At 58.4% G+C, this 57,671-nt stretch carries 46 protein-coding genes and 1 tRNA gene (2 of these 47 only partly in view); 26 read left to right on the top strand and 21 right to left on the bottom strand.

Annotated features, from left to right (window positions below):
• The 3 genes from ACMG4N_RS12935 to ACMG4N_RS12925 all read left to right on the top strand — a co-directional run.
• Positions 1-303 carry the final stretch of an esterase/lipase family protein gene (locus ACMG4N_RS12935; RefSeq protein ID WP_414431977.1) on the top strand. 369 nt of this gene lie to the left of the window's left edge, so only the last 303 of its 672 coding nucleotides appear in the window; its start codon lies beyond the left edge, outside the window; the stop codon is at positions 301-303.
• A gap of 209 nt (positions 304-512) precedes the next feature.
• Positions 513-851, top strand: coding sequence for a hypothetical protein (locus ACMG4N_RS12930; RefSeq protein WP_414431976.1), 339 nt, complete (start codon positions 513-515; stop codon positions 849-851).
• Between the two features lie 304 nt (positions 852-1,155).
• Entirely contained in the window at positions 1,156-1,527 is a 372-nt protein-coding gene (locus ACMG4N_RS12925) for a hypothetical protein (RefSeq protein ID WP_414431974.1), read from the top strand.
• Here the strand turns inward: ACMG4N_RS12925 and ACMG4N_RS12920 are convergent.
• The 4 genes from ACMG4N_RS12920 to metG form a co-directional block, all read right to left on the bottom strand.
• Positions 1,524-1,880 (bottom strand): hypothetical protein, encoded by a 357-nt coding sequence (locus ACMG4N_RS12920; protein ID WP_414431973.1) that lies wholly within the window; start codon positions 1,878-1,880, stop codon positions 1,524-1,526. The genes ACMG4N_RS12925 and ACMG4N_RS12920 overlap by 4 nt on opposite strands.
• Positions 1,881-1,999: 119 nt before the next feature.
• Positions 2,000-3,340 (bottom strand): oxygenase MpaB family protein, encoded by a 1,341-nt coding sequence (locus ACMG4N_RS12915; RefSeq protein WP_414431972.1) that lies wholly within the window; start codon positions 3,338-3,340, stop codon positions 2,000-2,002.
• A 275-nt stretch (positions 3,341-3,615) separates the two neighbouring features.
• Positions 3,616-4,401, bottom strand: coding sequence for a class II aldolase/adducin family protein (locus ACMG4N_RS12910; RefSeq protein WP_414431971.1), 786 nt, complete (start codon positions 4,399-4,401; stop codon positions 3,616-3,618).
• A 202-nt stretch (positions 4,402-4,603) separates the two neighbouring features.
• Positions 4,604-6,634, bottom strand: coding sequence for a methionine--tRNA ligase (metG, locus tag ACMG4N_RS12905; protein WP_414431969.1), 2,031 nt, complete (start codon positions 6,632-6,634; stop codon positions 4,604-4,606).
• A gap of 247 nt (positions 6,635-6,881) precedes the next feature.
• Here metG and ACMG4N_RS12900 point away from each other — a divergent pair, with 247 nt between their 5' ends.
• Entirely contained in the window at positions 6,882-8,972 is a 2,091-nt protein-coding gene (locus ACMG4N_RS12900; RefSeq protein WP_414431968.1) for an ATP-binding protein, read from the top strand.
• Here the strand turns inward: ACMG4N_RS12900 and ACMG4N_RS12895 are convergent.
• Positions 8,939-11,737 (bottom strand): 7TM diverse intracellular signaling domain-containing protein, encoded by a 2,799-nt coding sequence (locus ACMG4N_RS12895; RefSeq protein WP_414431966.1) that lies wholly within the window; start codon positions 11,735-11,737, stop codon positions 8,939-8,941. The genes ACMG4N_RS12900 and ACMG4N_RS12895 overlap by 34 nt on opposite strands.
• Positions 11,738-11,866: 129 nt before the next feature.
• Between ACMG4N_RS12895 and ACMG4N_RS12890 the strand changes: the two genes are divergently transcribed.
• From ACMG4N_RS12890 to ACMG4N_RS12855, 8 genes are all read left to right on the top strand, one after another.
• The gene (locus tag ACMG4N_RS12890) at positions 11,867-13,279 is read left to right on the top strand and encodes an alkaline phosphatase D family protein (protein ID WP_297769182.1); all 1,413 of its coding nucleotides are present in this window, start codon (positions 11,867-11,869) and stop codon (positions 13,277-13,279) included.
• Between the two features lie 287 nt (positions 13,280-13,566).
• Positions 13,567-13,881: a DUF2288 domain-containing protein gene (locus ACMG4N_RS12885; protein WP_414431964.1), complete on the top strand. Its 315-nt coding sequence runs from the start codon at positions 13,567-13,569 to the stop codon at positions 13,879-13,881.
• Positions 13,882-14,144: 263 nt separating this feature from the next.
• Entirely contained in the window at positions 14,145-18,956 is a 4,812-nt protein-coding gene (locus ACMG4N_RS12880; RefSeq protein ID WP_414431962.1) for an NAD-glutamate dehydrogenase, read from the top strand.
• Positions 18,957-19,162: 206 nt separating this feature from the next.
• Entirely contained in the window at positions 19,163-20,218 is a 1,056-nt protein-coding gene (locus ACMG4N_RS12875; RefSeq protein WP_414431960.1) for a PA0069 family radical SAM protein, read from the top strand.
• Positions 20,219-20,386: 168 nt separating this feature from the next.
• Positions 20,387-21,148: an SDR family NAD(P)-dependent oxidoreductase gene (locus ACMG4N_RS12870; RefSeq protein ID WP_297769195.1), complete on the top strand. Its 762-nt coding sequence runs from the start codon at positions 20,387-20,389 to the stop codon at positions 21,146-21,148.
• Between the two features lie 231 nt (positions 21,149-21,379).
• Entirely contained in the window at positions 21,380-21,997 is a 618-nt protein-coding gene (locus tag ACMG4N_RS12865) for a TetR/AcrR family transcriptional regulator (protein WP_414431958.1), read from the top strand.
• The gene (locus tag ACMG4N_RS12860) at positions 21,997-22,635 is read left to right on the top strand and encodes an alpha/beta fold hydrolase (protein ID WP_297769450.1); all 639 of its coding nucleotides are present in this window, start codon (positions 21,997-21,999) and stop codon (positions 22,633-22,635) included. The genes ACMG4N_RS12865 and ACMG4N_RS12860 overlap by 1 nt, the downstream gene beginning before the upstream one ends.
• Positions 22,636-22,665: 30 nt before the next feature.
• Entirely contained in the window at positions 22,666-24,066 is a 1,401-nt protein-coding gene (locus tag ACMG4N_RS12855) for a tetratricopeptide repeat protein (RefSeq protein ID WP_414431956.1), read from the top strand.
• On the opposite strand, the gene ACMG4N_RS12850 is transcribed toward ACMG4N_RS12855, so the two are convergent.
• Entirely contained in the window at positions 24,050-25,372 is a 1,323-nt protein-coding gene (locus ACMG4N_RS12850; protein ID WP_414431955.1) for a rhomboid family intramembrane serine protease, read from the bottom strand. The genes ACMG4N_RS12855 and ACMG4N_RS12850 overlap by 17 nt on opposite strands.
• A 167-nt stretch (positions 25,373-25,539) precedes the next feature.
• Positions 25,540-26,013 (bottom strand): hotdog fold domain-containing protein, encoded by a 474-nt coding sequence (locus ACMG4N_RS12845; protein WP_297769208.1) that lies wholly within the window; start codon positions 26,011-26,013, stop codon positions 25,540-25,542.
• Between the two features lie 131 nt (positions 26,014-26,144).
• Here ACMG4N_RS12845 and ACMG4N_RS12840 point away from each other — a divergent pair, with 131 nt between their 5' ends.
• Positions 26,145-29,087: a DUF748 domain-containing protein gene (locus tag ACMG4N_RS12840; RefSeq protein WP_414431954.1), complete on the top strand. Its 2,943-nt coding sequence runs from the start codon at positions 26,145-26,147 to the stop codon at positions 29,085-29,087.
• A 2-nt stretch (positions 29,088-29,089) separates the two neighbouring features.
• On the top strand, positions 29,090-29,836 hold the full coding sequence (locus ACMG4N_RS12835; protein ID WP_414431952.1) for a hypothetical protein: 747 nt from the start codon (positions 29,090-29,092) through the stop codon (positions 29,834-29,836).
• Between the two features lie 92 nt (positions 29,837-29,928).
• On the opposite strand, the gene ACMG4N_RS12830 is transcribed toward ACMG4N_RS12835, so the two are convergent.
• Positions 29,929-31,869, bottom strand: coding sequence for a transglycosylase SLT domain-containing protein (locus tag ACMG4N_RS12830; RefSeq protein ID WP_414431951.1), 1,941 nt, complete (start codon positions 31,867-31,869; stop codon positions 29,929-29,931).
• A gap of 182 nt (positions 31,870-32,051) precedes the next feature.
• Between ACMG4N_RS12830 and ACMG4N_RS12825 the strand changes: the two genes are divergently transcribed.
• Positions 32,052-33,026 carry a methyltransferase gene (locus tag ACMG4N_RS12825; protein ID WP_414431950.1) on the top strand — a complete coding sequence of 325 codons (975 nt, stop codon included), beginning with the start codon at positions 32,052-32,054 and terminating at the stop codon, positions 33,024-33,026.
• 97 nt (positions 33,027-33,123) lie between these two features.
• On the opposite strand, the gene ACMG4N_RS12820 is transcribed toward ACMG4N_RS12825, so the two are convergent.
• Positions 33,124-34,104: an SDR family oxidoreductase gene (locus tag ACMG4N_RS12820; RefSeq protein WP_414431949.1), complete on the bottom strand. Its 981-nt coding sequence runs from the start codon at positions 34,102-34,104 to the stop codon at positions 33,124-33,126.
• Between the two features lie 163 nt (positions 34,105-34,267).
• Between ACMG4N_RS12820 and ACMG4N_RS12815 the strand changes: the two genes are divergently transcribed.
• Positions 34,268-34,341: transfer RNA gene (locus tag ACMG4N_RS12815), tRNA-Gly, on the top strand.
• Positions 34,342-34,395: 54 nt separating this feature from the next.
• On the opposite strand, the gene ACMG4N_RS12810 is transcribed toward ACMG4N_RS12815, so the two are convergent.
• Positions 34,396-34,680: a hypothetical protein gene (locus tag ACMG4N_RS12810; RefSeq protein WP_297769228.1), complete on the bottom strand. Its 285-nt coding sequence runs from the start codon at positions 34,678-34,680 to the stop codon at positions 34,396-34,398.
• 167 nt (positions 34,681-34,847) lie between these two features.
• Between ACMG4N_RS12810 and ACMG4N_RS12805 the strand changes: the two genes are divergently transcribed.
• Together ACMG4N_RS12805 and umuC are read left to right on the top strand one after the other, a co-directional pair.
• Complete coding sequence (locus ACMG4N_RS12805; protein WP_414431947.1) at positions 34,848-35,285, top strand: LexA family protein; 438 nt, start codon at positions 34,848-34,850, stop codon at positions 35,283-35,285.
• A 5-nt stretch (positions 35,286-35,290) separates the two neighbouring features.
• Positions 35,291-36,562, top strand: coding sequence for a translesion error-prone DNA polymerase V subunit UmuC (gene umuC / locus ACMG4N_RS12800; protein WP_414431945.1), 1,272 nt, complete (start codon positions 35,291-35,293; stop codon positions 36,560-36,562).
• 22 nt (positions 36,563-36,584) lie between these two features.
• Here umuC and ACMG4N_RS12795 read toward each other — a convergent pair whose 3' ends face one another.
• From ACMG4N_RS12795 to ACMG4N_RS12780, 4 genes are all read right to left on the bottom strand, one after another.
• Positions 36,585-38,045: a DUF3336 domain-containing protein gene (locus ACMG4N_RS12795; protein ID WP_297769237.1), complete on the bottom strand. Its 1,461-nt coding sequence runs from the start codon at positions 38,043-38,045 to the stop codon at positions 36,585-36,587.
• 247 nt (positions 38,046-38,292) lie between these two features.
• Complete coding sequence (locus ACMG4N_RS12790) at positions 38,293-38,601, bottom strand: hypothetical protein (RefSeq protein WP_297769240.1); 309 nt, start codon at positions 38,599-38,601, stop codon at positions 38,293-38,295.
• Between the two features lie 197 nt (positions 38,602-38,798).
• Positions 38,799-39,827, bottom strand: coding sequence for an AraC family transcriptional regulator (locus tag ACMG4N_RS12785; RefSeq protein WP_414431943.1), 1,029 nt, complete (start codon positions 39,825-39,827; stop codon positions 38,799-38,801).
• The gene (locus ACMG4N_RS12780) at positions 39,827-40,528 is read right to left on the bottom strand and encodes an SIMPL domain-containing protein (protein WP_414431942.1); all 702 of its coding nucleotides are present in this window, start codon (positions 40,526-40,528) and stop codon (positions 39,827-39,829) included. The genes ACMG4N_RS12785 and ACMG4N_RS12780 overlap by 1 nt, the downstream gene beginning before the upstream one ends.
• 163 nt (positions 40,529-40,691) lie before the next feature.
• Here ACMG4N_RS12780 and apbC point away from each other — a divergent pair, with 163 nt between their 5' ends.
• Both apbC and dcd read left to right on the top strand, forming a co-directional pair.
• On the top strand, positions 40,692-41,777 hold the full coding sequence (apbC, locus tag ACMG4N_RS12775) for an iron-sulfur cluster carrier protein ApbC (RefSeq protein ID WP_414431941.1): 1,086 nt from the start codon (positions 40,692-40,694) through the stop codon (positions 41,775-41,777).
• Positions 41,778-41,894: 117 nt separating this feature from the next.
• The gene (dcd, locus tag ACMG4N_RS12770) at positions 41,895-42,464 is read left to right on the top strand and encodes a dCTP deaminase (protein WP_290538703.1); all 570 of its coding nucleotides are present in this window, start codon (positions 41,895-41,897) and stop codon (positions 42,462-42,464) included.
• Positions 42,465-42,500: 36 nt separating this feature from the next.
• Here the strand turns inward: dcd and ACMG4N_RS12765 are convergent, their stop codons facing one another.
• Genes ACMG4N_RS12765 through purM form a run of 4 tightly spaced genes read right to left on the bottom strand, consistent with a single transcriptional unit; the run spans position 42,501 to position 45,580 of the window.
• Complete coding sequence (locus tag ACMG4N_RS12765) at positions 42,501-43,214, bottom strand: DUF3108 domain-containing protein (protein WP_297769257.1); 714 nt, start codon at positions 43,212-43,214, stop codon at positions 42,501-42,503.
• 2 nt (positions 43,215-43,216) lie between these two features.
• On the bottom strand, positions 43,217-43,939 hold the full coding sequence (locus ACMG4N_RS12760; RefSeq protein ID WP_297769260.1) for a DUF3108 domain-containing protein: 723 nt from the start codon (positions 43,937-43,939) through the stop codon (positions 43,217-43,219).
• Entirely contained in the window at positions 43,899-44,540 is a 642-nt protein-coding gene (gene purN, locus ACMG4N_RS12755; RefSeq protein WP_414431940.1) for a phosphoribosylglycinamide formyltransferase, read from the bottom strand. The genes ACMG4N_RS12760 and purN overlap by 41 nt, the downstream gene beginning before the upstream one ends.
• Positions 44,537-45,580 (bottom strand): phosphoribosylformylglycinamidine cyclo-ligase, encoded by a 1,044-nt coding sequence (gene purM, locus ACMG4N_RS12750; protein ID WP_414431939.1) that lies wholly within the window; start codon positions 45,578-45,580, stop codon positions 44,537-44,539. Before purM ends, purN begins: the two co-directional genes overlap by 4 nt.
• Positions 45,581-45,793: 213 nt before the next feature.
• Here purM and ACMG4N_RS12745 point away from each other — a divergent pair, with 213 nt between their 5' ends.
• The 3 genes from ACMG4N_RS12745 (at position 45,794) to ACMG4N_RS12735 (ending at position 52,104) form a co-directional block, all read left to right on the top strand.
• Entirely contained in the window at positions 45,794-46,792 is a 999-nt protein-coding gene (locus ACMG4N_RS12745) for a DUF2066 domain-containing protein (RefSeq protein ID WP_414431938.1), read from the top strand.
• A gap of 3 nt (positions 46,793-46,795) precedes the next feature.
• Complete coding sequence (hda, locus tag ACMG4N_RS12740) at positions 46,796-47,485, top strand: DnaA regulatory inactivator Hda (RefSeq protein ID WP_297769271.1); 690 nt, start codon at positions 46,796-46,798, stop codon at positions 47,483-47,485.
• A gap of 161 nt (positions 47,486-47,646) precedes the next feature.
• Positions 47,647-52,104 (top strand): choice-of-anchor Q domain-containing protein, encoded by a 4,458-nt coding sequence (locus ACMG4N_RS12735; RefSeq protein WP_414431937.1) that lies wholly within the window; start codon positions 47,647-47,649, stop codon positions 52,102-52,104.
• On the opposite strand, the gene ACMG4N_RS12730 is transcribed toward ACMG4N_RS12735, so the two are convergent.
• Positions 52,066-52,362 carry a hypothetical protein gene (locus ACMG4N_RS12730; protein ID WP_414431936.1) on the bottom strand — a complete coding sequence of 99 codons (297 nt, stop codon included), beginning with the start codon at positions 52,360-52,362 and terminating at the stop codon, positions 52,066-52,068. The genes ACMG4N_RS12735 and ACMG4N_RS12730 overlap by 39 nt on opposite strands.
• 174 nt (positions 52,363-52,536) lie before the next feature.
• On the opposite strand from ACMG4N_RS12730, the gene sthA reads away from it, so the two are divergent.
• Complete coding sequence (sthA, locus tag ACMG4N_RS12725; RefSeq protein ID WP_414431934.1) at positions 52,537-53,934, top strand: Si-specific NAD(P)(+) transhydrogenase; 1,398 nt, start codon at positions 52,537-52,539, stop codon at positions 53,932-53,934.
• 148 nt (positions 53,935-54,082) lie between these two features.
• Here sthA and smrA read toward each other — a convergent pair whose 3' ends face one another.
• A complete protein-coding gene (gene smrA / locus ACMG4N_RS12720; RefSeq protein WP_297769283.1) occupies positions 54,083-54,676 on the bottom strand; it encodes a DNA endonuclease SmrA in 594 nt (197 codons plus the stop codon).
• A gap of 90 nt (positions 54,677-54,766) precedes the next feature.
• Here smrA and ACMG4N_RS12715 point away from each other — a divergent pair, with 90 nt between their 5' ends.
• Complete coding sequence (locus ACMG4N_RS12715) at positions 54,767-55,090, top strand: hypothetical protein (protein WP_414431933.1); 324 nt, start codon at positions 54,767-54,769, stop codon at positions 55,088-55,090.
• 347 nt (positions 55,091-55,437) lie between these two features.
• Here ACMG4N_RS12715 and ACMG4N_RS12710 read toward each other — a convergent pair whose 3' ends face one another.
• Positions 55,438-56,196 carry a glutathione S-transferase N-terminal domain-containing protein gene (locus ACMG4N_RS12710; RefSeq protein ID WP_414431931.1) on the bottom strand — a complete coding sequence of 253 codons (759 nt, stop codon included), beginning with the start codon at positions 56,194-56,196 and terminating at the stop codon, positions 55,438-55,440.
• A 279-nt stretch (positions 56,197-56,475) separates the two neighbouring features.
• Between ACMG4N_RS12710 and ACMG4N_RS12705 the strand changes: the two genes are divergently transcribed.
• Positions 56,476-57,671 carry the 5' portion of an acetyl-CoA C-acetyltransferase gene (locus tag ACMG4N_RS12705; protein WP_414431929.1) on the top strand. 16 nt of this gene lie beyond the right edge of the window, so the window shows 1,196 of its 1,212 coding nt (coding positions 1-1,196); its start codon is at positions 56,476-56,478; its stop codon lies off the right edge, out of view.

The following is a 57,671-nucleotide window of genomic DNA, read 5'->3' as shown; positions in this document are numbered from 1 at the left end:
CCATTCCAGTGGTTCAACGGCCCCGCCGGTAGCCAGATGGGCACCGGCCCCGACAGCGTGCCCAACCAGCTTGGCCCGGTGGATTTCCCTCTGGGCGTCATCGCTGGCAGCGACACCATCAACTTTCTGCTCTCCACCCAATTACCCGGCCCCAATGACGGCAAGGTCACCGTGGAAAGAACCAAAGTGGAAGGCATGCAGGATCATCTGGTATTGCCGGTGACGCATCCGTTCATGATGCGCAATGGAGAGGTGATTGAGCAGGTGAAGGTGTTTTTGGCGGAAGGGCGGTTTTATTGTTAGAGAAGAGAGTCTCTCTGGTATAACCAGATATATCATCGCAATGAAAATTTTTTCTATCTAAATGAGTGATTAATGAAAGTATTTTCCGAATACCCCAAACAGGGTATGCAGCCGATAATTACAATTGATAGTTTAGAATAACGGCTTCATGGAGAGATGTGCTCTCTTTTAAGGCGAATCTTAAACTGATTAGTGAAAAAGGAGAAAGCATGAAAAAATTAATAGGTATCTCTTCAATTTTAATGTTGTTTATCTCTGCTAGTGCTTTCTCTGCTGATGCAGAACACTGCGTATCACTGGATGATAGGTGGGGTGAAAAGTGCGGCTCTTCAGATTCACTACAAATAAAAGCAAAGAATAGGTGCTCTGAAAGAGTGTATGTAAAAATTTGTTTAGAGAGGAAAAATGGTAAATGGAGCTGTGGAAGCGATTCAACCCTTGATCCGGGTGAAACCAATGGCGGCTTTTTTACGTGCCACTCTACAGGCAACTACAAATGGGCTGCATGCACCGGTGGTTATAGTGAGTGTGGATTCAAAAACCCTTAATCTTAATTAAAAACAGGTATAAAAATTTAAAAGTACGCCATGTGCCTGCTCTAGGTTCTGTGGCCGTACCTCTTGCTCATCCAGAGCAAAGATGGGAGTTGCATAGTGAAATTTGGCACCGGTATATTTTTGCATTTTGTAGGGAATGGTGTCAGCTCAATGCCCCATGAATCTGAAAGTTATCCTGAATTGCTTTTTCATCGTTTATCTTCCTGAAGTTCAAGCTTTTCCGGTCGATCATCCAGAACGAGAAATTACCTTCATTATGGTAAGGTGTTCTTACAATGCCAACCTTGGACCCAATATGCTCGTATACCTCCTCGTCGCCTGTGATCGCCTGGATGAAAAGCAGGAAAAGAAGCTCAAGCGCAACCTGCCTGACCTGCAGGCGGCGTTGCAGACTTATGTGGATGAGAGCGAAGCGGGCAACGTCACCCTGATCAATGACTGCGAGAGTGACGATTGTGAGGACTGGCAACTGGGTATCAGCCAGCCGGTGAAGAAGAAGGCGCAGCTCAAGACGCCGGTCGCTCTGTTCAATGATCTTGCCAAGCAATACGCCATTGATTGTGAGGTCGGCTCTATTGAGAACGGTGAGCGTGATCCGGTGAGCTACTTTGGCAAGCAGGAAGGGCAGGGGGATGCGTTTCTGATCGGGGAGTATCTGGGCGTCTAGAGGGCGTTATTCCCGTTTACTGGCTCCGGAGCTGATCCTCTCAGCCTGCCGATCAGCATGAGTCTTGTGCAAGTCTGCATATCTTGAGCAATGCTCTTTGCGAGTCGCTTTTCTCCAGCCTTGCCGTCAAGCGTGTGGCTGAATCTGCAGCCATTTTCCTCTTTCTCTCCCTGACGAAGCTCGTAATACAGGGTCTCGAATTCCACCTGGCTGGTTTCCCGGCGAATGCTGACGGTTGGGCTGGATAGAAAGTCATCAAAGTCTGCCAGATTCTGGCTTTTGCGCAATACGGTATCAGCGCCTGCGGTACTGGATATGAAACATGGCAGTAGTATCAGAAGCGCCTTTTTCATCACCCTCTCCTGAAAGACTCATGCCATACAGCATAGCAGGGCCGTAGAGGGAAATGAGCTCTCAGATGGCGATGGTAAATCGCCGTCCGAGAGACGGCTCCCACAGTGGGTGGGATGGGTCAGGTAACGCTTTTGATGGTGGGAGTGTATTGCGCCGCATCGGTGGTGAATTCCGCATGGCCGTAGTCCACCAGTAGCTCGTTGATGCGCCTGACCAATATCTTGTCTGCAACCTTGTTGGCCACGGGAATGTCTTGCAGTGTCCGGTAGGCGATCAGGCGGGGCATGATGAACAGACTGCCGATGCTGGACAGTGCGTAGTCGATCAGGTGCGGCTCCACGCCCATTTCTTTCGCTTTTGATTTGTCGTTTTTGCCGAGAAATGCCTGGTTGAAGAACACCTTGGAGACGCTGCGTTCCACCAGGTTGTGGACCTTGCTGGCCAGCTTGTCGTCTTTCGGGCGGTAGACGGACATGGTAGCGCGAGTGAGTTCGCCGCAGGTCTCGTCGTCGTAGCCTTCGCGCAGGGTGCCGGAGTAGGTGAGCATGGTGTCGATAATGTCCGGTGCCTCGGCGGGTAGCAGTTCTTCGGGCAGGCCCAGCAGAAAGCACTGGTAGCGGGACAGCTCGACGATAGCCCGTTCGTTGTCGGTGAAATGCTTGCGGCCCTTGCGCATGGCTTTGAAGGCGGCCAGGTAGGCAGGCATGGTGCCGGCGGGCATCTGGTCTACCTGGGGGATGGGGATGCCGTAGATGGCCGGCTCCCATTTTTTCACGCGCTTGAGGATGTTGAAGCGGACCATGGAGTGCATCAGGCGCACCATGGCGGCTGCCTTGAAGCCGGGGCCGAAGCGTTCCAGAGCGCCCGGCAGGGTGGCGGTGGTGAAGAAGCTGGCAGTTTCGTTTATGCGCCGGTTCACCGAATCGTTGGCCAGGGTGCCGGTGATGGCCATGGGCAGGCCGGAGTACTTGTTCATGAAGGTGGCCACGAAGGCGCCACGGATCACGTAGGGGGCCAGGTTGGCCATCTGGTTACGGCTCAGGCGGGCGCCTTCACGGACCAGATCCATGTCCACCCAGTCCGGGGTGGTTTCCATGGCGGTGATGAAGTCCACCAGTTCCTGCGGCGCATCAGGGACTGCGTCGAGTCCTTCGTCGCAGGCTTTCTTGAGCATGCCGATCAGGTCGCGGAAGCTGTATTCGGGCATCAGGGCCGCGTAGGCGTCGGCCACGGTGTCGCCCAGCAGAGTGTAGGCGCGGGCGCGCTCCACTTTCTCATTGTCGGCGAGGATTTTTTCGCGGTACTTCTTGGCGAAATGGCTCGGCAGGGTGCTGCGGATGTCCATGGAATCGGTGAAACGCTCCGGGGTGACATCGAAATCGATATCGCCATAGAGAGAGGGAATCCGGGTTTTCTGTAAGCGGACTTTTTCCCAGAGTGCGTCCAGTGACTGTGTCATCAGTAACCTCGGTCGACGGTGTCTTTCAATACCCTACACATTGCGTATACCTGCCTGGCAAGACAATTAACGGGAGTCGCCTTTATGTATAGGTTGGCCGGTTTTGGCCTGCTTTGACAGGGGAAAGTGGGCGGGAGGAAACAGATTTGGGTTGGGTGTTTGGGTTGGGCCAAGTGTTGTAGGAGCTATGCTTGCATGGCGAAAGGGGTGGGTTGGTTCGCCATGCAAGCATAGCTCCTACAGAGGCAGGCTTGGTACTGTAGGAGCGTGCGGGTTTATTTCTCGTAGCCGGGGTTCTGGCGGTCCAATTTGCGGAGCAGGCCGGGCCAGGCCAGGTTGCCGCCCATGCCTTTGGTGACCTGGGAGGCCTGCTGTTTGATTGTGTTTACGATGCCATCCGGGATCGGGGTGAGCGGGCGGTTGCCGGACAGGGCCTGGAGCTGGATTTCGCAGGCGCGCTGGAGGATGAACATGCCCAGGAAGGCATCGGCGATGCTGCTGCCCACGGTGAGCAGGCCATGGTTGCGCAGGATCATGAAGTTGGCGTCGCCCAGGTCGGCCTGCAGGCGGGCCTTTTCGTCGTCACGCAGGGCCACGCCTTCGTAGTCGTGGTAGGCCAGGCTGGCCAGCGGGAACAGGCTCTGTTGCGACAGAGCGAGCAGGCCTTCCTGCTGGGCGGACACGGCCACACCGGCGGTGGTGTGGGTGTGCATCACGCAGTTGGCATCCTCGCGCACGGCGTGGATGGCGCTGTGGATGGTGAAGCCCGCCGGGTTGATATCGAAGTCACTGTCATCGAGTTTGTTGCCGGCCTGATCCACGCGCACCAGGCTGGAAGCGGTGATCTCGTCGAACATCATGCCGTAGGGATTGATCAGGAAGTGATGCTCGTCGCCGGGGATGCGGGCAGACAGGTGGGTAAAGATCAGGTCGTCCCAGCCGTGCAGGGCGATCAGCCGGTAGGCGGCGGCCAGATCCACACGCAGCTGCCATTCTTCTGCGCTGACGGTGTCTTTCTTGGACTGGATGGCGTCCGGGGTCAGTGTTGCCTGGCGGTTCATGGTAGCGCTCTCCCTTGTTTTTCGTTTTTACAGTGTAGAGGGAAAGACCATATCCGGGGCAAGGGGAAAGCGATTGTACGTCGTGGCTGGCCGGAAAGATGGCGGTAACGGCACAGGGGAGGGATGTCGGGGTGAGTTCGGGAAGGAACGCATTCGCGGTGGCACCACCGCTCCCACGAGGGGAGCGGGGATCGGTGCCGGGTTAGCGTACTTCCATACCCGGCTGGGCGCCGCTGTCGGGGCTGAGGATGTGGATGTCGTCACCGCCTGGGCCGGCGGCCAGCACCATGCCTTCGGAGACGCCGAATTTCATCTTGCGTGGAGCCAGGTTGGCGACCAGTACCACCAGTTTGCCTTCCAGGTCTTCCGGGCTGTATTTGGCCTTGATGCCGGCAAACACATTGCGTTCGCCCAGTTCGCCCACGTCCAGGGTGAGCTGCAGCAGCTTGTCGGCCCCTTCCACATGGGCGGCCTTGGCTACGCGGGCCACGCGCAGTTTTACCTTGAGGAAGTCATCGATGCTGATGGTGTCGTCTGCCACGTGGTCGGCCTTTTTCGGTTCGCTTTTATTGCTGGCCGGTTTGGCCGGTACGTCTTCCTTGGAGGCGTTGAGCATGGTTTCGATCTGCGCCATGTCGATGCGGTTGAGCAGCGGTTTGAACTTGGCGATCTCGTGGCCCAACAGCAGGGTGTCGCTGTCGCTCCAGGTCAGCGGCTCCACCTGCAGGAAGGCTTCCGCGCGCTCGGCCAGGGCCGGCAGTACCGGCTTCAGGTAGATCACCAGCAGGCGGAACACGTTGATGGCGGTGGTGCAGATGGCCAGCACTTCCTGTTCCTTGCCGTCTTCCTTGGCCAGGGTCCAGGGTGCCTTGTCGGCGATGTAGCCATTGGCGTGGTCGGCCAGGGCCATGATTTCGCGCATGGCCTTGCCGAATTCACGCTTCTCATAGAACTCAGCCAGGCGCGGAGCCGCTTCTTGCACTTCGCGGACCAGCAGTGGGTTGTCCAGTTCGTCACTAAGCGTGCCGCCGAACTTCTTCACGAAGTTGCCAGTGCGGCTGGCGATGTTCACCAGTTTACCCACCAGGTCGGAGTTCACCCGCTGGGCGAAGTCTTCCAGGTTCAGGTCGAAGTCATCGACACGGCTGGAGAGCTTGGCGGCGAAGTAGTAGCGCAGGTATTCCGGGCCCAGGTGGTCCAGGTAGGTGCGCGCCTTGATAAAGGTGCCACGGGACTTGGACATCTTGGCGCCGTTCACGGTAACGAAGCCGTGGCTGTAGATGGCGGTGGGTTTGCGCAGGCCGGCACCGTCGAGCATGGCGGGCCAGAACAGGCCATGGAAGTTGATGATGTCCTTGCCGATGAAGTGGTACAGCTCGGCGGTGGATTCCTTGCCCCAGTAGTCGTCGAAGCTCAGGCCTTCGCGGTCGCAGTAGTTCTGGAAGCTGGCCATGTAGCCGATGGGGGCATCCAGCCAGACGTAGAAAAACTTTCCCGGGTAGCCGGGAATTTCGAAGCCGAAGTAGGGGGCCTCGCGGGAGATATCCCAGGGCTGCAGATCTTCAATCCATTCCTGCAGTTTGTTGGCCACCTGCTCCTGCAGGGCGCCGGAGCGGGTCCACTCGCGCAACAGGGACTCGAACTTGGGCAGGTCGAAGAACAGCTGGGTGGTTTCCTTTTCCACCGGGGTGGCGCCACTGACCGAGGAGTAGGGGTCGATCAGGTCCGCCGGGGTGTAGGTGGCGCCGCACACTTCACAGTTGTCGCCGTACTGGTCTTCGGATTTGCACTTGGGGCAGGTGCCCTTGACGAAGCGGTCCGCCAGGAACATGCCTTTTTGCGGGTCGTAGAGCTGGGTAATGGTCTTCTCGACGATGTAGCCGGCGTCTTTATTACGCTGGAACACCATTTCCGACAGCGCGCGGTTTTCCGGGCTGTGGGTGCTGTAGTAGTTGTCGAACTGGATCTGGAAGTCAGCGAAGTCCCGCTCGTGGTCCGCTTTGACTTGCGCAATTTGTTGCTCCGGGGTGATGCCGTTTTCTTCCGCCTTGAGCATGATGGCGGTGCCATGGGCATCGTCGGCGCACACGTAGATGCACTGCTCACCGCGCAGTTTCTGGAAACGTACCCAGATATCGGTCTGGATGTATTCCAGCAGGTGGCCCAGGTGAATGGGGCCGTTGGCGTAGGGAAGGGCACTGGTCACCAGGATTTTGCGGGGCGTGTCACTCATGGGGTCGACGTCGTCATTCCGGAAAAAGGGTGGCCTATGATACGGGTGCGGCGGGGCTTTTTCATCCTGTGGGTGAACGGCTGTGCGGCATCTCCCACCGCTGATGACAGCAGGGGCCCGCTGCGGGGAATCTTGTGCTAGGGTTTCGCCTCAAAACAATTCTTTCAAGCAAGTGATTCCGGGGGCTCACGCAGGCCATGGGACGGCACCTTTTGCCGTCCGGCTACCCGGTCAGGGGAAGGTAACGATGTCACTGAGAGTGCGCATTCGGTGGTTGCTGGCGATTTCTGCGGCGTGTTGTGTGGCCCTGGCCACCGTGGCGTTGTATTGGGTGAACCTGTCGCTGGTGGAAACCCTCACCGAGCGCAACGCCGAGCGGGAGCTGGAAAAGGTGGAGGCCTCGTTCCTGGATCAGCTTTCCATCCTGCGGGTGCGGGCGCAGGACTGGAGCCGGCAGCCGGACAACCCGCCTACCAATCAGGGCGGGTTGGGGTATCTGGATCTGATGATGGAACTGCGTGGCAGCTCGGTAGTGTGGAATAACGGCGCCGATCAGGTCGTGTCCCCGGTGTTTGCCACCCTGGCAAAGCGCTTTGACGAGCAGGGCTGCATGCCGATCTGGGGAGTGGTAAAGGTGGAGGGGCGGCCCCTGTTGTTCAGTACCGCGGTGGAGGTGGGCTGCCAGGCCTACCTGCTGGGGGTATGGCTGGACAGTGACTGGATGAGCTATCTGTCGGACCGGGTGGGCCACGCGTTGTACGTGCGCGAGGTGCCGGGTTCACTGAAGCCGCAACGGGGCCTGACTGTGGCTGAGGGTGATCAGCTACTCGGGCGTTTCCCGGTGCCCGACTTTCTCGGTGGCAATCCGCTGGAAGTGGTGGTGGAACTGCCTCGCGATGGCTATCAATCCCTGAATCTGTCGGTGCTGGTGATCGGGGTGATCATCGCGGTGCTGGCCGGGCTTACCGTGATGGTGATCAACTACCGGATTCAGCCGATGTTGTTCGGACGCTTGAACCTGGTGCATAACGCGGTGCGTTCCATTGCCCGGGGAGGGGCGCTGGACCAGCGGGTGCCGGTGCTGGGTAACGATGAAATCGGTGCCCTGGCGGAAGATTTCAACGCCATGGTGGACAGCATCAACCACGCCCAGACCCAGCTGGCGGATGCCCGTCGTCAGGCGGAAGAGGCGAGCCAGACCAAGAGTCAGTTTCTGGCCAATATCAGCCATGAAATCCGCACCCCGATGACGGCGATTCTCGGTTATACCGAACTGTTGCGTGATGGTTCCCTGAGCCAGGCAGATCAGAATCGTTATCTCACCATTATTCAGCAGAATGGCGATGCCCTGCTGGCACTGATTAATGATGTGCTGGACCTGTCGCGTATCGAGGCGGGGCAATTACATAACGAGCAGCGTCTGTTTTCCGTGACCGAGCTACTGGATGAAGTGGTCGATAGTCTGCAATTACGGGCGCAGGAAAAGCAGATTGATCTTGGTCTCAATTATCTCTCGGCCATGCCGATGACCGTGTGTGGCGATGCCTTCCGGCTACGCCAGATTCTGGTGAACCTGGTAGGCAATGCAGTGAAGTTCACTGAGGAAGGCCAGGTTCAGGTCCGCGCTAGCTGGTCGGAAGTGGAGCAGCAGCTGCAGGTGTCGGTGGAGGATTCCGGCATTGGCATCAGTGACGCGGAGCAACAGAAGATTTTTCAGCCGTTTTCCCAGGCGGACGCTTCCCATTCCCGTCGCTATACAGGAACCGGGCTGGGGTTAAGCATTGCCCGCCAGCTGGCCCGTTCCCAGGGTGGTGATATCTCGGTGTTCAGTGAGCTGAACAAGGGCAGCCATTTCTCCCTGGCAATGCCACTGTCTCAGGCGACTGAAGTGGATATGCGGGACGCTGCGGCCCAGCAGCTGCCTGAACTGGCCGGGACCGCCATGGAGCTGAAAGGCCGGGTGTTACTCGTGGAAGATAACGCGGTGAATCGTTTGTTTGTCCGCAAAGTGCTGGAAAAATCCGGTATGCAGGTGGTTGAAGCCGAGGATGGGCGCGAAGCCTGCCGTTATTATACCGAGGACAGTTTTGATCTGGTGGTGCTGGATATGCAGATGCCGGTGATGGACGGCTATGAAACCGCCCAGGCTCTTCGTGACCGGGGTTTTGCGGGCCCGATACTGGCATTAACCGCCAACGTACTGGCGGTGGACCGCCAGCGCTGCATGGATGCGGGCTGCAATGCCTTCCTTGGCAAGCCCATTCGCGTGAAACAACTGATTACCGTGTGTGCAGGGTTGCTTGCTCAGCCAGAGATCCCTGAAGGGGTAGCGACCTGACCGCGATGGAGCGCTTCGCGAACCTGTTGCTGGGAAACCGGTTTGCTCAGGTAGTCATCCACGCCGGCGTCGCGGGCTTTTTGTACATAATCGCCGGTGGCATGGGCTGACAGGGCGATAATCCAGCAATGTGGGTGAGCGGTGGATGCCTGCTCCAGGGTGCGGATTTCCCGGGTTGCCTGGTAACCGTCCATCACCGGCATCTCACAATCCATGAAGATGATGTCCCAGTAACCGGGTTGTTCGCCAACCAGTTCCAGAGCCTGCTCGCCGTCACTTACCAGGGTCGCGTAGATACCCAGGGATTTGAGAATGCTGTCGATCACCAGCTGATTGACCGGGTTATCTTCGGCCACGATCACGTTCAGGGCGTTGCCCTTGTCCAGCACGATGGCGGGTTCTTCAGCGCTTTGTTGGGCGAGTTGTTCGTCATGGCCGGTGAGCAGGCTGCGTTTGAGGGCCTGACAGGAGAACGGCGTTTCTATCAGCAACAGGTTCTCGGGCAGATTGTCGCTCAGCGGTTTGCCGGTGGGGTGTAGCAGTACCAGCACCGGGTTACCGAAGTGTTGCTTCAGCCGTTGCACATACTGCGGGTTTTCCATTACCGCATGCTCGGCGATGACAAAGTCCACCGGGCGTGACGGATTGGCCGGATCCAGGGCGCTTTCCACATCACGGTATTCCAGGGTCTTCGCTCCCCAGCGCGTGAGAATCTGGGACAGGCTCAGCAACTGGGCCGGGGTATTGGAAATGAGCAGGGCACTGCGGTTGCTCAATACCGGTTTGCTTTGCGGTTTTTCCACTTCCACCGGCAGGGACAGCCAGAAGGTGGCGCCACGGCCCAGCGAGCTGGACACACCGATATCGCCATTGAGCAGTTCGATCAGCCGTTTGCAGATCACCAGACCCAGGCCGGCGCCGGTATGTTTGCCCTTGCCGGACAGCTCGTGGAATGCCTGGAACAAACTGTTCTGCTGCCCTTCGTCCAGGCCGACACCGGTATCCACCACTTCAAACATCAGCACGCAGAGGTTTTTTTCATTCACCGGTTGTTTCACGGTGACGTGCAGCGAGACATTGCCTCGCTCGGTGAATTTGAAGGCATTGCTGAGCAGGTTGGTAATGATCTGCTTGAGCCGGATCGGATCGGTCTTGATGCGTTCGGGAACGCGGCTGTCGATATGGATATACAGCGGCAGTTGTTTCTCGCTGGAACGCAGGGCAAACAGCCGCACACAGTCGTCGACAATGCTTTCCAGCTGCACGCTCTGGTAATCCAGCTCCAGCTTGCCGGATTCAATCTTGGAATAATCGAGAATGTCGTTAATGACGGTGAGCAGGGACTGGGTGGACTGGTAGATGGTGCCCACATACTGAGCCTGCTGCTGGGTCATGGAGGTGCGACGCAGCAAGTCGGTCATACCCATGATGCCATTCATGGGGGTGCGGATTTCATGACTCATGGTAGCCAGGAATTCGCTCTTGGCATGGTTGCGAGCGCCAGCTTTGAAGGCTTCCATTTCCGCAATCGCTTTTTCGCGAATGGAGTCGGAATGGGCTTCCTTGAGTCGGCTGATGCGCCGGGCCAGCGCCAGTGACAACAGAATGACTTCCAGGAACACACCGGTCTGGACCAGGTTTTCCGTGAGGCTGGTGCGGGGCAGTACGCCGTATTTGTTCAGCGCCATGGCCGCTACACCGGTAATGAAGCAGGCCCAGGCAATGGTGAAAATACGGGCGTCCGGGTCGCCGGCGCGGGCACGTAACAAGCCGACCAACAGGATGCTGAAGTCCATCACCAGAATGGCGCTGACGGAAATCGGAATCAGGAAACCCCGGCTGGTAAAGGGGGCGGCGAGAAACAGCAACGTACCGATAATCACCAGGCCTTTCAGCCATACCGCCAGGCGCGGCGCCTTTTCCCGCAGCGACAGAAAATGCAGCGTAAACAACGGCGGCAGCAGCACGATCAAGGGTAGCAGGTAGTGAATGATGTACTGGCTGACAAGCGGAGAATGCGGCCACAGGTAACGGTGGGCATAGCCGTGGAGTACCGCCAGGAACAGGGTGACCACCGCCGACCAGCACACATATAGCAGGTAGACCTTTTCGCGAATGGAGAAGAACAGCGACAGGTTGTAGAGAATCATCACCAGCATGCCGCCGAAAAAGAGTCCCTGGATAATGGTCTGGTTCTGCGAGGAGCGAGCGAATTGTTCCTGGCTAAGCAGTTGTATAGGCAACTGGATGCTGTGGGGAGAGGTGACCTTGAGATAAAAACTGCTGTCCTTGCCGCTGGGCAGAGACAGCGGGAAAGCGGGAGTAGGGTAGTTGCCCGGGCGAACGGCAAAATCCCGATCCATGCCGGCCTGGAAGTGACTGATCAGGGTGCCGCCGGCATCCAGCTGGTAGACGTCCAGCTCGCCGAGCATGGCGTAATCAACCAGCAGCTGCCAATCGCTGTGCCGGGGGTTTTGATTACGCACGGCAAATCGGAACCAGCAGTGCTGATTGGTGAATCCCAGGTTTGGCATTTCTCCCCGGCTGGATTGCCAGGGCAACGTCGGGCGTTTTTGCAGGGCATTAATGGTCGGCGACTGTGCCGCAGGGGTACAGAAGTAATCCAGCCCTTGATAGGGGTGTAGTTCTTCCTGCTTTTCGCCAATAATCTGCAGCTCGGGACCGTTAGCCCATACGGCTGATGTCAGCCCGAGTGAGAGAAAGGCAATAAGCAGAATAAAGGCAGTTTTCGCATCCTTGAGCAACGTTTTTATTCCTGACAGAGGGTGCCGTTTATTTCGGGCCCGGACGAGTGACCATGAGGCTGCCTGCACCGCTTAACCGTGATGCTAGCAGCGTGGGCCGGGGGGCTCAATGCAGGGGGGACATAAGCCATGAGTCAAAGTGTGAACCGTTTTGCCGTAGGGCCGGTGGTGGGTGAGGCCGGTGACACCCATGTAAGAGTGTTCGGAGCGCTGCCAAAAGGGAAGCTGGGAGCCGGAAAAAAATGGTTGTGGGGGCGGATTCGCTGGCGCAGCAAGGGAAGCACTGACTGGTCTCCGGCGAGAGAGTTTCGGCTTAACGGCAATTTCGATGGCTCCGGTGTGGTGATTCTCAATCAGTTGCAGCCCGGCACCCGCTATGAATATCAGGCTGGCTGGGTGGCTACGGAAGATGAGGTGGCGCTGGACTGGGATACCGCCGATCAGGGAGAGTTTCTTACCAATCAGCCGGATGCGGATGCCACGCGCTTTTTTTTCGGCTCCTGTTGTTACCGGTTTGTCGGCCTGGATGGTGAAATTCAGGATGATCGGGCAGACAAGATTTTTGCCGAAATGTCCTCGCGGGCGGATAGCTCGAAACCGGATTTTGTCCTTTTCGGCGGAGATCAGGTGTACGCCGATTCCATGTATATGTTCGGTGCTGCCACTACCCGAGAGGATTTTGATGCGCTTTATCGGGAAAGTTTTTCCCAGCCCCACCTGGCGAAATTGCTGCGGCATACCAACAGCTACATGATCCTTGATGATCACGAGATCGAGAATAACTGGCCAGCACGGGCTAATGCAGAGTTGTGGACCAGCAAATATCCCGCCGCCATCAAGGCCTATCAGATTTATCAGGCCTCCCATTCTCCGGCGGCACCCCTGAATCAGGCGGGCACCTATCTGGATCGTGATCCGGACCGGTTCTGGTACACCTTTTCGCGGGGGCCGGCGGATTTCTTTGTCATGGATGTGCGCACCGAGCGGGTATTGAGTCGCTGGCCCTGGCAGCGCCGCATGATCGGCGATATTCAGGAGCAGGCTTTTATCGAGTGGCTGGATCGTGACCCGGACCGCATCAAGGTGCTGGTCACCTCCGTCCTGCTGTTCCCGGAACAGCGACGCCCGTTCCGCGGCAAGGATGCCTGGGAGGGCTTCATGCACCAGCGCCAGCGGTTGCTGGAGGCTATGGGGCGCAGCCGTAGCGACAAGCTGGTGGTGCTGAGTGGGGATGTGCACGCCTCTCTCTACGCCTGTTTGACGTTGAACGGTGGCAAGCAGGTGCATAGCTGGACCTGCTCCGGTTTGTTCTGGCCCACCGCGCTGCGGGCGTTCCGTTGGTATCGCCCCATGATTCGGGTGCCGGGTGTGCTCCATGGGGGCTGGGGCAAGCCTCTGGGCCGGGTGGAAGTCCCCGGCGAGGTATTCAGCGATAACGCCTTCTCCGAGGTGAGCTTGAGCGCCGAGGGTGCCAGCTTCCAGCTGTTCGATCGCAGGCAGCGGCCGATAAGCGAGGCAAGCCGTCAGATTCGCTGGCGTTGATCCAGGTTGCTGGTGCGTTCCTGCAATAACCCCCATGGCTTGCCGGGGCCGCAAAACCACGTCCACCTATGGCAAATGGCTTACAGAAGATGTAGCCAATCGCGTCTTATGCCGCCCCGGCGGTTTCCCTAAAGTGGATCTCGCAAGGACGCAATCGAACAAGGATGTTCAATTTCGGCCCCGGTACAGCCCGCCCGCCATTCCCCAAGTGGCGGGCGTTCTTTTTCCCTCTTTGATTGCACCCCCTCGAATACGGATAATGCACGGCCCTGAACACGGAGCCGCCCATGTCTGACTCATCTGCAGATCGCGATATTCTCAAAGCCAAACTCAATCAGGAAACCGCCAAGGCCAGCTGGAAAGAGCTGCAGCCGTTTTTCGCCCGTGGCCAGACGGTCTATGTGGCACCAGAACTGGATCTGATCGAGGTGGCACTGGCGTTTTCAGAAGACCAGGCCGATACCCTGTCTCTGTGGCGGGACAAGGGGCGGGTGGACAAGGTCACTGATGATCAGGCCGCCAAGTGGTTTGAGATCGATCAGGGCCTATGGACGGTGGTGGTGATGCCCTGGGTGCTGGTGCAGCCGGTGCAGGTGCAGTAAGACTGCTAGAGACGTAGGGTGCACTGAGCCTAAGGCGAACTACACCATTCCGGCGGCGAATCGGTGCAGTTCGCCTTAGGCTCAGTGCACCCTACGCAGCGATAAAGCCTGGTTGTGCGCGCTACTGCTTTCCTGTCTCCCCCTGTGGCACTTTGCCGATCAAATCACGGCAACGGGCTGGTATTGGTCTATTCCTCCGGTATAGAGTGAATCGAGGCCGCTGGCCCCTTGCCGGCGCGCCCGAACGGACGCCGGAGGATTCGATGCAGGATGACGTCGCGCAGCGCCAGGCCTTGTTACAGGCCCAGCTTGAAGCGCTGGCTACCGCCCACGTCGGGGTTGAACATCAGCCCCTGTTCCGCAGTTTCATGGCGGCTTATTTTGAAATGAGCAGCCAGGCGGCGCTCACCGCCCGTACCCCCGAGCAGCTTTTTCACATCGCCCAGCAACACTGGATGATGGCCTTCCAGCGCCACCCTGAAGAAACCCTGATTCATTTGAAGCCACCCACCCGCCCAGGTGGGCTGGCGGCGCTGCGAACGGTGACCGATGACGTGCCATTTCTGGTGGATTCGATCGCCATGGCAGTACGAGATGCAGGGACGGCCATCGACTGGACCATTCATCCAGTGATCCAGGTGCTTCGTGATACTCATGGGCACATGACCCGGGTGGTCGGCGTTGGCGATGGCGAGAATCCGGCGGAATCCCTGGTCTATGTAGAATTCGAACCCCTGGCCAGCGACGAGGCCTATGAGCATCTTCAGGAATCCCTGGAGCAGGTGCTGGGTGAATTGCGTCTGGTGGTGCAGGATTTCCCGGCCATGCTGGATAACCTGGAAGCCACGCAGAAAAATCTCTCTGCGGATTTTCCCGGTCGTGACCAGGAAGAGCTTGCCGAGGCCCGGGCCTTTATTGACTGGTTGTCACTGGACCATTTTACCTTTCTGGGCTATGCCCGCTCGCGGGCAGAGCCTGTGGATGATGGCATCAAGCTTTCCCTGGATCATGATGCCGGGCTCGGCCTGGCCCGGCCCGGCAGCCGTTATGCCAACGCGGAAGAATTTATTGCTCCCCACGACGAGATGGCCAAGTACATTGCCCATGGTCGTCTGGTGGTGGTGACCAAGGCCAACGCCCGTTCGCCGATCCACCATCCCCATTACATGGATGTGGTATCGGTAAAACGGTTGGCCGAGGACGGCACCGTTGAGGGGACCGATCGTTACATCGGCTTGTTCTCGCTGGATGCCTATATCAATCGCCCCCGGGACATTCCGTTGATCCGTCGCAAGGTCAATTATGTGTTGGATCGCTCCCGTCTGCCCGAACGGTCCCACTCTGGCAAACATCTGCGCGACATCATCTATCAGTTACCCAGAGACGAACTGTTCCAGTGCAGTGAAGAGGAGCTCTATAGCATTTGCATGGGGATCCGTGCCCTGCGGGACCGTCACCACCTCAGTCTGTTCATGCGACGAGATCGTTACGGGCGGTTCTATTCCTGCATGGTTTATCTGAGCCGGGAGCGTTATTCCCGGGAACTGCGTGATCATGTCACCGCCGAGTTGAAGCAGCTCTGCAATGGCAGTTCGGTGGAACGCACGGTGGATTTTCTGCGTGAGGGGCTGGCACGGATTCATTGCATTATCCGCATTCCCCAGGGGACCCATCTGGCCATGTCACAGGCCCAGGTGGAAGAACGCTTGTTGGCAGTCACCCGCACCTGGGCTGATCAGCTTCGCGACATCCTGCGTCAGGAGGGTGAGCATGGCGAAGAGGGTGCCGCGCTGGCGCAGCGCTTTGGCGACGCTTTCCCGTTGGGCTATCAGGAAAGCACTGACCCGATGGAAGCCGCGGCGGATATTCACTACCTGGCGCAATTGAATGACCGCCAGCCGGTGCTGCCCTCGCTATCCATCAATAGCGGCGACGGGGCTGCCTGCCCCACCAGCCTGCGTCTCTATAGCCAGAACAAACCGATTGGCCTGTCAGATGTGCTGCCCGCACTGGAAAATTTCGGTCTGCGAGTGGTGAGACAGGAGCCTACTCAGGTCATGCCTCGTGATGGTGGGGCCCTGTGGGTGCAGGTGTTCGATGTGCAGGTGCATGGCGACTGCGCGCTGGGGCCGGTGCAGCAGAAGCGCTTTTTTGAGGAGGCGTTTCTGGAATGCTGGCACGGCAACACGGAAAACGACGGCCTTAACCGGTTGGTACTGTTGGCCGGTCTCAATTCCCGGCAGATCGTCTGTTTGCGGACGCTGACCAAGTACCTGGTACAGACCGGTTTGCCCTATTCGCAGAACTATATGGAACAGTTGCTGGCGGACCATGCCAGCATTGCCCGTTCCCTGGTGCAGCTGTTTGAAACCCGTTTTGACCCCGCAATCAGCGACGAGCGCCGCAAAAACGAGGGCATCAAGCTGGCCCAGACCCTGGATCACCAGCTGGACCAGGTGGCCTCGCTGGATGCAGATCGGGTGTTACGTGCCTTTCTCAGTGTGGTGCGGGCCGGCTTGCGTACCAATTTCTACCAACCGGATGCGGCCGGCCACGACAAGTCCTACGTGAGCCTGAAGCTGGACCCGAGTCAGGTATCGGAACTGCCGCCGCCGCTGCCCATGTATGAAACCTTCGTCTATTCACCCCAGATGGAGGGTATTCACCTGCGTGGTGGTCCGGTGGCCAGAGGCGGGCTGCGCTGGTCTGACCGGCGTGAGGATTTTCGTACCGAGGTGTTGGGCCTGGTGAAGGCGCAGATGGTGAAGAACGCCATTATCGTGCCGGTGGGTGCCAAGGGCGGCTTTGTGCTCAAACGGGGCACCCCGGCGGACCGGGACGCCTGGCAGAAGCAGGGTGTCACCTGCTACAAGGAATTTATTCGCGGGCTGCTGGATATCACCGATAACCGGGTCGCAGATCAGGTGGTGCCGCCGGCTGCCGTGGTCCGCCATGATGGCGATGATCCCTATTTGGTGGTGGCCGCTGACAAGGGCACCGCCACCTTTTCTGATATCGCCAATGGCCTGGCCGAAGAATACGGTTTCTGGCTGGGTGATGCTTTTGCCTCTGGCGGCAGCGCCGGCTACGACCACAAAAAGATGGGCATTACTGCCCGCGGTGCCTGGGAAAGCGTCAAGCGTCACTTCCGGGAAGCGGGCAAGGATATCCAGACAACGCCCTTTACCGTGGTGGGCATCGGCGATATGGGCGGCGATGTGTTCGGCAACGGCATGCTGTTGTCTGAACAGATCAAGCTGGTGGCGGCCTTCAACCACATGCACATCTTCATTGATCCGGACCCGGACCCGGAGACCACCTTTGTCGAACGTCAGCGGCTATTTAACACGCGTGGTACCACCTGGGAGGATTTCGATGCGTCGCTGATTTCCGACGGTGGCGGGGTCTGGTCGCGCAGTGCCAAAAGCATCACCCTCAGTGAGCAGGCCTGCGACGCTCTGGGTATTGAGCAACGCACCCTGACACCGGCGGAGTTGATCACCGCCATCCTCAAGGCACCGGTGGAGCTGCTCTGGAACGGGGGGATCGGCACCTACGTAAAAGGGAACAACGAAAGTCCGGCACAGGTGGGCGACCGGGCGAATGATGCCATCCGCATCAATGGTCGCGACCTGCGTTGTCAGGTGGTGGGCGAGGGCGGCAACCTGGGGCTGACCCAGTTGGGGCGGATCGAGTACGCGCTGAACGGCGGCTGTATCAACACCGATGCCATCGACAATTCCGGTGGCGTGCACAGCTCAGACCGGGAAGTGAACATCAAGATTCCACTCAACCAGCGGCTGCGTGATGGTCGCCTGGACCGGGAAACCCGTGACCCGCTACTGGAGCGGATGACCGATGACGTGGCAACGGCCGTGCTGCGCGATAACTATGTGCAATGTCTGGCCCTGAGCCTGCTGGAATTCAATGCCGCCAGCCGTCTCGACGAACACGCCAACCACTTGCGCACCCTGGAACGCCAGGGCTCGCTGACACGCTCGGTGGAATACCTGCCGGATGATGAAGGGCTCAGCGAGCGACGCACCCGTGGCAAGGGGCTGACCCGGCCGGAACTGTCGGTGTTGTTGTCCTACACCAAGAACGCTCTGTTTGATGCCATGCTGGCCACGGATGTGCCGGACGACCCCTTCTTTGATCAGGACGTACTCAACTACTTTCCGAGCGAGTTGGTGGAATCCTTCCGAGAGGATCTATTGGCCCATGGTTTGCGCAGGGAGCTGATTGCCACTGTGCTGTCCAACGCGGTGGTCAATCGCATGGGCTTTTCCTTTGTTCACCGTTATGCCGATGAGCATGGTCTGTCCTTGCACCGTATCGTCAAGGCCTATGCCATGGCCCATGCGGTATTCGATGGGGACCTTTACTGGGCACCGGTGGATGGCCTGGATGGCAAGGTGGACAGCCAGGTTCAGCTGCGCCTCTATGGTCGTGTCATCGGCCTGATGAAGCACGTCACCACCTGGCTGATTCATTACAAGTGGGGCCGCCGCCCGGTGGCGGAAGCGGTCAACCGTTATCGCCAGTCCATCGGTGAGCTGGAAGCCATGCTGCCGGATATCCTGCCGGGCAGTTACCGCCAGGAATGGGACCAGGCCGTGGCCGGCATGGGCGACGATGGCGTGCCGGAAAAAGAAGCTCGCCTGCTGGCCAACACCATGGTGCTGGGCAGTGCGCCGGACGTGATCGAGCTGGCCTCCCAGGCCCAGGTGCCGCTGAAACTGGCGGCGGAGGTCTACTTCCTGGTGGGCGATCGCCTGCAGATCCTCTGGCTGTTGTCCGCCATCATCGACCTGAGCGTACAGGGTCGCTGGCAGGCCCTGGCTCGCGCCAACCTGCGCGAAGACTCTTATCGCCTGCATCGCCAGGTGGCTGCCAAGGTGCTGGAACAGGAGGGCGACAATGCCGCCGCTCGCTTTGCTGCCTGGGAAGAAAAATCCAAGCGCAAGGTCGCCTTCGGCATTCACCGGCTGCAAACCCTGCAGGCCGACAGCCCCCATGATTTCATGACCCTGGCAGTGGGGGTGCGTGAGTTGCGCAAGCTGCGGAGTTTGTAGGGGGCGCAGGCACCACCTCCCCCGTTGGAGCCTTGCTCGCAAGGCGAAAGGGTTGCCCGTTTCGCCAAGTGCTGGCAGTAAATCGCCGCCATTCGCCTTGCAAGCAAGGCTCCAACGGATTGGCTGGGCAAGGTTGGTTAAAAAGTATTGAGTCCGGGCTCTTCTCGATATACTGTACAAAAAGACAGTATTCGACAGGAGCCATTATGCCTGCTGTGAACCGGGGTACCCTCAGCCAGATACCGGGGCGCTTTGCCGCCAGCCATAGCGATATGGATGATGCGCCGGTGAACCGGCCCACCCGCTATCACCATGAACAGGCGAAAAGCCTGATCATGACCAACCGCAGCCCGGACCTGCCCTTCGAGCAGAGCATCAACCCTTACCGGGGTTGCGAGCATGGCTGCATCTACTGCTATGCGCGCCCCAATCATGCCTATGTGGATCTGTCGCCGGGGCAGGATTTCGAGAGCGAAATCTTCTGCAAGGACAATGCGGCGGAGGTGCTTCGCGACAGCCTGCGCAAGCCTTCTTACCGCTGCCGCCCCATTGTGTTGGGCACGGTGACAGATCCTTACCAGCCCATTGAAAGAGAGCGTCGTATCACCCGCGAATTGCTGCAGGTGCTGGTGGATTGCCAGCATCCCTTCAGCCTGATCACCAAGAGTACCCTGGTACTGCGCGATCTTGACCTGATTGCGCCCATGGCGCGCCAGGGCAGAGCGTCGGTGGCGGTGTCCGTGACCACACTGGATAACCGTCTCAAAGGCGAGCTGGAGCCACGGGCCAGTGGTGGCCGTGAGCGTATCAAGGTGATTCGTGAGCTGAGCCGGGCCGGGGTGCCAGTGACTGCTCTGGTGGCGCCGGTCATTCCCTTCATCAACGACCATGAGCTGGAAGATATTGTCGAGCAGGTGGCCCAGGCCGGTGCTCAGCAGGCGGGTTATGTGGTGTTGCGATTGCCCCATGAAGTGGGGCCGCTGTGGGAGGAATGGTTGCACGAGCATTACCCGGAGCGGGCGGAGAAGGTGATGTCGGTGATGCGGGATCTCCATGGTGGTGCCGTCTATGACAGCCGCTGGCACCAGCGACAAAGCGGGCAGGGGGCCTGGGCGCATTTGCTGCGCCAGCGTTTTGCATCTGCTTGCAAAGCGGCCGGACTGCTTGCCCAGGAAGAGCAATCTCTGGATTGCAGTGGCTTTGTGCCGCCAGGCCCCCATGGTCAGCTCAACCTGTGGGGCGTGGCAGAAGGCATGGCCTGAAGCGATGGCGCTGTTGGAGCTTTGCTCGCAAAGTGAAGATTCCCGTGAAAGCCAAGGCTCTCCAGAGGTAGTGATAAGGCGCACTTCAGTTAAGTGACCAGTGGTTATTTACAGGGGCGGGCCTTTCCTCTAAATTAGTGACCAATGGTTACTTAATGGAGAGAAAGCATGCAAGCGGTCGTTATCACTGGCGCCAGCGCCGGTATTGGTAAGGAATTTGCCCGGCAGTTGGCGGTGGAAGGGAAAAACCTGGTTCTGGTGGCCCGACGGCTGGATCGCCTTGAGGCCCTGGCTGGCGAGTTGCGTGAGCGACACGGTATTGAGGTCGCCTGTATCGCCTCGGATCTGGCACAGCCTGACGCCTCGGCCGAGCTGGTAACGGCACTGGAACAACAGCAGATCGGAGTGACTGGCCTGATCAACAATGCAGGTTTTGGTGACCGAGGTCAGTTTGCGGATCTGGATCTGCAGCGCCAGCTGGATATGGTGCAGGTGAATGTCACCGCTCTGGTGGATCTGACCTGGCGCCTGGTGCCGGCGCTCAAGCAGGCAAAGGAGGCGTTTGTGATCAATGTGGCGTCTTCAGCGGCCTTCCAGGCTGGCCCGAACATGACTATTTATTACGCCACCAAGGCGTTTGTCTTGTCGTTTTCTGAAGGCCTGCACGAAGAGCTGAAAGGTAACGGAATCGCGGTCAGCGCTCTGTGCCCCGGTGCGACCGATTCAGAATTTGCCAGCGAAGCCCACATGACCGATACCTTGTTGTTCAAGGCCGGCACCATGACGACCGAGGCGGTGGTGAAAAAATCCCTGGCAGGGCGCCGACGCGCCATTGTGATTCCCGGCCTGAAAAATTTGTTGCTGGTGTGGATGGGCAAGTTCTCGCCCCGTATGATTACCCGCCGCATGGCAGGCATGCTGCAGGCGTAATCTGCGCTGGCATGCCCTGTGCACTCTAGGCGTCGCAGCATTGTAGGGTGGATTAGCCGAAGGCGTAATCCACCACCCTCCTGCGATCCGGACGTCTGACGTGGTGAATGAGGTGGATTACGCCTTCGGCTAATCCACCCTACGGTCATGACTGGGTGATATTTTGGGTGGGAAATCATGCTTGCATGATGAGACTCCGGCACTGATTCCTGATTCAAACAGAGGTTCCCTATGGCCGAATGTGTTTTTCAGCGTGCCCGCTCACCGGAGCAGAAGGCCGAACGGCGCGCCCAGATTCTTGCGGCGGCGGCAACCTTCTTTGAGCAGGAGCGTTTTGAAGCCATCAGTCTTGCCTCCATTGCTCGCAGGGCCGGCGTCACCAAGGCAGCGTTGTATCGTTACTTCCCTTCCAAGGAAGCGCTGTTTCTTGGCTTGTACCTGGATGAACTGGAACGGGTAAGCCATGCGCCGGTGGATGACAGTTTGCCACTGTGGCAGGCCTTGTCGGAGATGCTGGTGCCGCGCCCATTGTTTTGCCGGCTTACAGCGATCCTCCACTCGGTGCTGGAACAGAATCTGGATGAGGCGGCGGCCCTGGCGTTCAAACAGTCCCTGCTAGCGCATTTCGCGCAATTGGCTCAGCGTCTGCAGCAGGCCTATGGTCTGTCCGGCGATAAGGCGGCCACTTATCTGATGCAGGTACAGCAAACCTTGATTGGCTGCTGGGCTGTCAGTCATCCGGCACCGGTGGTTGAAAAGGTGCTGGATGCCCCCGGGCTGGATCTTTTTCGGGTGGATTTCCAAGCGGCGTTGCAGGCTCAGCTCAAGGCGCTGGAGATGGCGCTGTGATGGATTTGCTGTGGAACCGGGCCGAGCAGCCTGTGGCGCTGTTGGTGCTGGCCCACGGCGCCGGCGCGCCCATGGACAGTGACTTCATGAACGCCATGGCGGAGGCCGTGGCCGATCAGGGAATCTCCGTAGTCCGGTTCGAGTTTCCCTATATGGCGCGTCGTCGCCAGGAACAGCGCAAGTTCCCACCCAATCGCGCCCCGCAGTTGCTGGCGCACTTCCGGGACGTTCTGGCGGCATTACCGGACGACAACCTGCCGATCTGGATCGGTGGCAAGTCCATGGGCGGGCGCATGGCATCACTGCTCGCAGCGCAAGCTGACTGCCCACCTATCCATGGCGTGGTGGCGTTGGGTTATCCGTTTCACCCACCGGGAAAACCGGAGAAAACCCGCACTGAGCATCTGCCACATCTGGCTGTCCCCATGCTGATTTGCCAGGGTGAACGTGACCCCTTCGGCAAGCCGCAGGAGGTGACGAATTATGGTTTGCCGCAAGCCATCTCTTTACACTGGCTGCCCCATGGGGATCATGATTTTCGACCACTAAAGCGCAGTGGTCTTGAGCAGACCGATTTGATTGGCGACGCTGCTGTCAGGGCAGCATGGTTCATCAGGGAAATAAGAGAGGCACAATGACGTGTCGGTAGGGAAGGGAAAGGGAGTGACATGGAAGCCTGTAATTATCACCTGAAGAAGCCAGGGAGCTGGCATTGCTCCGGGTGCAGCAAACGGTTTTGTGGGCAGTGTGTGCCCGGTGGAGAAGAGAATTTTCGTCCTGGTCTGCCGCGCTGTGTGTTGTGCAGCCAACAACTGGACTGGCAGGGCGATGGTGAGCCTGGAACGCCATTCTGGCAGCGCTCCGGGGAAATCCTGCAATACCCGCTCAAGCCGCCGGCGTTATGGCTGATTCTGTCTCTGGGCATTGCCAGTGTGCTGCCTCTGGGGCTGCTTACGGGCCTGTTGTTATTGTTTCTGGCTCTCACCCTGTTTGTTTATTCGCTGGTAGTGATCGCGGAGGTCGCCGGCAATGACTGGGTGCCGCCATCCCCGATGGATGTGATGTCCGAGGGCGGCCTGCTGGTCAAGCAGATCGTCCTGTTGATTACCTTGTTTACGGTGCCCCTGTTGCTGGTGTCAACGTCCATGGTTCTGGCTATGGGGCTGCTGGCCCTGGCTGCACTGGTGTTGCCGGCGGCGGTGATGATTCTTGCAGTGAGTCGATCTCTGCGCATGGCGTTGAACCCGTTGCGCTGGTTGCAGCTGGTGGTCACTGTCGGGCTGTCCTATCTGCTTTTGTGGTTTGCCGTTATGGCGGTGACGGCGGCTCCGTCGTTACTGCAAACCCAGAGTGATTTTCAATTGTTGGTATTTCTGGGCACGGCGTTCTCGGTTTATACGACGATTGTTGCCTCTGCCATGATGGGCGCCATGCTCAATGAAAAAGCTCGCGAACTGGGGCTGGCAGAAGATGAACCCCGGGGGCGTTCTCTGGCCGCTGATGATTTTGATGTGGCAGAAGCGCTGGGTTCTGCCCACATCTATGCTCAGGAAGGGCGTTTTGATGATGCGCTGGGCGTGGTGAATCGTGGCCTCAATACCGCCCCAATGCACCAGGAACTGAACTGGCGCCGGCTGCGTCTGTTGCGCTTGCTGGAAAAGGACAAACCCTGGCAGGCGCATCTTGCTCGTTTTCTTCGCCAGCAATTTGCCAGTGGCAACGATGGGTCCGCTGTGCAGATCTGGCTGGAAGCCCAGCAGCAACAGCCTGGATTTCGCTTTGATGAAGAGGGAAGTTTGACGCTGTCGTTAGCGCAGGCACTGTACCAAAGAGGGCGATTGAAAGAAGCTCGGCATTTATTGGTAAACCTGCATCAACGGGCACCAGGATTCCCGTTGTTGGGTGAGGCCTACGTGCTGCTGGCGCGACTTTATATGGAGCTGGACGGGGATTTGATCCGATCCGGCAAGTTGTTGGCCTTTGTAGAAAAGCATTTTCCTGATCAATTTCAGAGTCAGGAATCCTGCGAAGCCAGGCAAGTGTTCCAGCGTCTTAAAGACGCTGGCTAAGCCTCTCAAGGCGGGGATGTTGCCACTGTTTCTTTTCCAGATCCTGCACGATCTCGCGCACCCGTTTGCGACGCTGTTGGCGCCAGGCCAGCTCGCCCAGCAGTAGTTGATGGGCGGGGGGCAGGGTGCGGATATCTCCGCCGAGCCGTTCGTATTCCTGCCATAGCAATCCCAGCAGGGCGTCGCTGTCCTGCCGTTGGCTCAAGGTTTTTAGCGCTTCTTTCATGGCCGCATCCAGCTGTTTGCGGCGCAGGCCCATCTGCAGGAAGAAAAACCATAAGGGGCGGCTTTTCGGGTGGTTGGCAAGCCATTGACGGCAACGGGACTGGGCATCATCAAAGCGTAATTGTTCGGCCAGTTGCTGGCATATTGCAGGCACCTGAGTGTCGTCCCCGTCAGTGTCGTGCTGAGAGTCTTTCTGCTGGTTCGGTTGCCCGGTGAAAGGAAGCAGGAACGCCAGAGCCAGCCCGGTCAGCAGGCCGCCGGCGTGGGCCATATAGGCGACGTTGCTGTTCATGGTCGCCGCCTGTATCAGCTCCCAGCCCAGCCATACCGGAAACAGCACCAGTGCCGGTGCCCGGAAACTGCCGAAGAAAAACCCCAGCGTGTAAAAAAACTCCAGCTTGCGCAGACGGAATGTGCCGGCAAACAATCCCATCAGGCCGGAAATGGCGCCGGATGCCCCCACCAGTGGAATGCCGCTGTCCGGAGCGGATGCGATAAACAGCAGGCCGGCGCCTATGCCGCAAAGCAGATAAGCAGGCAGGAAACGCCGGGCCCCCCAATGCCGTTCCATGGCAATGCCAAACATGATCAGGAACAGCATGTTACCGAGAAGATGAAACCAGTCACCATGCATGAACTGGGAGCTGAGCAGGGTAGCCAGGCCCGGGTCATTGGGAATCAGCCCCCAGCGAATAGTCGATTGCTGATGGAGCCAGGCTTCAAGGTCGTTGCGAAGCTGGCGCCAACGGTTGGCAGGGGGGTGTTGCTGCCAGTACTGGTGAACATGCAGGGTAAAGGCCTGATCGTACCAGCCGTAGGCCATCATGAAATCCGCGCCCTTGTTGTTCATGGCCACGGCATCGGCATAGGTCCTGCTGTCCTGCCGTGATAGCCACTGAAGAAGCAAATCCACTTCATAGTCCGCCAGCAGATCGGCCTGTTCTGGCGTCAGCGGGTGGTCTCTTTGCAGATCCTGGTGAGTGGTCCAGGCATAGACGACGATATTGATCAGGATCAGCAGAATGCAGACCCAGGGCGTAGTGCGGCGCGCTTCCTTGTCACCGACAGGTACGATAAGCATGTGGTTCCCCCTTTTCGGCGACAGTGTAGCGTCATCCTTGCCAGCGGGGGAGGGCTGTCAGAGCTCCGCGGGTCCAGAACCACAGAAGCCGCGCCCAAACGGGTGGACGCGGCTTCATAGCGTGACGCGAGCATGGGACTGGCTGGCGAACTGTTAACTATTCACTGTTAACTGCTTTTACCAGGCTTCTCACTGATCCACAGATTGATCGTGCCTTCCACTACCACGGTGCCATCATCGCGCATGGCTTTGACGGTGACCGGCAGGTTGCCGGGTTTCCAGTCTTCCGGATTGGCTTCGGCGGTGGCAGTAATATCGCTGGTGGCCTTGGCGGTGTAGTTCACATCCATGCCTTTGGGAATCCAGCGCAGGTGCTTGGGCACAGAGGATTCCGCCATGGCGCCCATGGCACATTCCAGGGCGTTGCAGATGGCGATCACATGCACTGTCTGGATGTGGTTTTCCACGCCTTTACGTTTCTTGAACTTTACCTCACAAAAATTGGGGCGAAGTTCGCTGATGATCGGGGTAATAGTGGCGAAGTAGGGGGCTTTGCGGCTGAACACCATGGAAAACAGCTTGCGGCCAGCGGGCAGCTTCAGGGCTTTTTCGTACATGTTCAGAAGGTAGTTGTCGCTCATGGCAGGACTCCTGTGCAAGATGCGCCCATTTTCCATAGCCGCCATGGCGACGCAATGGGTTTGGGGCGCCAGTGGGGCGCGCAACTGCTACCATGGCGTCAAAATCGGAGCGTCTTGATAGGGAGACAGATGTGAAGGTGTTACAGGCCTGGAAAAGCAGTAGCTGGAAAGTGAAAACCCTGATTATTCTGGCTAGCCTTTATCTGCTTTACGCCTTGCTCGGCTTTTTCCTGGCGCCGGGACTGGTCCGGGATAATGCCAGCCAGGCACTGGCGGATCTGACCGGTCGGCAAGTCACCATTGATGAGGTGAAGATCAATCCTCTGGTGCTGAGTGCCACGGTGAATGGTTTCTCCATCAAGGATGACCAGACCGAGGTGTTGCTCGGATTCAATCAGCTGTATGTGAATTTCCAGTTGTCTTCCCTGTTCCGCTGGAGCTGGCATTTTGATGAAGTCATGCTCGATGCCTTGACGGTGCGTGCCCAGCGCAATCCCGGTAATACCTTCAGCTTTGATGATGTGCTGACACATATCCAGGAACAGCTTGCCCAGACGCCGGAAGAGGAAGCCCCGGAGCCGGAGCAAGAAGAGCCTGGCTTGCCGGCCATTTCCATTGCCAACCTCAGCCTTACCGGGGGGGATTTGCGTTTTACCGAGGCCACCGGTGACGAGCCTGAGAACCTGGTGTTGCCGCTGGCCTTCACGGTGAGCAATTTTTCTACCAAGGGCAAAGGCGAAAACAGCAATGACTACGCGATCCGCCTTGAAGGGCCGGACGGTGGCGTGCTGGATTGGCAGGGCCATTTTGAGTTCGCCCCCTTCATTGCCCTCGGCCATTTGGATGTGGAAAAGGTAGACCTTGTTTCGCTGGCGAAGCTGCTCAAGAACGAAGTCCGCTTTACCGTGCCGTCCGGCGAACTGGATGTGGAAACCGCCTATCATTTTGTTGCGCAGCCGCAACCGAAGGTAGTACTCAGCAATGGGCAGGTGATATTACGGCAGCTTCAGCTGCTCAAGCCCGGTGAAGATGTCCCCAGCGTGTCATTGCCGACAGTGCGTGTTGAAGGCGTGGCGCTGGACTCCCTGGCTCAGGAAGTGAAAATCCCCAAGGTGACCGTCACTGAGCCCGCTCTGGGCGCGGTGCTGGATGAACAGGGCATCGACCTGGCAACGCTCTTTCTGCCGGCGGATCGGCAAGCCGCTGAAGAACGGGTGGAAGAGGTAAAGGAAAAAGCCGAGCAGGCGGCCCAGAAAGTGCAGGAAGGCAAGGCTGACTGGATCGTGCGCCTGGATACCCTGCAAGTGGACGGCAGTGGACTGCGCTTTACCGACCGCACCCTGCAACCCGCGCAGACCCTGACCCTATCGGACGGTCAACTGACCCTGAAAAACCTGATCATCGGTGAGCCTGCTACCTTCACCTGGCAAGGCAGCAGCAAGATCCAGCAGAGCGGCACCCTGACACATTCCGGGGAAGGCAATCTGACACCCTTCAGCCTTGATGCACAGGCAGCCTTACAAGGATTGCCGTTGGTTCCCTTCTCGCCCTGGCTGGAGCGCGAGGTGCCACTGGTTCTGGCCGACGGGGTTTTGTCTGTGGATAGCAGCGCCAGTGTGAAAGGTGAGAACTCGGCGGTAACCGTCAGCGCCAATGCGTCCCTGGAAAATTTCAGTTTGCTGGAGAACGGCGAGTCCCTGCTCAAGATCAACCAGGGCAGTGTGACCGATCTGTCCTTGGCCACTGCCGGGCAGACGGTACGCATTGGTGAAATCGGCCTTACCGGTATGGATATGGCCAATCGGGTGGATGCCCAAGGCCGGGATGTGGCCACGCGGATTCAGGCGGGGATGGCTTCCGGTGATGCCAGCGGTAGCGGCAGTGATACGAGCCAGGGTGAGCAGGGTGAATCCTGGCAGGTGACGGTGGATCGAGTCCGTCTTATCGGCAGCCAGATCCGCCATGAGGACCTGTCGCTCAGTCCTAATTTCCGCATTGGCCTTTATGAGCTTTCCGGAAACCTGCGCAATCTGGATACCCGCCCGGGTAGAAAGGCCACCATGGACCTGAATGCCCAGGTGGATCGCTATGCGCCGTTCAGCATCAAGGGCGCGCTCACGGCAGAGCCTCTGTTTACTGACTTGAACGTTTCCCTGAAGAATTACGAAATGACTGGCCTGACGCCCTATACGGGGCAATACCTGGGTTACAAGGTGGAAAAGGGCCAGCTCGGTGTGAACTCGGGCGTGTCCATCGACAACAACCGGCTTAGCAGCAGCACGGATATTCTTGCCGATGAATTCTACCTGGGTGAGAAGGTGCCCAGTGATACGGCGGTGAACGCGCCGGTGAAACTTGGGCTGTCGGTGCTGCGTAACCGTTCGGGGCAGATTACCCTGCCGGTCAGCATGGACGGTGATCTGAATGATCCGAGCTTCAGCGTTGGTGGCATGGTTCTCAAGGTGTTGAGCAACGTTGTGGTCAAGGCGGCGACGGCGCCGTTTTCTGTGTTGTCGGCGCTGGCGGGCGGTAAGAACCTGGAGAGTATCGCTTTTGAGCCAGGGCTGGCAGCAACCGGTCAGGACACCGCTTCTTCCCTGGACGCGCTTGCCAAGGTACTCAATGAACGCCCGGAACTGCGTGTGGGCCTGATCGGCACTACCAACGCTGAGGATCGCACCGCCCTGGCCGCGCAGGCCATCGGCCGTGAGGTGGCAGATGAGGACTGGCAGGGTATTGATGATGCCTTGCAGGAAAAGAAGTGGCGCCGAAAATTGATTCGCCGCTATGAATCCAGCACTGATCGGGATGTGGAAAGCCTGGTCAGCAGCGCGCTTCCCGAGGATGACGAGCAACGCGAAACGCTACTGGCGAAGGCTGCGTGGGAGAGCATGCTGGCAACCGACGCCAAGGCCCTGGACCGGGCACAGCTCACAGAGCTGGCACGTCTACGAGGCGAGAATGCCAAGGCGCTGCTGGTGCAGACATTGGGTATTGAGCAGAACCGCATATTCCTGAACGAAACCAACGTCGATGGCAAAGTGGCTGGCCTGACTCTGACCCTGGAAAAATAAGTGTGGCTCTAATCTGGAAAACCGAGCTGCAGGGAGTGCATTACGAAGTGCGCCGTGCGGGTCGAACCCTGCGGCTTTATGCCAATGGCGTGCAACACTCCGAGTTCCACCCCAAGCGCCTGCTCACCGGCAGTGTCTGGGATCTGCTCTGGTTGCCGGCCCTGCTGCACGAGCCCTCCCGGTTTCGCCGGGTTTTGGTGCTGGGCCTGGGGGGCGGGTCCTTGATCCCGCCCATTCGCCAGTTACTGAACCCTGAGACGCTGGTTGCTGTGGAGCTGGACGCTGCCCATCTGCAGGTGGCCCGTGATGTGTTCGGCATGGACGCTTTCGGCGTAGAGACCTATGAAGGCGATGCCCAGGCATGGCTGCGGGCGTATCAGGGGGAACCGTTCGATCTGATCATCGAAGACCTGTTCGCTCCCAGCAATCAGCAGGTCAGCCGGGCGGTGCCGGCAGACAAGCCGTGGCTGCAATGCCTGGCGGATAATCTGTCGACCAGCGGTACCCTGGTGATGAACTTTGGTGACTGGAAGGAATACCGGGAAAGTCCCGCTGCCACGGAGGACGCCATGGCCGGCTATGCCAGCCGTTTCCGGTTGTCATGCAGCGACTGCCACAATGCGATTATCGCGTTTACCCGGGAACCGGCCCGCAGTATTCATCTGCGCAGAAGGGTGGAAGCCACCACCTCCCTCAGCACTCGCGATGCCCGCGCCCGGCTGGATTATCACATCCGGCAGCTGGACTGAGAGAAGCCAGCTACTAGCTACGAGCTTCTAGCTGCTAGTCAAACCCAACGGGTTGTATTACTGGAAGCTAGTAGCTCGCAGCTCGTATCCTTTCAATCCAGCATCGACACCGAATACAGGTCCTGGCTTTCCTTTTCGGTGAGCAGTTGTGAGGTGCGTGCCTGATTGTCGTGCAACCCCACAAACAGAGCCCGATAGGTGAGTACAGCCTGAACATAATCCCGGGTTTCCCGGAAGGGAATGGATTCAATCCAGATATCGGCGGGCACGGCCTCGTCCTCTTCCCCCAGCCAGTTGTTCACCCGGTGCGGGCCAGCGTTGTAGGCGGCCAGCGCCAATACCCGGTTACCCTTGAACTCATCCAGCAGCTCCGCCAGATAGCGGCTGCCGAGCTGGATATTCAAGTCAGCGTTTTGCAGGGTGTTGGTGGTGGGGCGGCCAAGGTTGGCATCCTTGGCAACCTTGCGGGCAGTGCCCGGCATCAGTTGCATCAGCCCCATGGCGCCGACCGGTGAACGGGCCTGGGGATTGAAGGCACTTTCTCGCCGAGCGACGGCCATGGCCAGCCATGGGTCCAGATCATGCCTTTTGGCTTGCTGTTCAAATTCGCTTTGATAGGCCGGCGGGAAACGCCAGGCGAGCACATCCCAGGCCTTGGCCTGGATGGATGCCTGTACTGCCAGGTCGTACCAGTGCTGCTCGAGCGCGTGCTGGGCAAGCTGGCGGACGTTGGCATCATCGTTGTGCCACATCAGCCACAGCCATTCCTGACGAGCCGCGTAATCCTCGTTCAGCTCGCGCAGCAGGCGTACACGGGCGATGGCCGGCGGCGGCGTGAAATCCGCTGACGGTTTCACCTGGGCGTTGGAGAAATGGTAGGGCTCGCCCAGGCGGTCGGCGGCCATAAAGGCAAAAAAGTTTCTGTGTCTGGAGGCTTGCCGGTAGAGGGCACGGGCCTGGTCAGGCTGGTTCAGTTCTTCCAATGCCCGGGCGCGCCAGTAGAGCCAGCGCGAATCCTGCTGCTCGCTATCAGGTAAACGGGTGATCCACAGTTCCGCGCTGTCCCAGTCCTGTTCGATAATGGTGCGGCGGGCACGTTGGTCCAGCAGCTCTGCATCTGGATTGAGCGCCAGCCAGCTGTCCAGCCATTGGCGGTTTTCTTCGATGCCACGAATGGTGGAATACCAGGCGATGCGCCGGCCGGCATCTTGCCGCATGGCGTCATCGCGGAGGCCTTGACGACGACTGTGATCATCGAACCATTGCCGTGCCTCAACGGTGTCCTTGTAGGCCCAGCGATGTATAGCGGCGGCTAGCAGTTGCTGGCGTTGTTCCGGCTTGATGGTGGTGGGCAGGTTGTCCACCTTGTCGGGATGACGATAAAGGGTTTCCAGCCAGTCGCTGGCGGTGTCGTAATCCGTATCCGTGAGTTTCCTGCCCAGGTAGCGAACCAGGCCATGGCTGTTGGCCTTGAAGGCCAGCAGCTGTCTTTCCCAGATTGCGGCATCATCAATGACGCCGCGGGCCTGGGCCTGATCAAACAGCGGATCACACTGACTGGGCCGTGACTGGCCGCTGGCCCAGATGTCGGCAGCGGCTTGCAAGGCACTGTCGTCACCGTTGGCCAATTTGGCCTGATAGTAATAACACTGGCGCGCGGTGGCAGAGGGCTCGTTGCTGTTGACGGCCAGCAGGGCGTCCCATTTTTCCGCCTTGCCATAAGCCACGTTGGCCAACTGGCGAATGTCGTTTGGCAGCGGAGAATCGGGATAGCGCCGGGCGTAGTCGTTTATCTTTTCCGGGGCCAGCTCTGGCAGGGCGGCCCGCAGTCGATGAAAATCCAGATAGGCTTGCAGGGGGTGATCATCGCCCAGCTGTTTTTCCAGTCGGGTCAGGGTATTCCAGTCATCATTGCGTGCTGCGTCCAGTGCCTGGCGGAAGACGCCGCTATCCGTAGCGGCGACTACCAACGAAGAAAACAGACAACAGCTAAACAGTACTACAGCGCGAATGCAGGGTGCAGCGCTAACCATTTGAGCCTCCACATCGTCGGGTCAACATTACAAGTCTACCGGGGCGGTAGGCGCTTTGGCGTGGTGAATGTGTAAAACTTGCAGGCTGGTACAAAAGGCTGAGAGTGCGTTATGCCTGACATGAAAACGCCTGCTGCTCTATACTGCGGCGCACTTTACTCCGCCGGTTCGGGCTTGCTGCTATGGAAAATACGACACAATTGTTACTGCGCCAGGCTGGCGCTTTGTCGGGCCGTCAGGTGCTGGTGGTCGATGCCAATGATCCGGCGTTGAAAAGCCTGGATGTGGATGCTCAGCTGCAGTTGCATGCGGATGACTTTACCGTGGGCGCCCAGCAATGGGCGCCGGCACCGACGGTGCCACCTGAGGTGGATCTGCTGGTGTTGCCTCTGCCCAAATCCATCGACCGCTTGCGGTTCCTGCTCAATTGGCTGGCTGGCGAAATCAGTCAGCCGGTGGAGTTGTGGCTGATCGGGCCGGCGAAGGGCGGTATCCGCGGGGCACTGAAACATCTGCAGGCACATGTGGATGATGCGGTACTGGTGGATAGTGCCCGCCATTGCAAGCTGTATAGCGGGCAGCTGCAGCCGGGAGAAGCGCAGACCCTGGCTGCCTGGGGTGAGGTAATCACGGTGGGCGACCTGGAGGTAGTCAGCTACCCGGGTGTGTTCAGCCATGGCCGGCTGGATGAGGGCACCCGGTTGTTGCTGGATCTGATGGCAGAACATCGCTTGCCCAGACGGGGAAGCATGATCGACATGGGTTGTGGTGCCGGTGTGATCAGCGCCAGCCTGGCCAGCCAGGGGTGGAAGGTGCAGGCGGTGGACGTGAGTGCCTCTGCGGTAGCAGCGACAACTGCCAGTCTGGCCCGCAACGGGTTGCAGGGCCGGGTGACTGGCGGCGATCTGTTTTCCCCGCTGGCCGGCCGGGTGGACATGATCGTGACCAACCCGCCGTTCCATGACCGGCGCCAGCGTACCACCGATATCACCCGACGATTGATCGCCGAGGCGCCAGCCTATCTGAACAAGGAAGGGGTAATGTGGTTGGTGGCGAACCGCGAGCTGCCTTATGTCCAGTGGCTGGACGATGCTTTTTCCCATGTGCAGGTGGCAGGGGAGACCACACGTTTTCGGGTATACCGGGCGGTGGTCTAAATCAGGAAAAGGGCATTACTGCCCTGATTTTTCCTGCCAACGATTTTTTAGCAGCCATGCAATGCATGCATGGCGAATCCCCCACACTGCTTCGTCCTTACAGGCGTTTTTCCTGCACCATCCAGCGAATACAGTTTGCGATCATGGTGGCCAGTGGCACCTGATCGTTAAATCCCAGTTGCTGGACGGCTTTACTGCCGTCGGCATGCACCCGGCTGGTGACCAAGGCCACTTTTTCCGGTGTCAGCCGAGGCTCATTACCGGTAAACAGGCTGCCGATGGGGTATAGCTGCCCGGCCAGTTTCAATACCGCCGGCGGTACGGTTCGCGACGGGGCTTTTTTACCGAGTTGCCCGGCAATGGTCTGCACCAGTTCCAGAAAGCTGGCTTCCACCCCGGCCAGGATATAGCGCTCGCCGCATTGGCCGTGTTCCAGGGCTGACAGGTGGGCCTTGGCCACCTCTTCAACGGCACAGAAGTTACCCCCGCCCGGCGGCACCCCCGGCAGCTTGCCGTCCTGGATCAACTTGATCATCTGCGACCAGTTATGGGTGTCACCAGCGCCGATAATGCCGCAGGGATTCAGGATCACCGCGTCCAGCCCCTGGCGGATACCATTCTCTATTTCCTGTTCGGCGAGGTACTTGCTGCGGTTGTAGCCGATCCAGTCGTTGGCCGCATTGGAGGACGTCTGTTCGTTGATGGGGGTGTCCTGAATGCCCCAGGCGGAGATTGAGGAGGTATGGACAAATCGGGCCGCCACGTTTTTCAGTGCCGCGCTGACCATGGCTCGGGTGCCCAGTACGTTATCCCGGTACTGTTGCGCGTTGCCACGCCGCCACAGGCTGGTATTGCCGGCCACGTGAAAGACGGCATCCGGCGCTGCCGGCATCACCAGGGCCAATTCGGTGGCATTATCCAGCGGAGCCTGTACTACCTGAATGCCTTTGGCCTGAAGCGCCGCGGCATCACCCCGTGGCCGTATGACCGCAGTGACGTCCCAGCCTTTTTCCAGTAGCTGGTCGACGATGTGTCCACCGAGAAACCCCCGGGCCCCACTCACAAACGCCATTGGCATGGCCATGCTCCTCTTTGTCATTCTGATCTTTAGGCAGTCTCTGAGCACGCAAACGGTTACTTAGAGACTCTTTCCGCAGTGTAACCTCAAACCTGTCATGATGGCGTGCCCACATCAGCGCTGGCAAAGGCGCATCCTTTTGACTATATTGCCGGTTGTTCAAGCGGGTGTAGTTCAATGGTAGAACGGCAGCTTCCCAAGCTGCATACGAGAGTTCGATTCTCTTCACCCGCTCCATATCAAAAAAAGCCACCCATCGGGTGGCTTTTTGTTTTTCCGGCTCCGGCGTTTTCAGATCGGGTAGGCAAGAAACTGTCCGCCGAGCCGGAACAGCACCTGCACCTGCATGCCGTCCTCCATGTCTGTGGCGGCGTCCCGCGCCAGCATGATGTAAGGGTAGCGGTGAGCCCAGGCGCAAGGCTTCACATAATGGGGAAAGGACGGGTCAGGTGCGTCGGCGACAAAGCTGTCACTTTCTCGGTGATAGAGCACATATCCCTGAAACGCGGCGCTGGCCGGCAGCCCCATTTCTTCCAGAAAGTCGGACATCCAGCCCGGGTTACCTTCAAGCATCATGACTACACCCTGATGGCGGCATTGTTAATGCCAACCCTAAGGCAGCCATGGCGGCGTTTGGATATGCCTTTCTTTGCGTTTTGTTACGTTGCTGTGTGTTCTGTCAGGGCCGGTATCGATGGTGTGGAAATGTCATTTAACTGTACATAGGTACAGTATTTGATAGCATGGCTCCATCGTTATCTTTCCTGTGGTGTCTCATGATTGCGCTGCCTTTTTTCACCGAACGTGTTGCTGCCGGTTTTCCGTCCCCGGCCCAGGGTTATATGGAGGCGCCGCTGGATCTGAATCAGCTATGCATTGGCCAGCAGGAGGCCACTTTTCTGCTTCGGGTAGAGGGGGACTCCATGCTGGACGCGGGAATTTTCCCGGACGACATTCTGGTGGTGGATCGCTCCCTGGAGCCATCCCACGGTGATGTGGTGGTGGCGTCGCTGAATGGGGAGTTCACCGTGAAGGAGTTGCGGCTGAGGCCACAGCCCATGCTGATGCCACGTAACCCTCGCTATGCAGCGATATCGCTGTCAGATCAGGAGTGGGAGTTGTTTGGTGTGGTGACATTTTCCCTTCATGCACACCGGTCGGTGGCCCGGTCCCGGCGGTGAGTGCCATGTTTGCCCTGGTCGATTGCAACAGTTTCTATGCCTCCTGTGAGCGCGTTTTTCGACCGGATCTGGCGGGGCGTCCGGTGGTGGTGCTGTCCAATAATGACGGCTGCATCGTGGCCGGTTCTGCCGAGGCCAAGGCGCTGGGAGTGAGAACCGGCATGCCATTGTTCGAGGCTCGGGATCTGATTCGCAAGCACCGGGTCGCGGTGTTCTCCTCCAACTATGTACTCTACGGGGATCTCTCCCGGCGGGTGATGGCGTCACTGGCTACCCTGGTGCCGGCGGTGGAGGTGTACTCCATCGATGAGGCTTTTCTGGATCTGTCCCTGATGCCAGCTGAGGAGCTTCAGCCGCTGGGATTGGCGCTCCGCGAACGGGTCGCAAAGTGGGTGGGTGTGCCAGTGTGTGTGGGGGTGGCTCCCACCAAGACCCTGGCGAAGCTGGCCAATCATGCCGCCAAGACGTACCCACAGACCGGGGGTGTGCTGGTGCTGACGGATCCGCGGTGGCGTGAGCGCTTGCTGGCACGTACGCCGGTCTCGGCGGTCTGGGGTATCGGCCGGCGCCTGGGGCAGCGGCTGAATGATATGGATATCGAGACGGCTCTGGATCTGGCCCGTGCCGACTACCGTCTGATCCGCAAGCGGTTCTCGGTGGTTCAGGAACGGGTGGTACGGGAGTTGAACGGTGAGAGTTGCCTCCCCCTGGAAGCTCGCCATGAGCCCCGTCAGCAAATTATCCATTCCCGCTCTTTCGGGGAGCCGGTGGCGTCGCTGGCAGCGGTGCGTCAGGCGGTTAGTGACTTCGCTGCCCGGGCGGCAGAAAGCATGCGTGCAGAAGGACTCAGTGCCGGTGCTATCAGTGTCTATCTGCGTACCGCCCCGATGGGTAAGCCGCAGCAGTTATTCCCCGATTCTGCCCGGGCAAGTCTGTCGCCAGCCACGGTAGATACCCGGGTAATGGTGCGCCACGCGGTGGAGATGGTAGAGGCCCTCTGGCAGGCCGGTTATCGCTATGGCAAGGCGGGTGTCATGCTGACGGACCTGGGGCCGGCGGGGCGCGAGCAGGTCACCCTTTTTCGGGAGGACGACAACGCGGAGGAAGGGAAGGCGTTAATGCAGGTGATGGATACCATCAACCGCAGCGGCAAGGGCAAGGTATGGTTGGCGGGCCGGGGGATGAATCAGAGTGAACGGTGTGTCTGGGCCATGCGCCGGGCCCATTTATCGCCGGCCTATACTACCCGCTGGGCCGATCTGCCCCGGGCTCGATGAGCCGCGGGGCAGAGGGTAGGGCTCAGACAGCGGTCATCGGTACCTGTTCGAGCATACGTTCCTCGATACGGTCCAGACGGGCACGACAGTCGCGGAAGGTGCGGCTGATGGCGGTGGTGTTGGCCACCATGTCGAGCTTGGGCCAGGTCGCCTTTTCCCCCTTGCGGATGTAGTTGCGTACATCCTGCAGGGTAGGGTTATTAAGCACTTTGAAGGCGTTCATGGGCTGGCGCGGCGGGATCATATTGATATCGCCGATATACTTCTGGGTGACCATGCTCTTGGCCTTGTCGAACATCAGACCCACGTCGTTGGATTCCACCCGGCGCTGTATCAGCTGCAGAGCGTAGCGCAGATTCATGGAGACATTCTTCAGTCCCCAGTCCGCCAGGGTGCTCATTGAGCTGTCGGTATTTTCGTTACGCGACAGGAAAGGCACCACATGGGGGTTGGTCTGGCTGACGATGGAATGGTTGACGCCATACAGCCGTGACAGGCGGCGGATGGGCAGGTCGTCGACGATGGAGCCATCCACGAACTTGCGGCCGGGGATATAGGGCACCCGCTCGCCATCAATATTCTTGGCCCACAGGGAGACCGGTGGATAGATGCCGGGAATCGCGCAGGATGCCAGTGATGCCTTGCGGATCAGCACATTGGGCGAGGTGCGCCAGTTGAGCAGACGGGCATGCTGATTACGGTCGTAGGGGCTCACGGTAATGTTGATTTCACGGCCGGTGTGCCGGTAGGCCTCCTCGAAGGTCATGTCGAGGATGTTTTCTTCCAGGCAGGCTTCCAGGTGGTCGCCATCCAGCACCGGGGTGCCACGGACGATGCCCTTCCAGCCCAGCACCTTGAAGGCTTCCAGGTAGATGTTTTCCGGTTCCAGCTTGAGTTTCAGTTCTTCATCGTTGTGGGTACCCACAACGGAGGCAATGATGCTGCCGGCACTGGAGCCGGAGATCACCGAAGGCAGTAGCCCCTGTTCCCACAGGCAGCGGGCCACCCCGATATGAAACAGACCCAGCGCGGCGCCACCGGAGAGCATCAGACAGCTCTGGCCAAAGGCCTGGCCGGTGGTTTCGAAGAAATCCAGCTTTTCCTTGAGCCCGAATTCCTTGAAGTTGGTGTCGCACAGGTAGTTCAGGGCGATGGTGACTTCTTCGAGATAATTCTCGATCAGGCGTTTGGTGCCCACGCGGGTTTGTTGATAGAGCCGCGGGTTGGAAATGTTGCCCAGGTTGCCATGCAGGCCCTCGTGCAGGTGAAACACCAGCTTGTTGACGTCATTGCGTTCACGGGCCTGGCGGATCTGCCACAGGCGGTTACGGATCAGCTCATAGTCGTAATGGGGAGAGCGATCAATTTCTTTCCATTCGTCCGCCCCGGAAAGACGGTCGTGTTCGCGGCTGGCTTCGTACCATTCTTCGTAGGTTTCAGCGTGCTCGATGGCCCGATCCAGTTGCTTGAGAGTGCCTTTCATGCAGGTCTCCGCCATTGGCAACGTCTGAACACCCCTTGTGCTGCAGGCCACGCCCTTCGAGCCAGCCTGAAAGAAGGGGAGTTCAGAGGCTCCCTTGTTGTCATTAGTTGATGTCAGTATAGCCATGACCGGTGGCGGGTTTTAAGGCTTTGTAGGACAAAAAGAACGCGGCCGAAAAGAAAAGGCCGCGTTTATATGGGCAGAATTGCCTAACAGGCGATCAGCGCAAGCTGATGGGGTGGGGCGGTTAGCCGGGCAGGGCCCGAGCCACATCTTCCAGTACCCGGATCATGTTCATGGCCCGGAATGGATGGGACAGGGTGAAAGGGGCGTCTGGCCGGTCCTGTGAGCTCGGATAAACCAGGATGCAGGGTTTGTCACTCTTGCTGGAGGTGGCTCGGCGGCCATCTTTGGCGGCTACCAGTAGCACGTCGGCCTGCCCCGGGTCGGCATTTTCCCAGATGACACTACAGCGGCCATTGATGATGCCCATCATGGAAACAAAGGCGCTTGCAGAGTCATGGGTGAGGCCGCTGACGGAAATTTTTCGGTTCATGGTGCGTCCCTGTAACGGTTCCCGAAACCGGCGGAGCCGGTGGTTTGAGGGAACTTCGTGATCCCTTGGGAACTGTTGTAGTCAACCGCTGGCGGTATGGGCAAAGCGATAACGACCAGCGGCGGTGAGGTAGACACTGAACGGGGTTATGAGGAAATGCGCATAAGAGAAAGCCGACAAAGCGTGTAAGTGATTTCCTACAAATCCGGCTTTTGTTGGGTGCGAAACTGGCCAGGGGTCATCCCCGTATGTCGCTTGAAGCTGCGCTGAAACGACCGAATATCCGAGTAGCCTAGGGCTTCGGCGATCTCCGCCTGGGGGGCCGGGCTCTGGCAGAGTAATTGCCGGGCCTGATGCAGTCGCACCTGGTCCAGCAGTTTCTGCCAGCTGTGGCCTTCATCGGCGAGCCGACGGTGCAGGGTGCGCACGTTCATACCCAGCCGTTCGGCGATGGTTTCCTTGCGCGGCAGGGAATGGCCAATGGCATCCTGAATGCACTGTTTTACCCGCTGGGCCAGGCTGGTTTCCACGCCCAGCTGGTGAAGCTGTTGAATGGCGTGGGCTTCCAGGGTCGACAGCAATAGCGGGTCCGGCTGGCGAATCGGTTGTTCCAGCAGGTCCGGCGGACCGATCAGGGCAGAGCAGGGTTGCGCGAACCGCACCTCGCAGAGAAACACCCTCTGGTACTCCTCAACCAGTGCGGGGCTGGGTCTGGGATGTTCCAGCCAGACTTCGGCGGGGGCCAGTTGGTCATTGCCGGTCAGCCAGCGGGCGTAACGGATCCAGGAGCCCAGCACATTGTCTATCAGGTGTTGGCGCGCGGGTTGTTGTATGTAGCGACAGTCCCAGCGAATGGCGGCCTGGTTGTCGTCAATGCGGGTATCGGTGGTACCCATGTCGCCCACCAGCTTTTCATAGAGGCTGACCTTGGACAGGGCTTCCTGGAGGGTGCCGGCACTCATGGCGATGTAACCCATCACATTATAGGAGCCCGGCTGGACAAACTCGGAGGTGTGCAGGCCGAAGAGCGGGTCGCGGGAGTGATCGATCAGCGTGTGCAGCAGCGTCTGGAAACTGACACCGGGAATGCGGGCGTCCGGCTGGCGGACCCGTTCCAAATCCAGGGCTGCGGTATCCAGCGCCGCAGCAATATCCAGCCCCCGGGCTTCACCGTGGGCAAGATACTGCTGCAGCGCGGCGCTGCAGATCTGACCGAGGCTATCCATTAATCCAGTTCGAAGGTGATCTGGACCCGGGCGGTGATATCGGTTTCGCCGGGTCGGTAGCTGTCGGCATTACCGCTTTCCTTGCTGCGCGCCATCATCATTACCGGTTGCGGGGGCTGGAAATCCTGGGCCTGGATCTGGATAGCCTTGCCAAGCTCCCGATCAGCGGCCTCGGCGATGATGCTGGCCCGCTGGCGGGCATCTGCCACGGCTTTCTCCAGAGCCTGGTTGGCCAGCTCGTCGGCGTTGCTGACTTCGGTGCCGGCCGGGCGAATATCCCGCAAACCCTGCTTGGCCAGGCCGTCGAGCAGCTGGGTATAGGTGTCCAGGCCATTGGCGCGGAAGGTGACGTCACGGCTTACCTGATGGCCGATCAGTTTACGCTCCGGCTGGTATTGCCATTGCGGCTGGACGTTCAGATCGCTGGCGCGCACCTGCTTTTCCTCAATATCCAGGTCGTCCGCCAGGTCGAGCATATCGGCTACGGTGTCGTCGACGCGGGATTTCATGGCGGCAATGTCGTCGCCCTGTTCGCTGGCAGTCGCTACCACGCGGAAAATATCCGGTTGCGCTGAGATGTCGCCACTGCCGGACACGGTGATGCTGTCAGGTCCGTGATTGATAAGATGGGGGGCATCGTTGCAGGCCGTCAGGCTCAATGCCCCTAGGGCGATCAGGGATGCGGCGGTGATGCGTTTCATGGACTCTCCTTGTACTGCCGTGCAATCGGCATTCTATTTTGCGCATTTACAGCGGGATAACCACCCCATGGTTCGCGTTTGTGCAACGAATAACTTCCACGAAGGTGGCTTGGTTGTTGACGGCTTAGCCCCTATCATCGCACCTCTCGAAACGGAGGCCATCATGAGTTCAGCCGAGCAACGCATTCGACAGCAACTGGGCGGTTTTATTCCCGACGATCTGGGCGTCAGCCTGACGTCCGTGGATGCCATTGAATCACTGACGGTGGACGACAGCTCCGTCCACGCCCGAATCGTTCTTGGTTTTCCGATTGACGGTATCCGTGAGCGCCTGGTGGGGCAGATTCGTGAGCACTTGAGCGAGGAGCTGGAAGGCCGTGAGCTGACCCTGGAGCTGGCGGCGGAGATTATTCCGCATCGGGCTCAGAGCAGCTTGCCGGCCATGGATCAGGTAGCCAATGTGATCGCCATAGCCTCCGGCAAGGGGGGCGTTGGCAAGTCCACTACCGCAGTGAATCTGGCATTGGCGTTACAGGCCGAAGGCGCCCGGGTGGGTCTGCTGGATGCGGACGTATTTGGCCCCAGTCAGCCGCTGATGCTGGGGCTGCCGGACGGCACCCGCCCGGAAGTGCTGGAGGGTAAGTACTTTGTGCCGGTGGACGCCTATGGTCTACAGACCATGTCCATGGGGTATCTGACCACCAAGCAGACCCCGGTGGTCTGGCGGGGCCCGAAAGCCAGTGGTGCTCTGGTGCAAATGATGGAGCAGACCCGTTGGCATCAGCTGGATTATCTGCTGGTTGACCTGCCGCCGGGCACCGGTGATATCCAGTTGACCCTGGCCCAGAAAATCCCGGTGGCCGGGGCGGTGGTGATTACCACGCCCCAGGACATTGCCCTGCTGGATGCTATCAAGGGCGTGGAGATGTTCCGCAAGGTGGATATCCGCGTGCTGGGCATCGTTGAGAACATGGCGGTGCATATCTGCAGCCAGTGTGGCCATCATGAGCATGTTTTCGGCCAAGGTGGCGGGGAAAAGATGGCCAGTGAGTATCACACCGAAGTGCTGGCGGCTCTGCCGCTGTCCCTGCGTATCCGCGAACAGGCAGACAGCGGTCAACCGATGGTGGCGGCCTGCCCGGACAGCGAGGAGGCAGGCCTGTACCGCCAGGCTGCCCGCCGGCTGGCAGCCAGATTGTCCCTGACGGAAGGCGGCAAGCGGGCGTTTCCCAAGGTGACCCAGCATTGAATAAACGCCACATGTCGGGGGCCGGATTAGCGGCGTCCCCCATCTGGCGTCCGGCGTCCAGCGTCTATACCATTGTCCGCTTGAACGCCAACCACCCCGGAATTTTGAGGCGCAACAATGACGATTAAATCGGATCGCTGGATTACCCGCATGGCCGCCGAAAAAGGCATGATCGAGCCCTTTCAGAGTGGGCAGATCCGCGCGGATGAAAATGGCGAAAAAATGATTTCCTATGGTGTGTCCAGCTACGGGTACGATGTGCGCTGTGCGGATGAATTCAAGGTGTTCACCAATATTCATTCCGCCACGGTAGACCCCAAGGCTTTCGATGAGCGCAGCTTCGTGGACATCAAAGGCGACTACTGCATCATCCCGCCCAACTCCTTTGCCCTGGCCCGCACCGTGGAATATTTCCGCATTCCCCGTAATGTGCTGACCATCTGTCTGGGCAAGTCCACCTACGCGCGCTGCGGCATTATCGTCAATGTGACGCCCCTGGAACCGGAGTGGGAGGGCCATGTGACTCTGGAGTTCTCCAACACCACCACGCTGCCGGCAAAAATTTATGCTCACGAGGGTGTGGCGCAGATGCTGTTCTTTGAATCCGATGAGATGTGCGAAACGTCTTATATGGATCGGGGCGGGAAATACCAGGGCCAGCGTGGTGTGACCCTGCCACGGGCCTGAAACTGTAGCCGCTCCTACAGTGGTTCTATCAACCCACTAGGACAACGGCGGCACATCCGGGCCGTCGTAATCAATCATGATCAGTTCTGCCTTGAGCAGGGTGCTTTCTATGTGCCTGGCCTTGACCACCATGTAGTCAAGGCTTGGCGCCACCCAGAACAGGGTGCGACGTTTTTCCTTGCTGTCCCCTTCGCGCTTCTTTTCCACCAGCAGGGTGTCGATTTCGCCCATGGGCGTATCAATCACTTCCCGGTCGATAATCTCGAAATGATGGGTGCGCAGCTTGTCACCGTAGACGCTGGTGACTTTGTAGGCCTTGTCGCCGGTGGCAAATACACAACGCCCGCGCAACAGAATGGTCAGTTCGTCCAGGGTGTTTTCCGGAATTTCCAGGCTTTCCTGATCGTCTTCGGATTCGTTGTGGACCATGGGTGGGTTCCACTGGAAATCCATATGGTGGTAGCGGTGCTGGCCGAATCCCTTGAATTCATGAACATACTGGGTGGTGCGTGGCTGACAGTCGCGCCAGTGGAAATAGCTCTCTTCGGTATTGGTAAGCAGGAAGGATTTGGCCTTCAGCAGCATGCGGTAATAGTCTTTGCCTTCGGCGGGTTCCAGCACCAGGTCGGCCTTGACCGGGGTGGGCAGCTTGTTCACATAAATGCGGAATTCGGCCGCAAAAGGCGCCAGCGGTTCGGCACTGGCAACGCTACAGGCTGCCACCAGTAAGGCAAGTAAGATCCGTCGCACCGTTAGTATCCCTCCATAGATTGCAGCGTCATCACGTGATCGCCATCACTGTTTTCCTGCAGCAGTTGGACGAGCAGATAATCATGCTGCGGTGCAAACCACATGTAGGTCTGTCGCTTGCTGTTGGTGCCGCGCTGGCGTTGTACTTTTACTGTTTCCACCCGCTTGCCGTCAATATTCAGCTGTTCCTCGCCAACTACACGGTAGCGGTGTGCTTCCATGGAACGCTCATCGGCAACCTGGAGTTTGATGTCACGCTGGCCAGCCTGAAGAGAACATTGCAGGGCCAGAGAGACGGAGAGTTCGTCAGTGGCTTGATCTGTGATCGGGTAATTGCGCGTGGGCTTATCCGTGCGTTCACTGGCGGCGACCCCGGTTTCACGGTCCAGATGCAGCTTGGCTTCCTTGACCCGCCCCAGGCCACGACGGTAGTAGCCATAGAACGTGCTCTCGGGGATACATTTTTGCCAGTCGAACAGGGTGGTTTCACGGATTTCGCCCAGCCAGTTTTTGGCCTGCACTTCCATTTTCCACAGGCCTCCCTGCATGGGTTTCAGAGTCCGTGTGGCAGTAACGGTGAAAGGAATACCTTCACTTTTCAGGCTGTAATCCAGAGAAAAAGGCGCAACCGGTGGCTCGGCATGGCTGGCCGGAGCCACCAGGGCCAGTGTCAGCAGCAGACTGCTAGACCAGTTGAAACCCCTGTTCGGGGAGAGGTTTGCCATCCAGCATGACTCCGTTCTGATTCAGTTCCAGGCGCTGTTCGGCGCGCCATTGCAACACCAGAGGATAAAGCAGGTGTTCGCGTTGTTGTACGCGTTTGGACAAGGAATCAACGGTATCGTTCGCAAGGACGTCCAGCGGAGCCTGGGCGATCAGTGGGCCGCCATCCAGTTCTTCGGTGACGAAATGGATGGAGCAGCCATGCTGTTGATCGCCGGCTTCCAGAGCGCGGGCATGGGTCTGGAGCCCGCGGTACTTGGGCAGCAGGGAAGGGTGGATGTTGATCAGCTGGCCGGCATAGTGGCGGACAAACAGCGGTGAGAGAATGCGCATGAACCCGGCCAGCACCACCGTACCGGGCTGGTAACGGTCCAGAGTCGTGATCATTGCCTGGTCAAATGCTTCCCGGCTGTCGTACTGGCGATGATCCAGTACTTCGGTGGCAATGCCGGCATGTTGGGCACGGCTCAAACCTCCGGCATCGGCACGGTTGGACAGTACCACCACGACTTCTGCATCCAGGCGGCCACTATCAATGGCCGCCATGATGGCCTGCAGATTGGTGCCCGAGCCGCTGATCAGAACAGCAAGGCGGTGCGTCACTCTGCCAGGCCTTCCAGTACCACTTCCGGTTCCCCTTCACCGGCCTGGATCTCACCCATCAGGAAGGCGACTTCGCCTTCGGCTTCCATTAGCGCCAGGGTGCTATCTACCTGATCTGCCGGGACGGCGATGACCATACCGACACCACAGTTAAAGGTGCGGTACATCTCGAAAGCCGGAACCTGGCCTTCCTGTTGCAACCACTTGAATACGGCAGGAAATTCCCAGCTACGGGTGTCGATAACTGCACGGGTGTTTTCCGGCATCACCCGGGGCAGGTTTTCCGGCAGGCCGCCGCCGGTGATGTGTGCCAGGGCATGCACCTGCACCTGCTCGATCAGTTTCAGCAGGGGTTTGACATAGATGCGGGTGGGTGCCAGCAGATGCTCCATCAGGGGCTGACCTTCCAGTTCGATGTCGATATCGGACTGGGCCATGATGCGGCGAATCAGCGAATAGCCGTTGGAGTGGGGGCCGGAGGAAGCGAGGCCGATGAGTTTGTCGCCGGCCTGGAGCTTGCTGCCATCCAGCACGCCATCTTTTTCCACCACGCCGACACAGAAGCCGGCCAGATCGTAATCCTCTCCCTCGTACATCCCCGGCATTTCTGCCGTTTCGCCACCAATCAGGGCGCAACCGGCCATTTCACAGCCTTCGCCGATGCCGGTCACTACGCTGGTGGCGGTGTCCACATCCAGCTTGCCGGTGGCGTAATAGTCCAGGAAGAACAGGGGCTCGGCGCCGCCCACGATCAAATCGTTGACGCACATGGCCACCAGATCGATGCCCACCTTGTCATGGCGACCGGTATCAATAGCCAGACGCAACTTGGTGCCAACCCCATCGGTACCGGCTACCAGAACCGGGTTCTTGTAGCGGCTGGGCAACTCGCAGAGGGCGCCAAAACCGCCCAGACCGCCCAGCACCTCGGGACGACGGGTGCGTTTGGCCACGGGGGCGATACGTTTTACCAGCTCGTTGCCAGCGTCGATATCGACACCGGCGTCACGGTAAGTCAGCGGCCGTTTCTGATCGGTCATGGGGGGCTCCGGATTGGTGAAGGCGCGTATTTTAAGGGTGAGGGGGCTATCTTTCCAGCCAAACCGGCAGAATTGCCGCTGGCAGCAAGCTGCATGCGGTGAGAACAGAAAACCGTTGTGCAATTGCACGGTGTCTGGTGTCAGGCGTCTCGCGTCCCGGCGGGTTATCAGTGATAATAGCGCGCTTGAATTTTCAGGTTGGAATGGGCGGTCATGCGTTTTCTTGGAATCGTGGCATTGTTGTTGGGGTTGGCCCTTGGGGCCCAGGCAGAGTCTCTGAATACAGTAGCGCTGACGGTGGATGGCCGTGGCGAGGCTCAGCGCCAGCAGGCTCTGCAGCAAGGTCTGAAGGACATGCTGGTGCGTCTGAGTGGCAAACAGCAAGTCCTTGAGCAGCCGGTATCCGAGCAGGCTCTGGCGCAGCTGGATCGTTGGGTCACTCGCTACGATTACGACGGTGATCAACTGATGGTCCGCTATGACACCCGCGGCTTGATGGATTTCATGGCGGCAGCGGGCGCGCCGGTATGGGGCTTTCCGCGTCCCCAGGTGTTGATCTGGCTGGTAGAGCAGGGCACCGGCCGTGGAGATATGGTGGCGGGAGATCATGAACTGCGCGAGCACCTGGTTGGCGAAGCCCGGCGCCGGGGGCTATCCCTGGTGGTGCCCGAATGGGACAGTCAGGACCGTAATGCGGTCACCGTAGCGGATGTCCGCGGCCGTTTCGATAACCAGTTGCTGTCTGCTTCCGAGCGATACCCTCATGAACTGGTTGTCGCTGCTGTTTTGTATCAAGGCTCGCCGGCCACGGTGAGCTGGCGTGTGTTACAGGGCAAGAAGGCCCTGAATCAGGGGCGTGAAGACAGTGCTTCCGCTGAACAGGCGGTGACAACGTTAGTGGATGCGGTGACCGATCAACTCGCTCAGCGTTATGCGGTGGCCAGCAGCGCTTCCGAGCGGCTCACCCTGCTGGAGGTCGAGCAGGTGGAAACGCTGGCTGACTGGCATCAGCTGCAGGGTTTCCTGGCAGGGCTGAGCGGCATGCGGGCCGTCTCACTGGTACAGGCCTCTGATCAGGAAGTGACTTTCGGCCTGGATTTCGGTGCCAGCGATTCCCAGCTACGTAGCCTGCTGGAGCTTTCCCGACAATTGCGCCCCTGCCCGGACGACTCGGTCGCCGGGCCGCAGTGGCGCTACTGCTGGCGTTCCTGATCCATGAGCGCACAGCTGCCCCTGGCGCTGCAATTGCGTGAGGGAAATGACCTTTCCAATTTCCTGTCCGGCCCCAACGGGGCCGCGCTGGCCGGCGTCCGTGAAGTGGTGCTGGGTGCAGATCGTCAGGCCTTTATCTGGGGCGGGGAGCAACAGGGCAAGAGCCACCTGCTGGAAGGGGCGGTGCGCCTGGCCCAGCAGCAGGGCATGGATGCTTGCCTGTTGCCTGCCAGCGAGCTACTCCCGCTGGTGCCGGCGGTGCTGGAGGCCATGGAACAATTCGATCTGCTGGCGCTGGATGATTGTCAGCGTTTTGCCGGTGATCCGGCCTGGGAAGAGGCCTTATTTCACCTTTATAACCGTCTGATGGCACAGGGCGGGCACCTGCTGGTGACCGCCAATGCCTCTCCGACCGCCACCGGCCTGTTACTGCCGGATCTGGCCACCCGCCTGGCCGCCGGGCCGGTATACAGGCTGGCCCCCCTGGCAGATGATGACCTGCAAAAAATGTTACAGGAGCGGGCCAGGGCCCGTGGGCTACGGATTGAGCAGGATGTAGCTCACTATATCGTGTTGCGTAGTGAGCGGAGCCCCGGGGCGTTGATGGCGCTGCTTGACCGCCTTGACCGTATGGCCCTCGCGCAACAGCGCTCGGTCACTATTCCCTTTGTCAAGGATGCGCTGGGGTGGTAAAAAGGGTCGCTTAACGAAGAAGCAACAGTCTGCTACGTAAGTAACCGCTATATTGATGATTGGTTACATCAGATTACGTTCCGGTGATCAGTGCATTGTCGGACTTTGGATCCAGATTAGAACAATAACGCCAGGCACAAAAAAGCCTGCAGGAGCACAACATGCGCCACATCGCGCTTTGGCAAACCCTTGCTGGCTGCGCCCTTATTCTCGCAGCCGCCACTTCCCAGGCAACCGTTTACAAAATCGAGACCACGGACGATGTGGGGGTCACTTTTGATGATCGCCCTGAGAATGCCTCCCCTGAAGAAGATCGTTACCAGGTCACTCCTACCACCAGCGGTGCCCAGTGCCGTCTGCGTGAAGCCATCTATGCCATCAGTTACCAGACTACCGTTGGGGCCTGTGAGGCCGGCACGGGCAATGACACCATCCGCCTGCTTGAAGGGGAGACCTACTTGTTGACGGAAGGAGAGCTTCCGATTGGTGGCAAAAAGATCAAGTTTATTCAGAGCACGGTTATGGTCGCGGACCCGGACTGTGTCGAGGTTGACCCGGCAGACTGTGACCAGGTAGAGCAAGTGGTGCTCGATGACGATGACAATCCTGTGATGATACCTGTCGCTGATCCTGAAGATGACATTGTCATTTCGCCCAATATCAGAATTGATGTGTTCCTGGACAGCTTTGAAGAACCGGAAGACAAGGAAAAGCCTGTCATCTCTGCGGGCGGAAACAGCCGCGTGTTCCTGCTGGAGCGAGGCTCGTTGACGCTGGGTAACCTTATTTTGCAGGAAGGCTCGGCCAATAATGAAGTCGACCCGGCAGAGAGAAATGGCGGGTTGATCCTGGCCCATGGCGGGCTTGGCTTATCAGAGAATGTCGAGTTGCGTGGAGGCCAGGCGATCAACGGTGGCGCGGTATACCTTGAGAACGGTAGCAACCTGGCTTTTCCGGAAAGCACGCTGTTCGAAGACAATGTGGCCAGCGGCAATGGTGCCGTGATAGCAACGTCTGCCGAGTTTGATGGGGAAATTACCGGTCACCGCTTTTACATGGCAGGTAACGAGTCTCAGTCTGATGGTGGGCTGTTCTATCTGGATGGAGATGAAGACAAGCAGATTGTGTTTGATCTGACCAATGGAACCATCACCAACAATAGTGGCGGCGTTATCCAGTTGGTAGCGCCGAAGCATCAGCTGGTGCTGCAGAACATGACGATCGTCTTCAACGAAGGCTTGGCGCTACATCTTGATGAAGCTCAGCTGGATGTGCCGACCGATCCGGATGAAGATCCACCAGAAGCGTTCAGTACGGCCTTTATCTTCAATACGGTACTGGCAGGTAACAGCAATGGGGCATGTGCGGGTACTGCGTTGGATGGCACCGACGATGCCGATGCTACCTTGCTTTACACAATTACCGACGACGCTACGTGCCCTTTGCCGCGGGAGCAGACCGAAGGGACGCCGGTGACACTGGACCCGAACGGAGCCTCGGCGGAAGTGCTGCTTGGCTGGAATGAGACAACGGCCAGTCGTGTCACTTGCGTGGGAACCGGCTCCGGAGCCTGCATGCCGATTCCTGCCGAAGAGCTGGGCGGAAATTTTCCTGGCTTTCTCCCTAACCCGGAACCCGCCGGGTTGGATACGACAATACCAGAGGCAACTCCCAGCCTGTTCGATCGCGGTAACCCGGAAACGGTAGATCAATGTGCCAAGCAAGACATGCGCGGTGAGTCGCGGGGTGGCGCTGGTGGACGTTGTGACGTGGGAGCGGTGGAATTTCTGCGTGCACTGGCGCAACCGGATGAGATTGATCTGATTAGCGGCCGGACTGTGCTCGGAGACGTGCTGAAAAATGACAGAAATGACACTGTGGTGGATTGTGGACGTCTGGAACCAATCATTATTGATGAAGGCACCTGCCCGGTCATGGATAGTGCCTGCCTTGAGCAAGAAGTACTTGAGCGTTGCATGACAATTATTGTTGCCCCTGAGCGGGGACGGGCATCAGTGGAAATTGATGGCCAGGGTTACCCTCGTGTTCGTTATTCCCCGGACAGCAGTTTTCACGGCGTAGATCAGCTGCGTTATTTGGTTTCCCGGTATGCCTTTGCTGGTGGTACCGATATCGGTCTGGATCAGAGTGAAATTGCCAATATGGTGGCGCAGCCGTCCAGTGGCCTGACAGAGCCCAAGAGTATTCTGGGTGGCAGCAGCGGTGGTTCTTTTTCCGTCCTGGCATTTTTAACGTTGCTCGTTGGTGGCCTGCTCCGCCGGTGGCGTTCAGGGCTTGTTGCCCTTGCCGTGATGCTATCGGGCACAGTGTTGGCTGCTGATATTGAAGTGAACTCCCTGCTCGATGATAACCCTTCCATTACCAATGATGGCTTGTGCACCTTGCGAGAAGCGTTGGCCAATGCCGCTACTTTCAGTAGCCCGGACTGTGATTTCGGTGCCAAAGGCGAAGATCGCATCCTGCTGCCTGCCGGCGATATCCATCTGGAAGGCACACTGGTAATCCAGGGGGGCAGTGTGGAGCTGGTCGGCAAAGGCGTTCGCAATGCAGATGATGCAGAGCCGGATGCTGAGGACACCATCACCCGAATTATCGGGGATGGACAGAGCCGATTGTTCGAAGTGCGAGCGCCAGTTAGTAATGGTCATCCCAGTGTGTTGTTTCGCTATCTCCAGCTGGAAGGCGGTAACGCCTCTGTGCCTGGAGGCACCCCCGTGGGTGATCAGGGATTTGGCGGTGCAGTCATTACCGGCGGCTCCGTGGTTTTTGACCGGGTTATCCTTCGCAATAACCGGGCAGACCGTTCCGGTGGGGTTATCTATGTACGGGCCAACGCCGGCAATGAAAAACAGGTGTCCTTCAATCGTGCCTATGTGACAGGTAACGAGGCGTTGCAATCCGGTGGTGTTATGGCAACCACAGCCCAGAATGGAGAGAGTTTCCGGTTTGCCGCTGTTGATACAACGTTTGAGAGCAACCATGCTGACGTTGAGGGTGGCGCCTTTGATTTGAATGTTCCAACCGGCAATTTCATTGCATTTTCCAACAGTACCTTTGTGGACAACAGTGCACCGAAAGGCTCGGCCCTGGATCTCAGTGGCGTGGATATTAATGTCCGTCTGATGAATCTGACCTTCGTGAATAATGCTCCGGGGAATGGTATTGAACTGGGCGACTCTGAAGCCACGGTCAGCTTGGCAAACAGTATTGTTGCGGCCAGTGGAACCAGTTGCTCAACAGGTACCGGGGAATTGCGCGATAGCGTTTACAACCTGTTTTCTGGCGCTGCCTGTACGGCAAGTGGTACAGATGAGAACAATGACGATGGGGAAGGTGGAACCGCGGGCATGTCATCAGTGCTGGAAGGTGAGACGGGTAGTTCTACGGACTATACGCCTCCGTATCTTGTTGCTGCTGATCTCAACGATTTATTAATCATTGATGCCGGCAACGACGAAGAGGATCTGCAATCTGGTACCTCAACTCCGCTGCGCTGCCGCGCTGCGGATTTGCGTGGTATTGCCAGGACTTCTGGTGGCATTTGTGATCGAGGGGCCTTCGAATATCAACAGATTACCGCTGCAGATGACGAGTCCAATAACCAGCGTGCGCCAGATCGTCGCGTCCTGATTGACGTCTTTGATAATGATTTGCCGAGTGATGGAGCCGAGATTGAGCTGCTTGATGGAAATGGCGAGTTACTGGACGACCGTTTCGTTTTCACTCCGGCGCAATTTGATATTGTCGGCGGGAAAGAAGAGGTCAATCCGACGGCCGGCTCTTACACGTATGACTCAGCGACCCGCCGTTATGTTCTTGGTGGCAGTGGATCCCAAGCCGATGGCACGACTATCGAGTTTGTCTGGGAATTTTACAGCGAATCGGTTGATGGTTATGACGTGAAATGCGGCGATCCGCTTCCCCAGCGTTTCATCAATCGCAATCCGGACAATTATGATGATGGAGATGTGGCCGAAAATTGTATCGTCCTGTTCACTCCTTCAAATCAGGGCTTCATTCCAGATTCAGTAGATCCAGCCAAAGATGCAGTTTGTGAAGCCCTCAATGATGATGACAGAGACACGCCTCGACTGGTTTTCCTTTACAACTTTGAAGACAACGCGGCACCGGCCCAGCAGTCCTCGGATGCTTCTGTCAGCATGAGTATCACCAACAAGGCGCCGAGCATTACTGGCCAGACCCGTAGCAGCGGTCCTGGTGAATCTGTGACCTTCAAAATTACCGCTGATGACCCCGATGGTGACTCGAGTTCCATCAATTGGCCAACGCTTAGAATCAAGGATGAGCCTAGTTTTACTAAACGTAATAATGAAACGGGTAGTGCTAAGGGCACGGGGATAATCATCAATTCTGACGCGCGCACCGTGACCTACATCCCCGATAGTAACTTCAGCCCGTTCAAGGACAGCTTTACTCTGGAAGTGGAGGATCACTGTGGTAGTACTTCGGCGGCTGCCACCTTCACCATCACCTACCCGGGAGAACAGGAAGACGCAAGCGCCGGTAGCTGGAGCCTTGGCCTGCTCTCCGGTCTGTTATTACTGTTCTGGCGTCGCCGGCGCCTTGCGGCGGCGTAGCAGGCTGCGCCGCAACAGCTCCCAGATCAGCCCCCCGGCCAGCATGCTGGCCAGCAAAAGCAGTAATTTGGGGATGTCCACCAGTGTCCAGAACAGGATGTCGATGCTGGTGGGCTCCAGATTCTGAAGCACGATAATTGCCACCACGATCACCGCCAGAATTTGCAAGGCCCCGATCGGGTGGGTCACCAGCCACCGGCCTGTTGTCTTTCCTCCACGGGCCAGCTTTGAGGGCTTGTGTTCGCTGCGCTCTTCCATGTCTGACACCTCTGTTATCGGATTGGATCATTTCTTCCATCCTCCCCATCATGCCAGTCTCTGCCACTATGGCTAGTGAGCCTCTGAATAACTCCTTGCATGCTCAGCTTTGGTCTTACTCGTGCCAGCCGGGGGACATGCCTATAATAGTGCTGTCGCGGAAAGGAGAAGTGAATGGATATCAGTGCGGGTTGGGATCTGGTGGTGATTGGTAGTGGGCCGGCGGGTGAAGCGGCGGCCATGCAGGCGACCAAGAAAGGCCTGCGGGTAGCCATTGTCGAAGACCAGACATCCCTGGGAGGTAACTGCACACACTGGGGGACCATTCCTTCAAAGGCGCTTCGTCATCTGGTACGCCAGGTGATTCGTACTCAGCGCAATCCTCTGCTGCGTGGCATTCTCAATCCCCGTGAAGTCCGTTGGCAGGATCTGATTGCCAGGACCCGCGAGGTCATCGATTCACAGGTCCAGGTGCGTACGGATTTCTATATCCGTAACCGGGTGACGGTGTTTGGTGGCCGGGGTGAGCTGCTTGGCAATAACGAGGTGAAGGTGGAAGACCGGGAAGGGCGGCTGCATCTGCTCAAAACCCGTAACGTTGTGATTGCTACAGGCTCAAGGCCCTATCATCCGGAGGATGTGGATTTCGAGCATCCCCGTGTCTACGACTCAGACACCATTCTCACCATGGACCATACCCCACGCCATATCATCATCTATGGGGCGGGGGTGATCGGGTCGGAATATGCCTGCATCTTTACCGGCCTGGGAATCCGGGTTGACCTGGTCAATTCCCGGCAGCATCTACTGGATTTTCTGGATACGGAAATTTCCGATGCGCTCAGTTATCACCTGCGCGAGCAGGGCTGCACCATTCGTCAGGATGAGGAATACAAGCGGGTTGCTGCCGACGATGATGGTGTCACCCTGGAACTGAAGTCCGGCAAGAAACTGCGCGCCGATGCCTTGCTGTGGTGTAACGGTCGCTCCGGTAACACTCAGGACATGGGGCTGGACGCTGTCGGCCTTGAGCCCAACAACCGTGGGCAGTTACAGGTCAACGAGCGCTACCAGACCAGTGTGGAAGGTATTTATGCCGTCGGCGATGTGGTGGGTTGGCCCTCCCTGGCTAGTGCGTCCTATGACCAGGGCCGCTTCTGTGCGGCGGCCATTGCCGGCGATGACGTTCGGCAGGTGACCGACGTGCCTACCGGCATTTATACCATCCCGGGGATTAGCAGCGTGGGGCGCAACGAGCAGGAGCTCACCGACGCCAAGGTGCCCTATGAGGTCGGACAGGCCTTCTTCCGCAATCTGGCCCGGGCGCAGATTACCGGTGAGCGGGTAGGGATGCTGAAAATCCTGTTTCACCGGGAGACACTGGCGGTGCTGGGCATCCATTGCTTCGGCTATCAGGCCATGGAAATCGTCCATGTGGGCCAGGCCATCATGCGCCAGCCCGGTGAACAGAACACGCTGGAGTACTTTATCGACACCACCTTCAACTACCCGACCATGGCGGAGGCCTACCGGGTGGCGGCGATCAACGGGATTAACCGGATCAGGCGGTGAGGGCAGTGAATAGTGAACAGTTTCGCGGAGCAGTTTATCTGTTCTGTGGACGCACGAGGCCGCGCCCGGAGTATGGACGCGGCCTCGTGCATTTCAGACAAGGATGCGCTGGCACGCGCGCTATTAACTGTTCACTGTTAACTATTCACTATCTCTGCTGTTTCCCTGCCTCCATAAAGAATTCCCTATTGCGTTGCCGTGACTGACTGCTTTTCCGTATCAGTACATAGGTGGCGCCGCTGCCGCCCTGGTTCTGGGGGGCGGAGTGGTAGGCGAGTACCAGATGACTCTCCTCGAGCCAGTGCATGACGTAGCTCTTCAGAAAGCCAGGACGCTCGCTGTGCACCCCTTTGCCGTGGCTTATCAGGACGGAACGCAGGCCCTGTTCGTGGGCTTTCATCAGAAAAGCCTGCACCCGGTCTCGGGCGTCCATCAAACGCACCCGATGCAGGTCCAGCAGGTCCTGGGCATCATACTTGCCCAGCCGCAATTTGCGGTATACGCCTTCCTGTACGCCGTTTTTCTTGACCCCGACAATATCGGTGGGGCCAATCCGGGGGACTTGTTCCGGCACGGTGAGGGGATTGCGGTCCTTACGGTCATCCATAACGGCGGCGCGGCGCAGTTGCTCGCGCAGGCTGTCTGGCCGCTTGGTCCGGGGTAGGTTAGCGCGATTATCCGGTTTGATCGGTGTCACATCCGCCATTTCCTGGCGGAACAGATCATCGTCATTGGTGGCCATGGAACTGCTCCACAAAACCCGTTAGTTCATGCTTGCATGGTACACAAAGCGGGCAGAAACTGGCAGTGAGACCCTTCCCGAGAGGTAGTTATGGAGCGACGACGTTTCCGCAGGCCTCGACTGAGACTGAATGTCCGGGCTTCCATCGATCGAAAGCCGGTGGGGCATATTCTCAATCTGACTGACGAGGGTCTGTGCCTGACCGGTCGTGGTTCGCCACCTCAGGGGAGCCAGTCACTGCTACTGCAACTGCCTTTACCTTTATCGGGTCATCGTGAACTGACAGTGATGGCGGAACCCCGTTGGCATGATTATTTGCCCAATGGACATTGGCGGGGTGGCTTCAAGCTTCTGGCGGATGAGGATACAGCTGCAGCACTGACCACTCTTGCCAGCCGTTACGGCGATAATTAGCCAAAAGGAGAGAGGGGCTTCATCCGTGAAGCCCGGTTTTCAGACCTGGAAGCGAATGCTCCCGAGATGGAACCTGTTTCAGTAAGGACGCGAATCGCGGCTTTCGCGCGAGTCACTTTTGTCCTCTGAATCGTGCCGATGACGTTTTGCATCACGTTTGCGACGTTCACGTTCAGCGCGCTTGTGTTCTTCGTTCCAATCGTCCGGTTCATAGTCATCAAAATGTCGACGACCCATGGTGCTACTCTCTTTACAGAATGAAAGGGGGTTCTCAGTGCTTTATATAGCACTAATCCGGCGAAGGGAGAAGTGTCCGGCACACCATTTGTTGGTGCGCCGGGCAGCGATTATCGACCGTAAGTCTGATCCAGGTAATTCAGAATGTCTGCGGATTCGAACAGTTCGGCGCCAGTATTGGGATCTACCAGGTAGGGAACGGCGATGCGGCCGGCTCGTTCCATCAGGGCGACCCGGTTACGCTGACGGGGCGCATAGTCATCAAGAAGACGCCGCCGCACCGGCGGTAGCACCCAGTCCTGCCATTGATCCCGGCCGCACTGACGAAGCAGGTAGGGAAGCTGAAGCTCGGTGAGGCGTTCGCGAACCAGGCGGGCGAAGGGACTGGCCTCAAAAGAGTAGAGTTCCAGTGCCTGTTCGGGCGCCTGGCTGTCCAGGACGTGCAGGCCACGGGAGGCACGGGGCAGTGACGCGGACACCGCAGCGGCCGTGCGCAGGCTGCGTACCAGCCAGCGGCGCGGCGCCGGGCGGCCGCCGTATTCACGGTACAGGTAGTCGATGATATCGGCGGATTCATACAGCGCGGCCCCGGTATTCGGGTCCATCAGATAGGGGAACTGCTGGCGTCCACCCAGGCGCTCCACCAGTGGGCGGTAACGCTCACCGCCCTTGGGGCAAGGGAAAATCAGCACATCCAGATCCAGATCCGTCAATGCTTCGCGAACCAGGCGGCAAAACGGGCAGCCTTCCATGTCATACAGTTCAAGGGGTTCCTGGGGCGTCTTGCGGTGGCCTTTGCTGGCAATGCCTCGACCCTGCTGCAGGGCGGAAGCGGCCAGGGAGCGCAGCACCTCGGTGTTATGGGACATAGCAAATTCTCCTGAAACGAATGTCCAGACCTTATCATCTCTCCAGTCCCTCGCATTGGCCCTCAAGACGCCTTGCATATCAAGCGGTTAACCACTGCCCGTTCCGCTCACCCTGGCTGTTAACTCCTGTCATTGAGTGACGGGCTCGGGTAGGGCAATCTCTTCGGTCTACATTTGGCCGGTACCTGTCACTTTGTTGCGAACCCATGCACTGACAGGTGCCGCCCTTCACAACCCGTCAGCTGAGCTGACATCTGCCTGAGGCAAGAGGAAGGTTCCATGACCGAAGCCTATATCTACGATGCCATCCGTACTCCCCGTGGTCGGGGTAAAAAAGATGGCTCACTGCATACGGTGAAGCCGCTGGACCTGGTGGTCGGCCTGATCGATGAAGTGAAAGCCCGTTTCCCCAATATGGACACCAACCGTATTGATGATCTGTTGCTGGGTGTGGTTACCCCTGTGGGCGATCAGGGTGCCTGTATCGCCAAGACGGCAGCGCTGGCTGCGGGCCTGCCGGATACCGTGGCAGGTTACCAATTGAACCGTTTCTGTGCCTCTGGCCTGGAAGCGGTGAACACCGGTGCCCAGAAAGTGGCCTCCGGCTGGGATGACCTGATTCTGGCGGGTGGTGTGGAAGCCATGAGCCGGATTCCCATGGGCTCTGACGGTGGTGCCTGGGCCATGGATCCGGTCACCAACTACAAGACCGGTTTCGTCCCTCAAGGCATTGGTGCTGACCTGATTGCCACCATCGAAGGTTTTTCCCGCCGTGATGTGGATGAATTCGCCGCCGAATCTCAGGCCCGTGCTGCCACTGCCTGGGAAAAAGGCTACTTCGGCAAGTCCGTGGTACCGGTGAAAGACCTCAACGGCCTGACCGTACTGGATCGTGATGAGCACGTTCGCGCCGGCACTACTGCTGATGGGCTGGCAGGTCTGAATCCCTCTTTCGCCATGATGGGCGAAATGGGTGGTTTCGATGCGGTGGCGCTGCAGAAATACCACTGGCTGGAAAAAATCGATCACGTTCACCACGCCGGTAACTCCTCCGGCATCGTGGATGGCGCGTCATTGGTCGTGCTGGGTAACGAGCAGGTCGGCAAGGATTACGGCATGAAGGCCCGTGGCCGTATTGTCTGCACCGCCATCAGCGGTGCCGATCCGACCATCATGCTGACCGGCCCGGGCCCGGCCGCCAAGAAGGCGCTGGCAAAAGCCGGCCTCAAGACCAGCGACATCGATCTGTGGGAAATCAACGAAGCGTTTGCCGCCGTGGCCATGCGTTTCATGAAGGACATGGACATTACTCCGGATGTAACCAACGTGAATGGCGGTTCCATTGCCATGGGTCATCCGCTGGGTGCCACCGGTGCCATGATTCTGGGAACCGCGCTGGATGAACTCGAGCGTCGCGACAAGAAGTACGCGCTGTGCACCCTGTGTGTGGGCGGTGGCATGGGTATCGCCACCAT

It is taken from the genome of Alcanivorax sp. IL2, assembly GCF_047495475.1.
GTDB lineage: Bacteria > Pseudomonadota > Gammaproteobacteria > Pseudomonadales > Alcanivoracaceae > Alcanivorax.
This window is presented reverse-complemented; position numbering and strand designations above follow the sequence as displayed.

Coding starts and splice junctions, on each gene's coding strand:
- ACMG4N_RS12930 (WP_414431976.1), top strand. CDS start 513: ATGAAAAAATTAATAGGTATCTCTTCAATTTTAATGTTGTTTATCTCT.
- ACMG4N_RS12925 (WP_414431974.1), top strand. CDS start 1,156: ATGCTCGTATACCTCCTCGTCGCCTGTGATCGCCTGGATGAAAAGCAG.
- ACMG4N_RS12920 (WP_414431973.1), bottom strand. CDS start 1,880: ATGAAAAAGGCGCTTCTGATACTACTGCCATGTTTCATATCCAGTACC.
- ACMG4N_RS12915 (WP_414431972.1), bottom strand. CDS start 3,340: ATGACACAGTCACTGGACGCACTCTGGGAAAAAGTCCGCTTACAGAAA.
- ACMG4N_RS12910 (WP_414431971.1), bottom strand. CDS start 4,401: ATGAACCGCCAGGCAACACTGACCCCGGACGCCATCCAGTCCAAGAAA.
- metG (WP_414431969.1), bottom strand. CDS start 6,634: ATGAGTGACACGCCCCGCAAAATCCTGGTGACCAGTGCCCTTCCCTAC.
- ACMG4N_RS12900 (WP_414431968.1), top strand. CDS start 6,882: ATGTCACTGAGAGTGCGCATTCGGTGGTTGCTGGCGATTTCTGCGGCG.
- ACMG4N_RS12890 (WP_297769182.1), top strand. CDS start 11,867: ATGAGTCAAAGTGTGAACCGTTTTGCCGTAGGGCCGGTGGTGGGTGAG.
- ACMG4N_RS12885 (WP_414431964.1), top strand. CDS start 13,567: ATGTCTGACTCATCTGCAGATCGCGATATTCTCAAAGCCAAACTCAAT.
- ACMG4N_RS12880 (WP_414431962.1), top strand. CDS start 14,145: ATGCAGGATGACGTCGCGCAGCGCCAGGCCTTGTTACAGGCCCAGCTT.
- ACMG4N_RS12875 (WP_414431960.1), top strand. CDS start 19,163: ATGCCTGCTGTGAACCGGGGTACCCTCAGCCAGATACCGGGGCGCTTT.
- ACMG4N_RS12870 (WP_297769195.1), top strand. CDS start 20,387: ATGCAAGCGGTCGTTATCACTGGCGCCAGCGCCGGTATTGGTAAGGAA.
- ACMG4N_RS12865 (WP_414431958.1), top strand. CDS start 21,380: ATGGCCGAATGTGTTTTTCAGCGTGCCCGCTCACCGGAGCAGAAGGCC.
- ACMG4N_RS12860 (WP_297769450.1), top strand. CDS start 21,997: ATGGATTTGCTGTGGAACCGGGCCGAGCAGCCTGTGGCGCTGTTGGTG.
- ACMG4N_RS12855 (WP_414431956.1), top strand. CDS start 22,666: ATGGAAGCCTGTAATTATCACCTGAAGAAGCCAGGGAGCTGGCATTGC.
- ACMG4N_RS12850 (WP_414431955.1), bottom strand. CDS start 25,372: ATGCTTATCGTACCTGTCGGTGACAAGGAAGCGCGCCGCACTACGCCC.
- ACMG4N_RS12845 (WP_297769208.1), bottom strand. CDS start 26,013: ATGAGCGACAACTACCTTCTGAACATGTACGAAAAAGCCCTGAAGCTG.
- ACMG4N_RS12830 (WP_414431951.1), bottom strand. CDS start 31,869: ATGGTTAGCGCTGCACCCTGCATTCGCGCTGTAGTACTGTTTAGCTGT.
- ACMG4N_RS12825 (WP_414431950.1), top strand. CDS start 32,052: ATGGAAAATACGACACAATTGTTACTGCGCCAGGCTGGCGCTTTGTCG.
- ACMG4N_RS12820 (WP_414431949.1), bottom strand. CDS start 34,104: ATGCCAATGGCGTTTGTGAGTGGGGCCCGGGGGTTTCTCGGTGGACAC.
- ACMG4N_RS12810 (WP_297769228.1), bottom strand. CDS start 34,680: ATGATGCTTGAAGGTAACCCGGGCTGGATGTCCGACTTTCTGGAAGAA.
- ACMG4N_RS12805 (WP_414431947.1), top strand. CDS start 34,848: ATGGCTCCATCGTTATCTTTCCTGTGGTGTCTCATGATTGCGCTGCCT.
- umuC (WP_414431945.1), top strand. CDS start 35,291: ATGTTTGCCCTGGTCGATTGCAACAGTTTCTATGCCTCCTGTGAGCGC.
- ACMG4N_RS12795 (WP_297769237.1), bottom strand. CDS start 38,045: ATGAAAGGCACTCTCAAGCAACTGGATCGGGCCATCGAGCACGCTGAA.
- ACMG4N_RS12790 (WP_297769240.1), bottom strand. CDS start 38,601: ATGAACCGAAAAATTTCCGTCAGCGGCCTCACCCATGACTCTGCAAGC.
- ACMG4N_RS12785 (WP_414431943.1), bottom strand. CDS start 39,827: ATGGATAGCCTCGGTCAGATCTGCAGCGCCGCGCTGCAGCAGTATCTT.
- ACMG4N_RS12780 (WP_414431942.1), bottom strand. CDS start 40,528: ATGAAACGCATCACCGCCGCATCCCTGATCGCCCTAGGGGCATTGAGC.
- apbC (WP_414431941.1), top strand. CDS start 40,692: ATGAGTTCAGCCGAGCAACGCATTCGACAGCAACTGGGCGGTTTTATT.
- dcd (WP_290538703.1), top strand. CDS start 41,895: ATGACGATTAAATCGGATCGCTGGATTACCCGCATGGCCGCCGAAAAA.
- ACMG4N_RS12760 (WP_297769260.1), bottom strand. CDS start 43,939: ATGGCAAACCTCTCCCCGAACAGGGGTTTCAACTGGTCTAGCAGTCTG.
- purM (WP_414431939.1), bottom strand. CDS start 45,580: ATGACCGATCAGAAACGGCCGCTGACTTACCGTGACGCCGGTGTCGAT.
- ACMG4N_RS12745 (WP_414431938.1), top strand. CDS start 45,794: ATGCGTTTTCTTGGAATCGTGGCATTGTTGTTGGGGTTGGCCCTTGGG.
- hda (WP_297769271.1), top strand. CDS start 46,796: ATGAGCGCACAGCTGCCCCTGGCGCTGCAATTGCGTGAGGGAAATGAC.
- ACMG4N_RS12735 (WP_414431937.1), top strand. CDS start 47,647: ATGCGCCACATCGCGCTTTGGCAAACCCTTGCTGGCTGCGCCCTTATT.
- ACMG4N_RS12730 (WP_414431936.1), bottom strand. CDS start 52,362: ATGGAAGAGCGCAGCGAACACAAGCCCTCAAAGCTGGCCCGTGGAGGA.
- sthA (WP_414431934.1), top strand. CDS start 52,537: ATGGATATCAGTGCGGGTTGGGATCTGGTGGTGATTGGTAGTGGGCCG.
- smrA (WP_297769283.1), bottom strand. CDS start 54,676: ATGGCCACCAATGACGATGATCTGTTCCGCCAGGAAATGGCGGATGTG.
- ACMG4N_RS12715 (WP_414431933.1), top strand. CDS start 54,767: ATGGAGCGACGACGTTTCCGCAGGCCTCGACTGAGACTGAATGTCCGG.
- ACMG4N_RS12710 (WP_414431931.1), bottom strand. CDS start 56,196: ATGTCCCATAACACCGAGGTGCTGCGCTCCCTGGCCGCTTCCGCCCTG.